The organism is Ruegeria halocynthiae, from assembly GCF_000743705.1.
Taxonomy (GTDB): Bacteria; Pseudomonadota; Alphaproteobacteria; order Rhodobacterales; family Rhodobacteraceae; genus Ruegeria; species Ruegeria halocynthiae_B.
Genome location: NZ_JQEZ01000005.1, coordinates 57,672 through 113,633 on the forward strand (window position 1 = coordinate 57,672; position 55,962 = coordinate 113,633).

At 58.5% G+C, this 55,962-nt stretch carries 54 protein-coding genes and 3 tRNA genes (2 of these 57 running past the window's edge); 29 read left to right on the top strand and 28 right to left on the bottom strand.

Going from position 1 to position 55,962, the window contains the following annotated elements; all coding sequences use genetic code 11:
* Together JT51_RS17200 and JT51_RS17205 are read right to left on the bottom strand one after the other, a co-directional pair.
* Positions 1 to 1,447, bottom strand: the 5' portion of a protein-coding gene (locus JT51_RS17200; RefSeq protein WP_037315651.1) for a TRAP transporter permease. It extends 1,277 nt beyond the left edge of the window; the window shows 1,447 of its 2,724 coding nt (coding positions 1–1,447); its start codon is at positions 1,445 to 1,447; the stop codon falls past the left edge of the window.
* A gap of 110 nt (positions 1,448 to 1,557) precedes the next feature.
* Positions 1,558 to 2,526: a TAXI family TRAP transporter solute-binding subunit gene (locus tag JT51_RS17205; RefSeq protein WP_037315654.1), complete on the bottom strand. Its 969-nt coding sequence runs from the start codon at positions 2,524 to 2,526 to the stop codon at positions 1,558 to 1,560.
* A 412-nt stretch (positions 2,527 to 2,938) separates the two neighbouring features.
* Here JT51_RS17205 and JT51_RS17210 point away from each other — a divergent pair, with 412 nt between their 5' ends.
* Positions 2,939 to 4,432, top strand: a complete 1,494-nt coding sequence (locus tag JT51_RS17210) for a BCCT family transporter (protein ID WP_037315657.1) — start codon at positions 2,939 to 2,941, stop codon at positions 4,430 to 4,432.
* Between the two features lie 247 nt (positions 4,433 to 4,679).
* Here JT51_RS17210 and JT51_RS17215 read toward each other — a convergent pair.
* Positions 4,680 to 4,765: transfer RNA gene (locus JT51_RS17215), tRNA-Leu, on the bottom strand.
* A gap of 145 nt (positions 4,766 to 4,910) precedes the next feature.
* Here JT51_RS17215 and JT51_RS17220 point away from each other — a divergent pair.
* Both JT51_RS17220 and JT51_RS17225 read left to right on the top strand, forming a co-directional pair.
* Entirely contained in the window at positions 4,911 to 5,489 is a 579-nt protein-coding gene (locus JT51_RS17220; protein WP_037315660.1) for a YqaA family protein, read from the top strand.
* Positions 5,486 to 5,950: a disulfide bond formation protein B gene (locus JT51_RS17225; RefSeq protein WP_037315663.1), complete on the top strand. Its 465-nt coding sequence runs from the start codon at positions 5,486 to 5,488 to the stop codon at positions 5,948 to 5,950. The genes JT51_RS17220 and JT51_RS17225 overlap by 4 nt, the downstream gene beginning before the upstream one ends.
* A 3-nt stretch (positions 5,951 to 5,953) precedes the next feature.
* Here JT51_RS17225 and JT51_RS17230 read toward each other — a convergent pair whose 3' ends face one another.
* Entirely contained in the window at positions 5,954 to 6,541 is a 588-nt protein-coding gene (locus tag JT51_RS17230; protein WP_037315665.1) for an HNH endonuclease, read from the bottom strand.
* A gap of 212 nt (positions 6,542 to 6,753) precedes the next feature.
* On the opposite strand from JT51_RS17230, the gene JT51_RS17235 reads away from it, so the two are divergent.
* Positions 6,754 to 7,359 carry an rRNA large subunit pseudouridine synthase E gene (locus tag JT51_RS17235; protein ID WP_037315668.1) on the top strand — a complete coding sequence of 202 codons (606 nt, stop codon included), beginning with the start codon at positions 6,754 to 6,756 and terminating at the stop codon, positions 7,357 to 7,359.
* A gap of 31 nt (positions 7,360 to 7,390) precedes the next feature.
* Positions 7,391 to 7,816 carry a VOC family protein gene (locus JT51_RS17240; RefSeq protein ID WP_037315671.1) on the top strand — a complete coding sequence of 142 codons (426 nt, stop codon included), beginning with the start codon at positions 7,391 to 7,393 and terminating at the stop codon, positions 7,814 to 7,816.
* Between the two features lie 5 nt (positions 7,817 to 7,821).
* On the opposite strand, the gene JT51_RS17245 is transcribed toward JT51_RS17240, so the two are convergent.
* The 4 genes from JT51_RS17245 to JT51_RS17260 are packed head-to-tail and all read right to left on the bottom strand — an operon-like array spanning position 7,822 to position 9,918.
* Complete coding sequence (locus tag JT51_RS17245; protein ID WP_037315674.1) at positions 7,822 to 8,124, bottom strand: putative quinol monooxygenase; 303 nt, start codon at positions 8,122 to 8,124, stop codon at positions 7,822 to 7,824.
* Entirely contained in the window at positions 8,118 to 8,621 is a 504-nt protein-coding gene (locus tag JT51_RS17250; protein ID WP_037315677.1) for a GNAT family N-acetyltransferase, read from the bottom strand. The genes JT51_RS17245 and JT51_RS17250 overlap by 7 nt, the downstream gene beginning before the upstream one ends.
* 2 nt (positions 8,622 to 8,623) lie before the next feature.
* A complete protein-coding gene (locus JT51_RS17255; RefSeq protein ID WP_037315680.1) occupies positions 8,624 to 9,289 on the bottom strand; it encodes an alpha/beta hydrolase in 666 nt (221 codons plus the stop codon).
* Complete coding sequence (locus JT51_RS17260; protein ID WP_037315683.1) at positions 9,286 to 9,918, bottom strand: DNA-3-methyladenine glycosylase family protein; 633 nt, start codon at positions 9,916 to 9,918, stop codon at positions 9,286 to 9,288. The genes JT51_RS17255 and JT51_RS17260 overlap by 4 nt, the downstream gene beginning before the upstream one ends.
* A 97-nt stretch (positions 9,919 to 10,015) precedes the next feature.
* On the opposite strand from JT51_RS17260, the gene JT51_RS17265 reads away from it, so the two are divergent.
* Complete coding sequence (locus JT51_RS17265) at positions 10,016 to 11,242, top strand: MFS transporter (protein WP_037315686.1); 1,227 nt, start codon at positions 10,016 to 10,018, stop codon at positions 11,240 to 11,242.
* A 3-nt stretch (positions 11,243 to 11,245) separates the two neighbouring features.
* Here the strand turns inward: JT51_RS17265 and JT51_RS17270 are convergent, their stop codons facing one another.
* The 3 genes from JT51_RS17270 to cysS are packed head-to-tail and all read right to left on the bottom strand — an operon-like array spanning position 11,246 to position 15,179.
* Positions 11,246 to 12,022: a phytoene/squalene synthase family protein gene (locus JT51_RS17270; RefSeq protein WP_037316314.1), complete on the bottom strand. Its 777-nt coding sequence runs from the start codon at positions 12,020 to 12,022 to the stop codon at positions 11,246 to 11,248.
* Between the two features lie 2 nt (positions 12,023 to 12,024).
* Positions 12,025 to 13,659: a citramalate synthase gene (gene cimA / locus JT51_RS17275; protein ID WP_037316317.1), complete on the bottom strand. Its 1,635-nt coding sequence runs from the start codon at positions 13,657 to 13,659 to the stop codon at positions 12,025 to 12,027.
* The gene (cysS, locus tag JT51_RS17280) at positions 13,659 to 15,179 is read right to left on the bottom strand and encodes a cysteine--tRNA ligase (protein ID WP_081894732.1); all 1,521 of its coding nucleotides are present in this window, start codon (positions 15,177 to 15,179) and stop codon (positions 13,659 to 13,661) included. The genes cimA and cysS overlap by 1 nt, the downstream gene beginning before the upstream one ends.
* A gap of 216 nt (positions 15,180 to 15,395) precedes the next feature.
* On the opposite strand from cysS, the gene JT51_RS17285 reads away from it, so the two are divergent.
* Positions 15,396 to 15,740, top strand: a complete 345-nt coding sequence (locus JT51_RS17285; RefSeq protein ID WP_037316323.1) for an MmcQ/YjbR family DNA-binding protein — start codon at positions 15,396 to 15,398, stop codon at positions 15,738 to 15,740.
* 58 nt (positions 15,741 to 15,798) lie between these two features.
* Positions 15,799 to 16,986, top strand: coding sequence for a pyridoxal phosphate-dependent aminotransferase (locus JT51_RS17290; RefSeq protein ID WP_037315688.1), 1,188 nt, complete (start codon positions 15,799 to 15,801; stop codon positions 16,984 to 16,986).
* A gap of 6 nt (positions 16,987 to 16,992) precedes the next feature.
* Here the strand turns inward: JT51_RS17290 and JT51_RS17295 are convergent, their stop codons facing one another.
* Positions 16,993 to 17,511 (bottom strand): outer membrane protein, encoded by a 519-nt coding sequence (locus tag JT51_RS17295; protein WP_051927627.1) that lies wholly within the window; start codon positions 17,509 to 17,511, stop codon positions 16,993 to 16,995.
* Positions 17,512 to 17,932: 421 nt separating this feature from the next.
* On the opposite strand from JT51_RS17295, the gene JT51_RS17300 reads away from it, so the two are divergent.
* A complete protein-coding gene (locus JT51_RS17300) occupies positions 17,933 to 19,477 on the top strand; it encodes a trimethylamine methyltransferase family protein (protein ID WP_037315693.1) in 1,545 nt (514 codons plus the stop codon).
* 49 nt (positions 19,478 to 19,526) lie between these two features.
* On the opposite strand, the gene JT51_RS17305 is transcribed toward JT51_RS17300, so the two are convergent.
* Both JT51_RS17305 and JT51_RS17310 read right to left on the bottom strand, forming a co-directional pair.
* On the bottom strand, positions 19,527 to 19,772 hold the full coding sequence (locus JT51_RS17305; protein WP_037315696.1) for a hypothetical protein: 246 nt from the start codon (positions 19,770 to 19,772) through the stop codon (positions 19,527 to 19,529).
* Positions 19,773 to 20,319: 547 nt separating this feature from the next.
* A complete protein-coding gene (locus tag JT51_RS17310; RefSeq protein ID WP_037315699.1) occupies positions 20,320 to 23,940 on the bottom strand; it encodes a vitamin B12-dependent ribonucleotide reductase in 3,621 nt (1,206 codons plus the stop codon).
* Between the two features lie 638 nt (positions 23,941 to 24,578).
* Between JT51_RS17310 and JT51_RS17315 the strand changes: the two genes are divergently transcribed.
* Positions 24,579 to 24,905 carry a hypothetical protein gene (locus JT51_RS17315; protein ID WP_235216204.1) on the top strand — a complete coding sequence of 109 codons (327 nt, stop codon included), beginning with the start codon at positions 24,579 to 24,581 and terminating at the stop codon, positions 24,903 to 24,905.
* A 9-nt stretch (positions 24,906 to 24,914) separates the two neighbouring features.
* On the opposite strand, the gene JT51_RS17320 is transcribed toward JT51_RS17315, so the two are convergent.
* The 4 genes from JT51_RS17320 to pdxH all read right to left on the bottom strand — a co-directional run bounded on the left by JT51_RS17320 (position 24,915) and on the right by pdxH (position 26,762).
* A tRNA-Pro gene (locus JT51_RS17320) sits at positions 24,915 to 24,991 on the bottom strand.
* Positions 24,992 to 25,034: 43 nt separating this feature from the next.
* Positions 25,035 to 25,502 (bottom strand): DUF192 domain-containing protein, encoded by a 468-nt coding sequence (locus JT51_RS17325; protein WP_051927628.1) that lies wholly within the window; start codon positions 25,500 to 25,502, stop codon positions 25,035 to 25,037.
* A gap of 5 nt (positions 25,503 to 25,507) precedes the next feature.
* The gene (locus tag JT51_RS17330; protein ID WP_419177314.1) at positions 25,508 to 26,014 is read right to left on the bottom strand and encodes a cold-shock protein; all 507 of its coding nucleotides are present in this window, start codon (positions 26,012 to 26,014) and stop codon (positions 25,508 to 25,510) included.
* A gap of 142 nt (positions 26,015 to 26,156) precedes the next feature.
* Positions 26,157 to 26,762 carry a pyridoxamine 5'-phosphate oxidase gene (pdxH, locus tag JT51_RS17335; RefSeq protein WP_037316325.1) on the bottom strand — a complete coding sequence of 202 codons (606 nt, stop codon included), beginning with the start codon at positions 26,760 to 26,762 and terminating at the stop codon, positions 26,157 to 26,159.
* A gap of 136 nt (positions 26,763 to 26,898) precedes the next feature.
* On the opposite strand from pdxH, the gene fabI reads away from it, so the two are divergent.
* From fabI to trpE, 5 genes are all read left to right on the top strand, one after another.
* The gene (fabI, locus tag JT51_RS17340; protein ID WP_037315711.1) at positions 26,899 to 27,705 is read left to right on the top strand and encodes an enoyl-ACP reductase FabI; all 807 of its coding nucleotides are present in this window, start codon (positions 26,899 to 26,901) and stop codon (positions 27,703 to 27,705) included.
* Between the two features lie 4 nt (positions 27,706 to 27,709).
* Positions 27,710 to 28,219, top strand: a complete 510-nt coding sequence (gene gpt, locus JT51_RS17345) for a xanthine phosphoribosyltransferase (protein WP_037315713.1) — start codon at positions 27,710 to 27,712, stop codon at positions 28,217 to 28,219.
* A 27-nt stretch (positions 28,220 to 28,246) separates the two neighbouring features.
* Positions 28,247 to 29,422, top strand: a complete 1,176-nt coding sequence (locus JT51_RS17350; RefSeq protein WP_037315716.1) for an aminotransferase — start codon at positions 28,247 to 28,249, stop codon at positions 29,420 to 29,422.
* Positions 29,423 to 29,506: 84 nt separating this feature from the next.
* The gene (locus JT51_RS17355) at positions 29,507 to 31,348 is read left to right on the top strand and encodes a peptidyl-prolyl cis-trans isomerase (RefSeq protein ID WP_037315719.1); all 1,842 of its coding nucleotides are present in this window, start codon (positions 29,507 to 29,509) and stop codon (positions 31,346 to 31,348) included.
* Between the two features lie 12 nt (positions 31,349 to 31,360).
* A complete protein-coding gene (trpE, locus tag JT51_RS17360; protein ID WP_037315722.1) occupies positions 31,361 to 32,872 on the top strand; it encodes an anthranilate synthase component I in 1,512 nt (503 codons plus the stop codon).
* A 40-nt stretch (positions 32,873 to 32,912) separates the two neighbouring features.
* Here trpE and JT51_RS17365 read toward each other — a convergent pair whose 3' ends face one another.
* Positions 32,913 to 34,328, bottom strand: a complete 1,416-nt coding sequence (locus tag JT51_RS17365; protein WP_037315725.1) for a divergent polysaccharide deacetylase family protein — start codon at positions 34,326 to 34,328, stop codon at positions 32,913 to 32,915.
* 195 nt (positions 34,329 to 34,523) lie between these two features.
* Between JT51_RS17365 and JT51_RS17370 the strand changes: the two genes are divergently transcribed.
* The 6 genes from JT51_RS17370 (at position 34,524) to lexA (ending at position 39,349) form a co-directional block, all read left to right on the top strand.
* Positions 34,524 to 35,105, top strand: a complete 582-nt coding sequence (locus tag JT51_RS17370; protein ID WP_037315728.1) for an anthranilate synthase component II — start codon at positions 34,524 to 34,526, stop codon at positions 35,103 to 35,105.
* Entirely contained in the window at positions 35,102 to 36,121 is a 1,020-nt protein-coding gene (gene trpD / locus JT51_RS17375) for an anthranilate phosphoribosyltransferase (protein WP_037315731.1), read from the top strand. Before JT51_RS17370 ends, trpD begins: the two co-directional genes overlap by 4 nt.
* The gene (gene trpC / locus JT51_RS17380; RefSeq protein WP_037315734.1) at positions 36,118 to 36,930 is read left to right on the top strand and encodes an indole-3-glycerol phosphate synthase TrpC; all 813 of its coding nucleotides are present in this window, start codon (positions 36,118 to 36,120) and stop codon (positions 36,928 to 36,930) included. Before trpD ends, trpC begins: the two co-directional genes overlap by 4 nt.
* Positions 36,930 to 37,403, top strand: coding sequence for a cyclic pyranopterin monophosphate synthase MoaC (moaC, locus tag JT51_RS17385; protein ID WP_037315737.1), 474 nt, complete (start codon positions 36,930 to 36,932; stop codon positions 37,401 to 37,403). Before trpC ends, moaC begins: the two co-directional genes overlap by 1 nt.
* A complete protein-coding gene (glp, locus tag JT51_RS17390) occupies positions 37,400 to 38,572 on the top strand; it encodes a gephyrin-like molybdotransferase Glp (RefSeq protein WP_037315740.1) in 1,173 nt (390 codons plus the stop codon). The genes moaC and glp overlap by 4 nt, the downstream gene beginning before the upstream one ends.
* A 78-nt stretch (positions 38,573 to 38,650) precedes the next feature.
* The gene (gene lexA, locus JT51_RS17395) at positions 38,651 to 39,349 is read left to right on the top strand and encodes a transcriptional repressor LexA (protein ID WP_037315744.1); all 699 of its coding nucleotides are present in this window, start codon (positions 38,651 to 38,653) and stop codon (positions 39,347 to 39,349) included.
* Here the strand turns inward: lexA and JT51_RS17400 are convergent.
* A complete protein-coding gene (locus JT51_RS17400; RefSeq protein ID WP_037315747.1) occupies positions 39,343 to 41,388 on the bottom strand; it encodes a ComEC/Rec2 family competence protein in 2,046 nt (681 codons plus the stop codon). The two genes, lexA and JT51_RS17400, sit on opposite strands and share 7 nt — an antisense overlap.
* Positions 41,389 to 41,466: 78 nt before the next feature.
* On the opposite strand from JT51_RS17400, the gene gltX reads away from it, so the two are divergent.
* Together gltX and gltA are read left to right on the top strand one after the other, a co-directional pair.
* Positions 41,467 to 42,867 carry a glutamate--tRNA ligase gene (gene gltX / locus JT51_RS17405; protein ID WP_037315750.1) on the top strand — a complete coding sequence of 467 codons (1,401 nt, stop codon included), beginning with the start codon at positions 41,467 to 41,469 and terminating at the stop codon, positions 42,865 to 42,867.
* A 120-nt stretch (positions 42,868 to 42,987) separates the two neighbouring features.
* On the top strand, positions 42,988 to 44,283 hold the full coding sequence (gltA, locus tag JT51_RS17410; protein ID WP_037315753.1) for a citrate synthase: 1,296 nt from the start codon (positions 42,988 to 42,990) through the stop codon (positions 44,281 to 44,283).
* 50 nt (positions 44,284 to 44,333) lie between these two features.
* Here the strand turns inward: gltA and JT51_RS17415 are convergent, their stop codons facing one another.
* Entirely contained in the window at positions 44,334 to 45,398 is a 1,065-nt protein-coding gene (locus JT51_RS17415) for a PA0069 family radical SAM protein (protein WP_037315756.1), read from the bottom strand.
* Between the two features lie 300 nt (positions 45,399 to 45,698).
* Between JT51_RS17415 and JT51_RS17425 the strand changes: the two genes are divergently transcribed.
* Positions 45,699 to 46,397, top strand: a complete 699-nt coding sequence (locus JT51_RS17425; RefSeq protein ID WP_037315761.1) for a corrinoid protein — start codon at positions 45,699 to 45,701, stop codon at positions 46,395 to 46,397.
* A 192-nt stretch (positions 46,398 to 46,589) separates the two neighbouring features.
* The gene (locus JT51_RS17430) at positions 46,590 to 47,255 is read left to right on the top strand and encodes a DUF1638 domain-containing protein (protein ID WP_037315763.1); all 666 of its coding nucleotides are present in this window, start codon (positions 46,590 to 46,592) and stop codon (positions 47,253 to 47,255) included.
* Positions 47,256 to 47,285: 30 nt separating this feature from the next.
* Here JT51_RS17430 and JT51_RS17435 read toward each other — a convergent pair whose 3' ends face one another.
* Positions 47,286 to 47,696: a SufE family protein gene (locus tag JT51_RS17435; RefSeq protein WP_037315766.1), complete on the bottom strand. Its 411-nt coding sequence runs from the start codon at positions 47,694 to 47,696 to the stop codon at positions 47,286 to 47,288.
* Positions 47,697 to 47,834: 138 nt separating this feature from the next.
* Between JT51_RS17435 and JT51_RS17440 the strand changes: the two genes are divergently transcribed.
* Positions 47,835 to 48,353, top strand: coding sequence for a hypothetical protein (locus JT51_RS17440; RefSeq protein WP_037315769.1), 519 nt, complete (start codon positions 47,835 to 47,837; stop codon positions 48,351 to 48,353).
* 8 nt (positions 48,354 to 48,361) lie between these two features.
* Here JT51_RS17440 and rnd read toward each other — a convergent pair whose 3' ends face one another.
* The 3 genes from rnd to purM all read right to left on the bottom strand — a co-directional run bounded on the left by rnd (position 48,362) and on the right by purM (position 51,275).
* Complete coding sequence (gene rnd / locus JT51_RS17445; protein ID WP_037315771.1) at positions 48,362 to 49,519, bottom strand: ribonuclease D; 1,158 nt, start codon at positions 49,517 to 49,519, stop codon at positions 48,362 to 48,364.
* 116 nt (positions 49,520 to 49,635) lie between these two features.
* Entirely contained in the window at positions 49,636 to 50,232 is a 597-nt protein-coding gene (gene purN / locus JT51_RS17450) for a phosphoribosylglycinamide formyltransferase (RefSeq protein WP_037315774.1), read from the bottom strand.
* Positions 50,229 to 51,275: a phosphoribosylformylglycinamidine cyclo-ligase gene (gene purM / locus JT51_RS17455; protein ID WP_037315776.1), complete on the bottom strand. Its 1,047-nt coding sequence runs from the start codon at positions 51,273 to 51,275 to the stop codon at positions 50,229 to 50,231. Before purM ends, purN begins: the two co-directional genes overlap by 4 nt.
* 107 nt (positions 51,276 to 51,382) lie before the next feature.
* On the opposite strand from purM, the gene JT51_RS17460 reads away from it, so the two are divergent.
* A tRNA-Ile gene (locus JT51_RS17460) sits at positions 51,383 to 51,459 on the top strand.
* 141 nt (positions 51,460 to 51,600) lie between these two features.
* Here JT51_RS17460 and JT51_RS17465 read toward each other — a convergent pair.
* Entirely contained in the window at positions 51,601 to 52,311 is a 711-nt protein-coding gene (locus tag JT51_RS17465) for an aspartate/glutamate racemase family protein (protein ID WP_037315778.1), read from the bottom strand.
* A gap of 3 nt (positions 52,312 to 52,314) precedes the next feature.
* Positions 52,315 to 53,013, bottom strand: a complete 699-nt coding sequence (locus tag JT51_RS17470) for a GntR family transcriptional regulator (protein ID WP_037316327.1) — start codon at positions 53,011 to 53,013, stop codon at positions 52,315 to 52,317.
* A 112-nt stretch (positions 53,014 to 53,125) separates the two neighbouring features.
* On the opposite strand from JT51_RS17470, the gene JT51_RS17475 reads away from it, so the two are divergent.
* Entirely contained in the window at positions 53,126 to 54,820 is a 1,695-nt protein-coding gene (locus tag JT51_RS17475; protein ID WP_037316330.1) for a thiamine pyrophosphate-binding protein, read from the top strand.
* Here JT51_RS17475 and JT51_RS17480 read toward each other — a convergent pair.
* Positions 54,781 to 55,701, bottom strand: a complete 921-nt coding sequence (locus tag JT51_RS17480; protein WP_037315781.1) for a LysR family transcriptional regulator — start codon at positions 55,699 to 55,701, stop codon at positions 54,781 to 54,783. The two genes, JT51_RS17475 and JT51_RS17480, sit on opposite strands and share 40 nt — an antisense overlap.
* Positions 55,702 to 55,801: 100 nt before the next feature.
* Between JT51_RS17480 and JT51_RS17485 the strand changes: the two genes are divergently transcribed.
* Positions 55,802 to 55,962: the beginning of an enolase C-terminal domain-like protein gene (locus JT51_RS17485; RefSeq protein ID WP_037315784.1), read on the top strand. The gene runs 973 nt beyond the window's last position; 161 of the gene's 1,134 nt are visible here — the first part of the coding sequence; the start codon lies at positions 55,802 to 55,804; the stop codon falls past the right edge of the window.

Sequence of the window (55,962 nt, forward strand, 5' to 3'; positions counted from 1 at the left end):
TCGCCAGAATTACGAACAGTAATGCGGTGGCCCAAAAGGCCGACAAACCGGGTGATTTCTGCTCGATCATCAGGAAGTAGACCAACACGATGATCGGCAGCAGATAGTGCAGACCAGCCTTGTAGATTTTGCTGATGTCCGGCAGCTCGACCGTCTTGGCGTTTGGATCATCGGGTTCAAGATCCGGCACTTGGGCGGCCATGGCAACCAGTCCGACATAGACCAGCAGGATCGCTGCTGTGATCACCAGACCCGCCATGCTCGGAACCCAAGCCTCGGCCGCGTCGACCGGGAATTGCGAGCCATAGCACAGACCGGCAAAGACCAGAAAGAAGCTTGCCATTCCAACGATCGTCCGTGCCAGATGCACTTCACGATCGCCCAGCGTGGGCATGTTCCGCTTTACGGCTTCAAGATGCACAATGTAGACCAGCGCGATGTAGGAAATCGCCGCAGGCAGGAACGCGTGGGTGATCACCTCGACATAAGAAATGCCGACATATTCCACCATCAAAAAGGCCGCGGCCCCCATCACCGGCGGCATGATCTGGCCGTTCACGGACGATGCAACCTCGACCGAGCCGGCCTGTTCACTGCTGAATCCGACACGCTTCATCAGCGGAATGGTGAATGTCCCAGTGGTCACAACGTTGGCGATGGATGAGCCCGAGATCAGGCCGGTTGCCGCCGACCCCACAACAGCCGCCTTGGCCGGGCCACCGCGAAGGTGGCCAAGGGCACCAAAGGCCATCTTGATAAAGTAGTTCCCTGCCCCGGCCTTATCCAGCAACGCGCCGAACAGAACGAAGAGGAAGACGAATTTCGTCGAAACACCCAGAGCGATACCGAAAACGCCCTCAGACGTTATCCACATATGGCTCATGGCTTTTTTCAAGCTGGCGCCTTTCCAGCGGATAACTTCGGGCACCCATTCGGATGAGCCGAAAAAGACGTAGGCCAGAAAGATCGTCGCGATGATCGCCATTGCTGGGCCAAGCGCGCGACGCGCGGCCTCGAACAACAGGATCAAACCGCCCAATGCGATCCACTTGTCGGTATCGTCGGCAAGCCCGCCAGCATCGACGATTTTGGTGTAGAAGAAATAGCCATATAGCGCGACAAACGCGCCTAAAACTCCCATGATCCAATCCTGAATCGGGATATAGTTCCGGGGGCTGGATTTCAGCGCCGGATAAGCGGCAAAGGCCAGAAACATCGCAAAGGCCAAATGAAACTGACGCGCGTTGTTGACGACACTGCCGGGCAACACATAGTTGGCGATCGGCGAAGCCAAAAGCACCTGAAAGACCGACCAGATCACGGCCACGATGGCCAGAAACAACCCGATACTTCCGGCAGGATCACGCCCGCCCGCATCCGAGGATGCGACGAGGTCCTGAAGTTCTTCTTCGGATAACGGTCGATTGCCCTGTTGATCAGCGCTCATAAAATCTCTCCCCGTCCAACGGCCGATTTCTGGCTCAGTTTATTCGTCCCGGTGTTTCCCGGTTAAAAAAACGAGGCGCACGGGCGCCTCGTTCCTTGGTCATCGGTGGATTATTCAATCCAGCCTTTTTCTTTGTAGTACTTCGCGGCACCCGGATGCAGCGGGGCCGACAGGCCGTCCGCGATCATTTCCTCGGGCTTGAGGTTCGCAAATGCGGGGTGCAGCTTTTTGAAATCATCGAAGTTTTCAAAGACAGAGCTGACAACCGCATAGACCGCGTCATCCGATACGTCTGCCGAGGTCACGAAGGTCGCGCCGACACCAAAGGTCGCGGTGTCGCCATCCGAACCACGGTACATGCCGCCGGGGATGGTTGCGGTACGGTAGAACGAGTTGTCGTCAACCAGCTTGCTGACCGCGTCACCGCTGACATTCACCAGAACCGAGTCACAGGCTGTGGTCGCTTCCTGGATCGAACCCGACGGGTGACCCACGGTGTAAACCATGGCGTCGATCTGGTTGTCGCACAGGGCTGCCGACTGTTCAGCCGCCTTCAGCTCAGTCGCCAGTTCGAAATCATCGGTGGTCCAACCCATTTCGCCCAGCAGAACCTCCATGGTGCCGCGCTGACCGGAACCGGGGTTGCCGATATTGACGCGCTTGCCCTTCAGGTCTTCGAAGTTGGCGATGCCGGAATCGGCACGGGCCACAACGGTGAAGGGTTCGGGGTGTACCGAGAATACGGCGCGCAGGTTTTCGAACGGGCCCGCCTCTTCGAATTTCGAGGTGCCGTTAAACGCATGGTACTGCCAGTCGGACTGGGCCACACCGAACTCCAGCTCACCTTCGCGGATGGTGTTGATGTTGTAGACCGAACCGCCGGTCGATTCGACCGAGCAGCGCACGCCATGTTCCTTGCGGCCTTTATTGACCAAACGGCAGATTGCGCCGCCTGTCGGATAATACACACCGGTCACACCGCCGGTGCCAATGGTGATGAATTCTTCTGCATATGCGGCAGGTGCCATAAGGGCTGCGGTAACGACCGCGCCGAGGCTAAGCTTGCTGCTGTTTTTCATTTTTGTGAACTCCCAATTCTTTTGGTGGATGAGAGATTGTTAGCGGTCCCATCACGGGTTCAGCGGGTACGACAAGCGAACCTGTCTTGCAACAGATACAAACGCCTGAAATTCCAAATCTCCCAACACCTTCGACGTTTCATTTAGACACTCGACTTGTCAACCCCCGTGCACGGCAGAACGAGCCAAAGCTGCATATCTGAAGGGTTTTTCCAAAGTTTCCCCCTGCTGTTGGCTTGAATGGCCGAAACATTGAACAAAGCTGGGCAAAGGGACAAACGCCCCGACTGACGCAACAATTCTTTTGAATGTTTATTGGTTGACCCGTAACCTCGGGCCAAATTTTGCACGCCTCTGTAATCACAGGTTCGCAAAGGGATTTTTCCACAGTTGCCGCGAAAGGCGCCCGTTGATGAGACGCACATCCCCCAGCCCCTTGCTTGTCGTAGCCCTTACAATCAGCGCGGCGATTGCAACTTGGGGCATCGCTGATTCACAGGGGCTTGGGCGTCTGGCCGCAGCCGCCGTCAACATGCAGTTCAACAGCCGCGGCTGGTTCATCATGCTTGAAGTCAGCTGCCTGTTGTTGGTGGCGCTGTATCTGGCCCTGTCCCGGTTTGGAAACATTCGCCTTGGCCCCGACAGTGCCGAGCCGGAATTTTCCACACCGGCATGGATCGCCATGCTGTTCGCCGCCGGAATGGGGGTCGGGCTGCTGTTTTACGGCGCGGCCGAGCCGCTGACCCACTTCGAAGTGCTGCGCCAATACGATTCTGACCCCCAAGCTGCCAGTTATGCCCTGTTCGTCACCTATCTGAATTGGGGGTTCCACGCCTGGGCGATCTACGCGACCGTGGGTCTGGTCATCGCCTATTTCGCCTATCGTCGGCACCGCACATTGTTGCTGAGCGCACCCCTGACCGACGCACTGGGCGACGCAGGCTGGATCAAAGCGCTGGGATGGGTGTTCGATCTGCTTTCGATCGTCGCGATTGCGGTTGGTCTGGCGGGGTCGATGGCAATGGGCGTGTTTCAGATTCAAACCGGTTTGGCCGGATTGATCGGCATCGACCAACCGGGCGTACTGACATTGCCCGTTTTTGCCCTGCTTTGCGTGGCCTACATCATCCCCCTGCGACGCGATCTTGGTCGGGGGATGTCGCTGCTATCCAACACGGCGATGCTGATTGCGGTCGGGCTGATGGTCTATCTGCTGATCCTGGGCCCCACTTCGTTTCTGATGAATGACATTGTGTCAGGGTTTGGCCGCTATCTTTTTGAGGTCTTGCCCGCAGGGTTTTCCACCGCCGAATTCTTTGACGACATTCTGGTCAATTGGTTTCACGGCTGGACGCTGAACTATATGATCTGGTGGCTGGCCTGGTCGCCCTTTGTGGGCATTTTCATCGCCCGGATTTCACGCGGGCGCACCATTCGCGAGTTTTTGGTCGGCGTCATCGTGGCCCCCACCCTGTTCTCGATCCTGTGGTTTGGTATCTTCGGCGGGCTGGGCTTTTACGACGCACTGCGCCAGGACGGTGCCCTGGCCGCCGTCAACGCCGAAAACCTGGATGCGACGACATTCGCCCTGCTGGCCAAGTTCCCACTGGGCGGCCTGACGCAAATGGCCACCGTGCTGGCCGCGTTTCTGTTCGTGGTGACCAGTGTCGTCAGCGCCGGGTTCACCCTTGCGATGATCGGAACAGGTGGCGATGACAACCCGTCACCCCGCATCCGCACAATCTGGGGTGTCATTCTGGGCGCGCTTGGGCTGGCGATGATACTGGTGGGCGATATCTCATTGGTCAGGTCAATCATCGCGCTTTCGGCCATGGCGTTTGTCTTCATCGTGCCGATCCTCGTGATCTGCCTGTTCAAAAGCCTGACGCGCGAGGATCACCCATGAGCAGCGAAGTCATCGACACCATGCTGAACCTCACCATCTTTGCCTACATTGGATTTCTGATCTGGCTGTGCCTGCGACGCAATCCATGAACCGGCAATCACACTGCGCCGCATACAGCCTAAGCCCCTGCGACCCCGTCGAATCTGAGATGGGACCAAAATTAACCCAGAGTGTGAAAGCGTGAGAAATCGAAATGCCGGAAAAGAAAAAACAGAGAGCAGGTTCCCCTAACCCTCTGTTTTTACCTTGGTACCCAAGGCCGGACTCGAACCGGCACGTCCGTTAGGACGGGGGATTTTGAATCCCCTGCGTCTACCATTCCGCCACTTGGGCCACGAACACTGAATTAGCGTCCAAGACCGGGAAGGTCCAGAGGCAAAAACCAACCCAAATCCAGTTTGTTTGCCCGGCAGCGGTTGACGCCTTGTCAGACGCGTGGTTTGGCTTGCGCAACGACGAAACAGGAAAATAACACGTTATGTTGCGATCGCTTTATGACTGGACCATTCGTCTGGCCGAACATCCGCGTGCCCTGTGGGCATTGGCCGTTGTGGCCTTTGTCGAAAGTTCGTTCTTTCCGATTCCACCGGATGTTCTGATGATTCCGATGATCCTGGCCCGCCCTTCCCGTGCATGGCTGATCGCAACTGTCGCACTTGTCGCATCTGTTTTGGGGGGCTTGCTGGGATACGCCATCGGCGCGTTCTTTTACGACAGCATCGGTCAACCCATCCTCGAATCCATGGGCAAGGCGCACGCCATGGAAGAGTTCAACACCAAGTTCAACGACTTCGGGTTTTGGGCCGTGTTGGCTGCTGGTGTCACCCCATTCCCCTATAAGGTCATCACGATCATGTCCGGCTGGACCGGGATGCCGCTGGGCACCTTCATTGCCACGTCGATTCTTGCGCGGGCCTTGCGATTCTTTGTGGTCGCCGGGCTGCTTTGGAAGTTCGGGGAACCGATCCGCGCCTTTATTGAAAAGCGGCTGGGCCTTCTGTTTACCCTGTTCATCATCCTTCTGTTCGGTGGTTTCCTGGTGGTGAGGTACCTATGACGCGCAGAAACATACTTGTTCTTGTTGCCACTTGCGGCTCAGTCGCGCTTTTGCTTGGCGCATGGGGGTTTCAGTACATCGGCGGGCTGCCGCCCTGCAAATTGTGCATCTGGCAGCGGTATCCGCATGGCGTGGCCATCCTGATCGGAGCTTTGGCGCTTGCCCTGCCCCGACAGGCATACCTGCCCCTTCTCGGCGGGCTTGCAGCACTGACAACAGCCGTGATCGGCGTCTTTCACGCCGGGGTCGAGCAAAAATGGTGGGAGGGTCCTTCGACCTGTACCTCGGGCGATATCGGTGGTCTGTCATCGCAAGAGCTGATGGATCAGATCATGAACGCCCCGCTGGTACGTTGCGACGATATCCCCTGGCAAATGTTCGGCCTGTCGATGGCCGGATGGAACGCTGTTCTTTCCGCTGTATTGGTGTTGGTCTGGCTCGCGGCGTGGCGTGCGCGGTAAAGATCAGAACTCGTCCAGTTCCGCATCCCAGTACAAAAAGTCGATCCAGCTGTCATGCAGATGGTTCGGCGGGAATTTACGACCGATATTCCGCAATGCCTCGGCATCGGGCTGACGTGGCGGTTTGCGCAAGTTCATCCTCGCCTGCCTTAGGGATTTCGACCCTTTGCGCAAGTTGCATGGGCTGCACGCAGCGACCACGTTTTGCCAGCTTGTGACACCACCTGCTGCGCGCGGTACGACATGATCAAACGTCAGATCACCACGACCGCCGCAGTATTGGCAGCGGAATTCGTCCCGCAAAAATAAATTAAAGCGCGTGAAGGCCACGCGCTTTCTGGGTTTCACATAATCTTTGAGGACAACGACCGACGGTATTCGTATCTCGGTACTCGGGCTTCGGACCACCTCGTCATACTCGGCCACAATGTCCACCCTGTCCAGCCAGGCCGCCTTTATCGCCTCTTGCCAGGGCCACAGGGATAAGGGGTAATAGGACAAGGGGCGATAATCGGCGTTCAAAACCAATGCCGGATGGTGCTTTAGCGCACCCGGTTCCCTGACAAATTCGGTCCTGAAGTCTCCATCCATCTCAGAATCGCTCCTCGCTCTGCTCTGCCCGTTTTGACACCAGAGCGGGGAACACCCGCCCCGGCCTTAACTTAACTATATATCGTGTTAAAACTCTGACAAGCCCTGAGTTTCCACAATATCTCGGGGATTGGTTAAGCCGAATCCGTAACAACATCGTGACAGTTATCCACAGGTTGCACCGATCTGGTCGGCGGGCTATGGCGTGAACCATGTCTTGGTTCATACGCTTCAACAAACCCTTCGACGTGCTGCCGCAGTTCACTGACCGCGCGAATTCGGATACGCCGCGCAGCACTTTGTCGGATTATATCGACCTGCCCGGAGTGTATCCGGCCGGGCGGCTGGACCGCGACAGCGAGGGGCTGATGCTGCTGACCGACAACGGGCGGCTGCAGGCGCAGATTTCCGATCCCAAACACAAGATGGCCAAAACCTATTGGGTGCAGGTCGAAGGGCTGCCGGATGCCGCAGCCCTGAAAGCCTTGCGCGACGGGGTCGAATTAAAGGATGGGCCGACCCGACCCGCCAAGGCGCGACTGATGGATGAGCCGCAGGGGCTGTGGCCACGCAACCCTCCGATCCGCGTGCGCCAAACAGTACCCGATTGCTGGATCGAACTGACGCTGCGCGAAGGCCGCAACCGGCAAGTCCGACGCATGACGGCAGCCGTGGGGCATCCGACGCTGCGCCTGATCCGGGCGCAGATCGGTGATTGGTCATTGGACGGGCTGGACCCGGGCCAATGGGACACCCTGTCCCCACCGGCTTTGCAGGCCGCCCCACAGCGCAAACGGGACCGCCGCCCCCGCCGGTGACAAAAAGCGCGTGTTGTGATAGACTTACAGAATGAAGGTCACGCCGGATATCCCCACACCCACAGGCATTCTAGAAGCCGCGCTGTATGTCGACGATCTGGATGAGGCCCAGCGGTTCTATGGCGAGGTTCTTGCGCTTGAGCGAATTCAGCGCGTGGCCAATCGGCATGTTTTCTTCCGGGTCGGTGGCTCGGTCCTGTTGCTGTTCAACGCAGATGAAACCGAGAAACCGCCGGGCAACCCCGATTTGCCAGTCCCGCCGCATGGCGCGCGTGGACCTGGCCATGTCTGCCTGATCCTGACCCGCGCCGAAATCGACGCGATGCGCAAACATCTGTTGGACTGGAACATCCCCATCGATGCGGAATTCGACTGGCCCAGCGGCGCGCACTCACTATACGTGCGGGACCCATCCGGGAATTCGGTGGAGTTCGCCGAAGGGCATCTGTGGGGCTGACATCTTTAGTTCAGCGGCTGCTTTATACCGCCGACAACCCGGTAGATATCGGCTGAAATCACGCCGACCTCTGCAAGTACACCCTGAAACGCGGCCATATGCGGCGCGGTAAAATGCGCCTCAAGCGCGGCCTGATCCTGCCATTCCTCATAGATCCGAAACCGGTTGGGCTGACCCAGAATCTGGCTGAACTCATAGGTCAGACACCCCGGCTCTTTCATCGTTTCAGCCACCATCTGTTGCGCGGCCTTAGCGGCGTTTTCAACGCCGTCTGGCGCAACTTCGACAATTCCCGTCACGATCAGCATTCGATTTTCCTTTTCAGTTCAAATCGTTTCGAGATCCGGTCCACCGGCGTTCCGTCCCGCAACGGCACACCATAATCGACAGAATAATCACGAAACCCCATCTTGTCGTAATAGTTCAGCCCTTGCCCGTTATCGGCCCGGATGGTTGCGTTGATCGCAATAAAGCCCATGGCCACAGCCTGCCTTGACGTTTCCGCAAACAAAGCGCGCCCAGCCCCTTTCAACACAGGTTGGCGTCGGGCGAAGGTGGCGATGTCGGCACAATCCGGCGGCAAATCCGTGTTCGTACCCAGCCATTGAAACCCTGCCACATCGCCCTGATCATCCAGCGCGACGTGACAGAAAGTCTTGTCGGCTCCGTCTAGAAAGCTTTGCCTGAACAGCGCTTCAGAAAACGAGGTTTCAAACGCGGTTGACCCCCCAATCTGGATGATATCGTTGAGGATGCGGCACGCCGTCGCCACATCCTCGGGCATCATGGGGCGGACCGCGATCATCGCTACAGGCTCAGCTTGTCGCGCATGAAGGCCAGCGCGACGCTCAGGCCGTCGGGTGCGATACCGTGGCCGGTGCCCTTCATCACATGGGCAAAAACATCTTTGAACCCGGCCTCTTGCAGCGCTTCGGCGGCTTCGGGCAGCGATTGCGGTGGCACCACATCATCGGCATCCCCATGCACCAGTAACACGGGCATCCGGCTGACCGTTTCGTCCGGCAACAGATCGGGTTCCAGCAACCGGCCCGAAAAGGCAACGATCCCGGCAACCGGGTCTTCACGACGTGGGGCGACATGCAGGCTCATCATCGTGCCCTGCGAGAAACCGAACAGAACAACCTGCTCGGGCAACACGTCTTCGTCCACCATCAGAGCGTCAAGGAAAGCGTTGAAATCCTCGACCGCCATCTCCATGCCGCGCCGCGCTTCTTCCTCGGACGAGCCGTCGATCCACGGGATCGGGAACCACTGAAAGCCGTTGGGCATTCCGGGGATCTGTTCGGGCGCATCAGGGGCCACAAACAGCGTGTCCGGCAGGTGTTCGCCCAGCGGGTCGGCCAGCCCCAGCAAATCGGCCCCGTTGGCGCCATAGCCATGCACGAACACCACGACTGAGCGTGTATCGCCCGAAACCGGCTCTTTTCGGAGCGCATTCAAAACCCGTGTCATCTGATCCCTTCTCGTTCTTTGGCCACGCGGTAATAGGCCCACAACACCCGCGCCGCAACCGATCGCCAGGGCGACCAGGCCTCGGCCATCTGGCGCAGTTCCTTGTCTGTCGGGCGTTTGGGCAGATCGTAGAGGATGCGCGCCGCCTCTTGCAGCGCCAGATCACCCGGCGCGATCACATCGGCCCGGCCCAGCGAGAACATCGCGTAAATCTCAGCCGTCCAGACGCCAATGCCCGGTACTTCGGTCAAAACGGCCATGACCTCTTCGTTAGAAGCATCTCGTAAGACTTTGTAATCAATACGCGCCTCGGCCAGCGCCCGGGCATAACGGATTTTCTGACGGCTTAGCCCGACTGCGCGTAAATCGTCATCCGTGGCCCACATGATCTTGCGCGGTCCGGTCAGTTTCGCGTCGCGCAACCGCTTCCAGATCGCATTGGCCGAGGCCACGCTGACCTGTTGGCTGACAATGGCGCTAAGAAGCTGGGCAAACCCGTCCGGGCGGCGGCGTAGGGGCAAAGGGCCTGTCTGCTCCATCGCCCAGGCCATGCGCGGGCACGTCGCTGCCAGCCAGGTGGCCCCTTCTTCGACACAGTCGGGTGTCTCGATAATCCGTCCGACAGACATGGGCGCTCCGACAGTTGATGGTTCGGGCACGTTAAGTCGCTTTGCCGCAGATGCAACCCGCTTGTGTGGCTGACCTTTCGCGGATACGCATGAGCGCATGACAATGACAACTGCCACCCCGGACAACAGTCAGGCCAAACGCAACGTCGCCGTTTTGGTGGCAGCGCAGGCCATCCTTGGCGCACAGATGCCGATGCTTTTTATCGTTGGCGGGTTGGCCGGGCAGTCGCTGGCCACGAACCCTTGCCTGGCCACCCTGCCCATTTCACTGATCGTTCTGGGTTCGATGCTGGCGGCAACGCCTGTGTCTGCGATCATGCAACGCTGGGGGCGGCGCGCTGGCTTTCTTGTCGGTGCAACCGCCGGAGCCTGCGGCGGCGTGGTGGGTGCGTATGGGCTGTATCTGGGATCATTTCCGATCTTCCTGCTGGGTAGCTTGCTGACCGGCATCTACATGAGCGCGCACGGTTTCTATCGGTTTGCAGCGGCTGACACAGCGTCTGATGAATTCCGCCCCAAAGCCATTTCCTATGTCATGGCAGGCGGGCTGGCGGCAGCCATTATCGGGCCGCAGATCGTAAAGCTGACGTCGACCGCATATGTCATCCCATTTCTCGGCACCTATCTGGCCGTGATCGCCGTGAATGTCGTCGGCTCGGTTCTGTTCTTTTTTCTCGACATTCCCACGCCGGAAAAACCCAAGGAAGACGCGCCCAAAGGGCGGACCCGGCTGGAAATGCTCAGGACGCCCCGGATTGCCGTGGCGATCATCTGCGCGATGGTGTCCTATGCCCTGATGAACCTTGTGATGACCTCGACCCCGCTTGCGGTGGTGGGGTGCGGGTTCTCGGCCAATGACGCCGCTGACGTCGTTACCAGCCACGTGTTGGCAATGTACGTGCCCAGCTTTTTCACCGGCCAGCTGATCGCCCGTTTCGGAGTCGAGAAGATCGTGGCCCTAGGCCTTGCCATTCTGGCCGCCGCTGGTGTCGTCGCGCTGCAAGGTGTCGAACTTGGAAATTTCTTCGTCGCCCTGATCCTGCTGGGCATCGGCTGGAATTTTGGTTTCATCGGCGCGACCACGATGCTGGCCGCCTCGCATGACGTGAATGAACGTGGGCGGATGCAAGGGCTGAACGACCTGCTGGTGTTTGGCGGCGTGACGCTGGCATCGCTGGCCTCGGGCGGGTTGATGAACTGCTCGGGTGGGTCACCGATCGAAGGCTGGACCGCCGTAAATCTGGCCATGATCCCGTTGCTGACACTGGCAGGCGGTGCGCTGCTGTGGCTGGTTCTGAAACCCTCTGACGCGGAAACGGCCTGACGCCTACCAACGCCCGCTGGCGGCAGTCCACATCAGCGACAACCTGCGTCGCACTTCCCCTTGCAGCAAATCCCCAGCCGCCACACGCTTTGGCTGGGCCACAGCACGCCGCAGCACCCATTCCGCCTGCCATCCGGCATATAGCGCGGGCCGGGCCTGTGCCGAGATACCCGCAGACCTGGTTCGCGCCGACTTAAGCCTGTCCAGGGCCTTTTGCGCCAATGTCCGGACACCTTCGGGCGTGCCGTCCAGCAAGGGAATGCGACCGCGCGCTTCCAGATCGGGAATGGCCCGCAGCCAGTTGGCCACACCCACGCCATAGCCGAATTCGCGCAGAACATCCTCATCCGCGGCACCCAGCACATGCGCCGTTGCAACCATCAAAGATCCGGCGCTGTGGTTGATGTAGGCGTCGAAATGGGCGTCATCCTCGAACGGATCGCGGTAAATGTCCCAACGCCGGACGGCCACATATTCGTCCAGCTGGGCCGCCAGATGCGGCGAGAGAACGCGCGACAAGGGGGTCATGACCTCATGCCTGCGCACGGGCTTTCCTTCGGCGATCTCCTGCAGCGCATCGCGCCACCATTGCAGGCGCATTTCCGCGATCATCGGCTCTTGCGTGACCCAAGGCGCGCGCGCGACCTCGACGTTCAGCGCATATAGCGGAAACAGCGCCGCACGCGCTGAAACAGGCGCAGCCATCACTGCCATGAAACGGTCTGGATCAGCCCGATGTACCAGCGCGGCGCAGGCTTTTACGTCTTCGTCAAATGCCACGGTCACTCGGCCACCGCCGACTGAGGTCCGCAATCACGTACCAGCTTCCATTGGATCGCATCCAGCAGCGCCTCAAATGACGCATCGACTATGTTCGCGCTGACGCCAACGGTCGACCAGCGGCGCCCCTGCCCGTCCTCGCTGTCGATGATGACACGCGTGACCGCCTCGGTCCCGCCCTGGGTGATGCGCACCTTGAAATCCACCAGATGCATATCGTCCAATATACGCGAATACTGCCCCAGATCCTTGGACAGCGCCTTGGCCAGCGCGTTCACCGGCCCGCGGTCGCTGCCGTGTTCATCATGGGATTCACTGACCGACAGTTTCTTTTCCCCGTCGACCTTCACCACAACCACCGCTTCGGACAGGCTGACCATTTTGTTGTATTTGTTCTTGCGCCGCTCAACGGTCACTTTGTACCGCTTGACCTCGAAGAAGGCCGGAAGCTGTCCCAATTCGTCCCGCGCCAACAGCTCGAAACTGGCCTGCGCGGTGTCATAGGAATAACCCTCGGCCTCACGCTGCTTGATCCGGTCCAGGATGCGCCCCAGCGCCGGATCGCCTTTTTCAACAGCCAGCCCGGCCTCGGTCAGACGTTTGCGCAGGTTCGACTGCCCCGCCTGGTTCGACATCGGGATGATCCGCGCGTTCCCAACCGTGGCCGGATCGACATGTTCATAGGTCGACGGGTCCTTGAGGATCGCGCTGGCGTGCAGCCCCGCCTTATGCGCAAAGGCCGAGGCCCCCACATAGGCCGATTGCTTGCTGGGCACACGATTCAGAATATCGTCCAGCATCCGGCTGACCCGCGTCAAACCGGCCAGCCCTTGCATGCTGACCCCGATATCGAAAGTCGACGCATAAGGGTCCTTCAACAACAAGGTCGGGATCAAAGCAGTCAGATTGGCATTGCCACACCGCTCGCCCAACCCGTTCAGCGTTCCCTGAATCTGGCGTGCCCCAGCGTCCACCGCAGCCAGCGAACAGGCGACTGCGTTTTCGGTATCATCATGGGTGTGAATGCCCAGACGGTCGCCCGGCAACCCGGCGGCGATCACCTCGGACACGATCCGCGAGACCTCGGCCGGCAGCGCGCCGCCATTAGTGTCACACAACACGACCCAACGCGCTCCGGCCTCCAGCGCGGCCCGGCACACCTGAACCGCATATGCGGGATTATCCTTGTAGCCGTCAAAGAAATGCTCGGCGTCGAACAGGGCCTCTCGCCCCTGCGCCACGATATGCGCGACCGAGGCGCGGACATTCTCGGTGTTTTCCTCAAGCGAGATGCCAAGCGCATGGGTGACGTGATAGTCATGCGACTTGCCGACCAGACACACGGCCCTTGTGCCCGCGTTCATCACCGCCGCCAGAACATCGTCATTCTCAGCCGAACGCCCCGACCGCTTCGTCATCCCAAACGCGGTCAACCGCGCCGAGGTCTTGGGCGCGGCGTCAAAAAACGCGCTGTCCGTCGGATTCGCCCCGGGCCAGCCACCTTCGATGTAATCGACGCCCAACACATCCAGAGCCTGTGCGATCTGCACTTTTTCGGCGGTCGAGAACTGCACGCCCTGCGTCTGCTGCCCGTCGCGCAGTGTGGTGTCGTAGAGGTAGAGGCGGGTTTTGGTCATCAAACCGGCCTCCATTTTGAACCATCAGGAGTTGCAATCAAGTCAAAACCTAATTGACGAGCTTGATCCCTCAATAAATCAGATCTCGTGTGATCTTTTGTACTTCGAGCATCTTCATATGCTCTGACGAGTTCGACCACACCTTCATCTTTTGCCTTTTTTATCAGCTTTTTACGCATAGGAACGTCTGGAGAGACTGTTTCAAGCTCCTCAACAAATTCATCGACGAATTCGCTAACTTTCTGGTTAATACGTTCAGAAGTATCTGAGAATTCACGCCCGAAGCCTTCGACATAACGACTGAACACATCTCCAACCGACATATCATCTTTCGCTTCGGGACGGAATTTTAGTCCAAGCAGACGCGCTGAACCTTTCAACACCTCCGCCTTACCCTCTTTCAGGAGTCGTTTCAGTCGAGCAACTGCCGCAGGCGTATTCAAGTCGTTCGCGAGTAGCTCAACAATTTGCTCGTCGACCAACTCTTGGTCCAGGTCGACATTTTCAGTCAACCTACTCATTTTGAGTAGGTCTTTCTCAGCCTCCCGTGCCTTCTTCTCGGTCCAGTCCATCGGCTTGCGATAATGGGTCTGCAGAAAGACAAAGCGGATCACCTCACCGGGCACGTCCTGTTCCAGCAGATCATGGACGGTAAAGAAATTGCCCAGCGATTTGGACATCTTCTTGCCTTCGACCTGCAACATCTCGTTGTGCAGCCAGACCTTTGCAAACTCCCCATGCGGATGGGCGCATTTGCTCTGCGCAATCTCGTTCTCATGGTGCGGGAACATCAGGTCGTTGCCGCCGCCGTGAATGTCAAAGCTCTCGCCCAGCAGCTCATAGCTCATGGCCGAGCATTCGATGTGCCAACCCGGACGCCCCCGGCCCCAGGGCGACTCCCAGCCCGGCAGCTCATCGGTTGAGGGTTTCCACAGCACGAAATCCATCGGGTTCTTCTTATAGGGTGCAACCTCAACTCGCGCGCCTGCGATCATGTCATCGACGGACCGGCCCGACAGTTCGCCATAGTGTTCTTTCCAGCTGTCCACAGCGAACAGAACATGCCCCTCGGCGGCATAGGCGTGTCCCTTGGCAATCAGGTCTTCGATCATTGCGACCATCTGCGCGATGTATTGCGTGGCGCGCGGCATCTCGTTGGGCTCCAACGCCCCCAGCGCGCCCATGTCGTGCAGATACCAGCCGATGGTCTCGTCCGAGCGTTCCTGAACCAACTGCTCCAGCGTTCCTTCGGCCCCGGCCTTTTGCCGTGCCAGTGCGGTCGCGTTGATCTTGTCGTCCACGTCGGTGAAATTGCGCACATAGGTCACATGATCGGCGCCATAGACATGCCGCAACAGCCGATAGAGCACATCAAACACCACCACCGGTCGCGCATTGCCCAGATGGGCGCGGTCATAAACGGTGGGACCGCAGACATACATCCGCACATTGTCGGCGCTGATCGGCACGAAATCCTCTTTCGTGCGCGTCCGGGTGTTGTGCAGTTTGATCGTCGTCATCGGTCGGCTCCTAAAGACAGCATAGCTTCTCGCGTTGGCGCGGGCTTAGCAACTTGTCTCAGGGATGAAAACGAAAGAAACCGGCCCGCTTGAAGTATCAGCAGGTAATGCAGCAAATAATGATGCAGCTCATGCGTTTCATAGCCCCTCCTCTAGCACGCAGACCATCTGGAGCCAAGTCTTGAGTTCTACTTGGAACTGCCGCAGGCTGCCGCAATGAACCGGGATTTCATCAACTCCATCTGCCGCGCGCTGCCGGGGGCCGAGCTGTCCGACCCTTGGGGCGGTGGGCATGATGCCTGGAAAGTCGGCGGCAAGATGTTCGCCTGTATTGGCACGGCAAATGACGGCGTTTCAGTCAAGACACCGGATATCGAAACCGCCCAGATGCTGATTGATGCAAATGTCGCGACCAAGGCCCCTTACTTTCATCGCAGTTGGATACGCCTGCCCTTTGACTGTGCCGAGGACGAATTGCGCCACCGCCTGACCGCGTCCTATGATCTGGTCCGGGCATCGCTGACAAAGAAGGCGCAAGCCGCGCTTCCTGATCGAAGATAATTGACATTCTCAAAAAGCTCTGGCCCAGTCTGCGAAACTGATCGGACAGGAGCGTACCATGAAATTGTCGCAGCGTATCACCCAGCTGACCGGAGGCGGCAGCGATGGTTGGGAAGTGTTCTACCGTGCGCGTCGGATGATCGCTGAGGGCCACGCTATAACCGAGTTGACGATTGGTGAGCATGACGTGCGCACCGATCCCACGATCCTAAACGCGATGGAGATTTCGGCGCGCCAGGGACACACTGGATACGCCATGGTGCCCGGCACAGATTTGCTGCGCGACACTGTGGCGGCCCGGATCCAGGCGCGGACTGGCATTCCAACCTCACGCAACAACGTCCTGATTACGCCGGGCGGGCAATCCGCGCTGTTTGCAGCGCATTTTGCAGTGTGTGACGCAGGCGATGCCGGCCTGTTTCTGGACCCGTATTATGCAACCTACCCCGGCACCATCCGTGGTGCTGGCGCGACGGCGCGTTCAATCCAGACCACAGCCGAAGACGCGTTCCAGCCCCGGGCCGAGGCGATTGATGCCGCTGCAGAGGGTGCCGTGTCCCTTTTGATCAACACGCCAAACAATCCCACGGGCGTGGTGTATTCCCGTCAAACGCTTGACGGTATTGCAGAGGTTTGCCGCAAGCGCGATCTCTGGCTGATCTCGGATGAGGTCTATGACACGCAGGTTTGGGATGGCGAACATATCTCGCCCCGGACATTGCCGGGCATGGCAGACCGCACGCTGGTCGTTGGTTCGATGTCGAAATCTCATGCAATGACCGGTTCAAGATGCGGTTGGGTTGTTGGCCCAGAGGAAGTCATCGCCCATCTGATCAATCTGGCCACGCACACAACGTATGGCGTCCCCGGCTTCGTTCAGGACGCGGCCAGTTTCGCGCTGAATGCTGGAAGCGAGCTTGAACAGAACATCGCGGCCCCCTTTCGCAGACGTCGCGCGCTGGCCATGCGCATTCTCGAAACCCAGAATACCGTTGGCCTGGTTCCGGCGCAGGGCGCGATGTATCTGATGCTGGATATGCGTGCCACCGGACTAAGCGGCGAAGGTTTTGCCAACGCGTTGCTGGATACGCACGCCATTGCGGTCATGCCGGGCGAAAGCTTTGGCACAGCTGCGGCAGGTCATGTTCGGGTTGCGATGACAATTGATGATGACCGGTTCGCGGCAGCGCTTAGGACGATCTGCGACTTTGCTGCTGGTCTGGCTGAACGTCGCGCGGCTGAGTAGTCGGCGTCAAAACCGGAATGTTGTACGCAGGTTAAACACGTTAGCATCCAGCCCGCCGTTTGATCGTGTGACATCGTCGAAATTCTGACGCAATGCCTCGCCGCTGATAACAAAGTTCTCTCCAATCGGATAGGCAACACCGATTCCATAGACGGCGGCGGTATCGTTGTCGGCCGAGGTTTCCGCCCTGGCCGCACCGACGACGACATAGCCCAACGCTGTCCCAAAATCATAGCCACCGCGCAGTTTCAGACGTGTCATGCTGTCAAGGCTGCCCTCACCCTGCCCCAGATTCAAAGAGAGCCGGTTGTATTCCAGTTCCCCGCCAAGAACGAAGTTTCCGAAATCGCGATCGTATCCGATATGCGGGCCAAAACTGGCGTCATTCCCGCTGGTCCCGTTTGGCCCATCGGCATCCGTGTATCCAAAGCTGAATCCGGCATAAGCGCCGGTCCAATCCTCAGCCAAAGCTGGGGCCGCGCTGGTCATCAGTGATGCAACAATGAAGGCCTTTAGGACTTTCATTAACCTCTCCAAAAAAACCTTGCACCAAAGCTTGGGTCAAGTCGGGGTATCGTTATGCAAACAAATGGTCAGCAATCCCAAATATTCAACAGAGATCACGACCTAATCTTAAATAAGTGAAGGAACTATAACAGATTTATGCCGAACCGGGAAAAAATTTTGAGCCAGCAAACCGAGCGCTGAAATCACGGTATCGAATGTTTCGCTTTTGAACACTCTGGTCGCAAATAGAACAGATTGCGACGATCACAGCTGGAAAACTGGCCCTCATAAGATGAGGATCCACATGCACGACGAAATTTGGAAGATCCGTTTGGTCAGCCGCACCATTGGTGCGGATCGGGGCCGTGCGGCACGGGGTCGACCTTTGGGGGCCTAAGTACATCCACCCTGAACACACCCCATCTACCGGATTCCGACTATGAACGAACAAACTCGCAATACCTCGCGCAGCGGCGGTCGTGCCGCGCGCCGTGCGGCCCGCGCTTCGGCCCTGCCAGATCATCTGCGCCCTGTGCGGCCCGGGTTGGAAGGTGGCACATACAAGCCCCTGACCCAAATGCAGGTGGAACGCATTCACCAGGCCGCGTTGCAGGCGCTGGAAACCATCGGTCTTGCTGACGCCCCCCAGAGCGGTATTGATTACCTTGTCGCAGCGGGCTGCACCCTGGGCGATGATGGTCGCATCCGGTTCCCACGTGCGCTGGTCGAAGACACAATCGCCAAGGCCAATCGCTCGATCACCCTGTTCAGCCGCGATGGCAATACCGATCTTGAGCTATCGGGGGCCAAGGTCCACTACGGAACAGCCGGTGCAGCCGTCAGCATGGTTGACGTCCATGGGCGGAAATATCGCGACTCGACCGTGCAAGACCTGCACGATGCCGCCCGAATTTGCGAACAGCTAGACAACATTCATTTTGTACAACGACCGATGGTATGTCGCGATATTGTCGATAATCTAGAGATGGACCTGAATACTATTTATGCTTGTTGTTCAGGGACATACAAGCATGTCGGAACGTCGTTTACCGACCCCATCTATGTCGCCCCGGCGATGGAATTGATCCATACGATAGCTGGCGGCGAAGCCAAATGGCGAGAGCGACCATTCGTGTCGAACACCAATTGCTTTGTTGTGCCTCCGATGAAATTCGCCACTGAAAGCTGTCAGGTGATGGAGGAATGCATCAAGGCCGGAATGCCCATCCTGTTGCTATCTGCGGGGATGGCCGGGGCAACGGCTCCCTCAACCATCGCCGGGGCAATCGCTCAGGCCACTGCCGAATGCTTGGCTGGATTGGTTTATGTAAACGCTGTAAGTCCCGGTGCCCCAGCAATTTTTGGCACTTGGCCGTTTGGATTGGACCTGCGCACCGGGGCGATGTCCGTGGGCTCGGGCGAGCAGGCCCTGCTCAGCGCGGGTTGCGCCCAGATGCACAAATTCTATGGCCTGCCTGGGGGTGCCGCAGCCGGGGCATCGGATTCCAAGCTGCCGGACATGCAGGCCGGATGGGAGCAGATGTGCTCGAACGTGATGGCCGGCCTGTCAGGCCTGAACATGGTGTATGAATCGGCCGGAATGCACTCTTCATTGTTGGGCTTTTGCTTTGAAAGCCTGATCCTTGGGGATGACTTGATCGGACAAGCCCTGCGGTGCGTTCGCGGTATTGAGGTGACCGACGAAACCCTGGCGCTGGATCAGATGGCCCAGGTGTGCCTGGGCGGGCCCGGTCACTATCTTGGGACAGATGCCACGCTTAGCCGAATGCAGGCCGATTACGTTTACCCGACATTCGGTGATCGTACCTCGCCCAAAGAATGGGTCGAAGTGGGAAAGCCAGACCTGATCCAGAAGGCAACAGACCGCAAGACCGAGATCCTGTCCCACCCATCGCCCGCCCGGTTTGATCCTGTATTGGACGCGGAAATCCGCAGTAAATTCAACATTCACTTACCGCTGTAAAACATTGAAAAGGCGGCCCGAAGATCGGGCCGCCTTTGTTCCATCAAGGTCAACCGTTGGTCGCAGGCAACAAGCCCGCTTCTTGGGCGACAGCAATTTCTGCCTGATCCAATGCGCCATCGCCGTTTGCGTCCATCGCCGAGAACCCGTCGGCGTCAACGTCAGGCAGAACGGCCTGCACTTCTTCTATTGTCAAAACACCATCTCCGTTGGTGTCGACCGAGGATTGTGCGATGGCCAGCGCCGGCAGACCAAGTACAAGTGCGGAAATGGTGGCCAGTGTTTGCGGTTTCATTGTGATGCCTCCTGATTTGAGCTTTTTTGCGTATTTGTGTCCGGACAAGCATCACAAACACCGCAACCCACCCCGCTGTCACTCGCGCAAGGTGAATGTGGCGTTTTCGCGCCAATCTCCGCGTGTTTGGCAGAGTCGCGTCTGCGGCGAGCCGCTGGGCAAAATTCCCCCATAGGCCCTCGGCGGTTCTTGCCCGACTTGAGTGGTGATATCTGGCAGAACTATGCCCAAATTCACGTTCGCACCGCGTAAAAAAGAAAAGGGGGCCGAAGCCCCCTGTCAGTTTCGCCATCCAGGCTCAATTCGTTGACCGCCCGGTGTTTTTTTTGCCTGCGGCCTGGACGTCGCATGGGACGAGCGCACCCGCCCCGTGAAAGAGTGGGAAGGAGCTGATATTCCGCCCCACCCTGTTCCCGGCCAACACGAGCATGTCGGCCGAGTGGAGCAAGGTGCCTTGGTAAGTCTCAGGTCTTGCTCCGTGTTCGTCGGGACCGGATATCCGGGGGGAAATCCAGGTCCCTACACCCCGCTTGGCGGGGCGTTTGTCTTAGCTACACCCGCTGGTCGAACCGCAAGTGTTGCACTTCATGCAGGTGCCGTTGCGCACCAGCGTGTAGTTTCCGCATTCGCCGCAGGGATCGCCCTCGTACCCCTGCATTTTGGCCTTGGTCCGCGCATCCATGCCGGTTGCCACTGCTGTTTCGGCTTCCGGGGCCACGAACTGCGCTGCGGATTCAGCCATGCCGTTCACCTCGGGCTGACCGCCGTTGAACACCACCAGATCCTGCGGCAGACGTTTGCGCAGATAGCCGGTTGAGCTGATTTGTTTCAGCACTTCCAAAGACTTAGTCGCAGCGCTTTCGCTAATCTCGGAAACGTTCGAGACGCCCTCTTCCTCGCCCCGGCCCAGATCGTCAAAGCTTGCACCTTCGGGCTTCACATGGGCCAGATCGGTGCGGTCCAGATAAGACACGGCCAGTTCGCGGAAGATGTAATCCAGGATCGACGTCGCATTCTTGATCGAGTCGTTCCCCTGCACCATCCCCGCCGGTTCGAACTTGGTGAAGGTAAAGGCGTCGACGAACTCCTCCAGCGGCACGCCGTATTGAAGGCCAACCGAGACCGCAATGGCAAAATTGTTCATCATCGCACGGAAGCCAGCGCCCTCCTTGTGCATGTCGATGAAAATCTCGCCCAGTTTGCCGTCTTCGAACTCACCGGTTCGCAGATAGACCTTGTGGCCGCCCACGATCGCCTTTTGGGTGTAACCCTTGCGGCGATGCGGCAGCTTCTCGCGGTGGCTGCGGATGATTTCCTTGACCACAACCTTTTCGATCACCTTCTCGGCCAGAACGACAGCTTTTTCCTGCGCCGATCCGCTCTCCAGCACCTCCGCCGCCTCGTCGTCATCCTCGACCAAGGCCGCGGCCAGCGGCTGGCTGAGCTTCGAGCCGTCGCGATACAGCGCGTTGGCCTTCACACCCAGCGACCAGCTAAGTTCATACGCTTTCTGGCAATCCTCAATGGTGGCATCATTCGGCATATTGATCGTCTTGCTGATCGCACCTGAAATAAAGCTTTGCGCGGCCGCCATCATGGTGATGTGGCTATCAACCCCAAGGAAACGCTTGCCTTTCTTGCCGCACGGGTTGGCGCAGTCGAAGATCGAATAGTGTTCTTCCTTCAGATGCGGCGCACCTTCCAGCGTCATGGTTCCGCATACATGGTCGTTGGCCGCGTCGATATCCGCCTTGGTAAAGCCCAGATGGCGCAGCAGGTCGAAGGTGGGATCATTCAGCTTGGTCGCCGGGATGCCCAGAACGCCGGTGCAGAAATCTTCGCCCAGGGTCCACTGGTTAAAGACAAAGCGGATGTCAAAGGCGCTTTCCAGCGCCGCGTCCACCTTGGCCAGTTCATTGGGGCCAAAACCGTGGCCGGTCAGCGAGGTGTGGTTGATCCCCGGCGCATTGCCGATGCTGCCATGGCCGACGGCGTAAGACACAATCTCTTCGATTTGGGCCGAGGAATAGCCTTGCTTTTCCAAAGCCGAAGGGACTGAGCGGTTGATGATCTTGAAGTAACCGCCACCGGCCAGCTTCTTGAACTTCACCAGCGCAAAATCGGGCTCGATCCCGGTGGTATCGCAATCCATCACCAGACCGATGGTGCCGGTCGGCGCGATCACCGTGGCCTGCGCATTGCGATAACCGTTCTTTTCACCGAGGCTCAGCGCCTCATCCCAGGCGGACATGGCCAGATCGACCAGACGTTTGTCCGGGCAGTTGCCGTGGTCCAGAGGCACAGGCTTCACGGCCAGCTTCTCATACCCGTCGGTTACGCCCTGTGATGCGCGGCGGTGGTTGCGGATGACGCGCAGCATATGATCTGCGTTACGCCCGTAGCCCTTGAACGGGCCAAGCTCACCGGCAATCTCAGCCGAGGTCGCATAGGCCACACCGGTCATGATCGCGGTCAGCGACCCGCAAATCGCGCGCCCTTCATCCGAGTCGTAGCTGTAACCCATGTTCATCAACAGACCGCCGATATTGGCGTAGCCCAGACCCAGGGTGCGGAAGTCATAAGACAACTGCGCGATTTCCTTGGACGGAAACTGCGCCATGGTCACCGAGATTTCCAGCGTCAGCGTCCACAGACGCGCGGCATGCATGTAATCCGCCGCCTGAAACTCACCATCTTTCAGGAAGGTCAGCAGGTTCATCGACGCCAGGTTACAGGCTGTGTCGTCCAGGAACATGTACTCGGAACAAGGGTTCGAGCCGCGGATCTCACCATCGTTGGGGCATGTGTGCCATTCATTGACGGTGTCGTGGAACTGAATGCCCGGATCGGCACAGGCCCAGGCCGCGTGACCAACCTTTTCCCACAGATCGCGTGCCTTGACGGTCTTGGCAACCTTGCCATCGGTGCGGTTGATCAGCTCCCAATCGGCGTCTTTTTCAACCGCCGTCAGGAACGCATTGGTCACCCGGATCGAGTTGTTCGAGTTCTGACCCGAGACCGAGCTGTAAGCTTCGGAATCCCAGTCCGTATCATAGGTCGGGAATTCGATACTGTCGTGGCCCTGCTTGGCGTAATCCAGCACACGCTTGACGTAAGTCTCGGGGATTGCGACTTTTTTCGCTTCGCGCACGGCCGTTTTCAGGGCGTCGTTCTTTTTGGGGTCATACGCATCGTCCTGCGCGCCGTCCCATGTGCGGATGGCCTCGAAAATGCCGTTCAGCATCTTTTCGTGCATCTTCGATCCGGCAACGATCGAGGCCACCTTCTGCTCTTCGATCACCTTCCATTCGATAAACTTCTCGATATCCGGGTGATCTGCATCGACGATTACCATCTTTGCTGCTCGACGGGTTGTCCCGCCTGATTTGATCGCGCCAGCGGCGCGGTCGCCGATTTTGAGGAACCCCATAAGACCCGAGGACTTGCCGCCGCCTGAAAGCGATTCACCTTCTGCGCGCAGGTGGCTAAAGTTGGTTCCGGTTCCGCTTCCATATTTGAACAGGCGCGCCTCGCGCACCCACAGATCCATGATGCCGCCTTCGTTCACCAGATCATCATCGACGGATTGGATGAAGCACGCGTGCGGCTGCGGATGCTCATAGGCGGATTTCGATTTGGTCAGCTTACCGGTTTTATAGTCGACATAATGATGCCCCTGCGCCGGGCCGTCGATTCCATAGGCCCAATGCAGACCGGTGTTGAACCACTGCGGGCTGTTGGGCGCGGCGCGCTGGGTGGCCAGCATATAGCGCATCTCATCGAAATAGGCGCGCGCGTCATCCTCGGTCGAGAAATAGCCACCCTTCCAACCCCAATACGCCCAGGCACCGGCCAGACGGTCGAAGACCTGCTTGGACGAGGTTTCACCTTCGAACTCTGCCCCTTCATCAGGGATTGAACGCCACAGAAATTCGGGAACGTCCTTTTCCTTAACCTTCTTCAGCTTGGACGGAACGCCAGCTTTTCGAAAATATTTTTGCGCAATGACATCGCTGGCAACCTGGCTCCAGGTTGTGGGAACTTCTACGTCGTCCAGACGGAAAACGATCGTGCCATCCGGGTTTCGAATCTCGGACGTCGCAGAGGCGAACTGCAAATCTGCATAAGCATCTTGTCCCGATTTAGTGAATTTTCTGTCAATCTTCATGTCCGCCGCCCTAGATTCAATCAACTTGTCATTAGCGTCAGGCCCAAATTCGCGGACCACTTACCGTGCCAGAAATTTTGGACGCAAACGACCGCCCGCTGCATTCGACAGCGCGAAACCGTTCAAACGGTTGCACATTGCTATTTTGTGCTTTCCGACCCTCGCCCTATGCCTTGCTCTGGTTTTTCTACCAGATTTAGTGGCATCACCTTCGGCCCATACAATTTGGCGTATTCGTCCATAGAACGTCAACGTTCTTTTTACGTCATTTTTGAAATCTTTTTTGTTGACCGAACGATGTGGTTAGACCGCCGCGCACAGGAATCCGATTCCTCCACAGCTTCATCAACAGCCCCAGAAAGCCGGCATTGCCCAAAAGCAAATGAATTAACTGTTATTGGCCTTAAGGTTATCGGAATTAGATAAACTGGCGATAAGATGACGGGGCTGGCTTAGAATCAGTCTTCAACTATCCGGGCACCTGAATCTCGCCGGTTACAAATGCGTGAAGGATTGGGGTAGTTGGATTGATGTCGTTGTTTCGCTTGTTTCCCGCGCTGGCCCTGATCGTGGCCTGCACACCACAAGATGTCCCCCCATCAACACGCAGCGCGCAGTTTCAGGAATTCCCGAAAAGATTGTTCGAAACCTTTGAAATCAGCTGTGATGGCCCTGGTGAACGTTTTGAAAAAGTTGGCAATAGCGCGTTCGAATGCAGCGAGTTTCTGCCCCCCGACACAACGGCCTTTCTGATTCTCAATTATGACGGGTATCCGCAGGACCTGCCGCAAAGTGTTATGCGCATGACCTCAACCAAAAACACCGGTGGCTACCGTGTCGATGCCGAATTGTACTTTAATGTACCGCAGAAATCCGGCCCGGCCGTCAAAGTTCCAGTGGAAAGCAAAACGCTGGATAAAGCGCTGAGCGCGCTTTACCAAGCGATGGGTGGTTCACCAACATAAGTTGAGAAGTGGTCGGGGCGGCGAGATTCGAACTCACGACCCCCTGTACCCAAAACAGGTGCGCTACCAGACTGCGCCACGCCCCGGACCGTGCGCCTTCCTAACTGTGCCGTTTGGATTTGAAAAGCCCTAACAGGGCCAAATTGCAGGACCTTGCGAAAAAACTTTGTGCTGCACCTCTGTACCAGGCGTAATCAGGTAACGTGCGGCAAGGCCCGCGTTGATTTCAAGCACTGCGTACACCGAATCGCCGCCCTCAATCGGAGTCAGATCCCCGGGAATCGCGTTGTCGTGCACGTGAACAACCGCACCCAAACGGTTGAGGAAAATGATATCCAGGGGAATCAGGGTATTTTTCATCCAGAACGCAACCGGCTGCGGAGGATCGAACACAAACAGCATCCCCGACCGCTGCGGCAGCGATTCCCGGAACATCAGCCCCCGCGCCCGCTCTTGCGGGGTCACGGCGACCTCGATGTCAAAGCCGACTTGTGTTTTTTCGTTCTTCAGACTGATCCGATCTTCGCGGCACGCGGCCTGCGCCCCTTGGGCCCAAAGCACTGCAACAATTGCAAGAACCGTGGAAAACCTGATCATTGGCGTCAATCGTCCAGTGCCGCTTCCCAGGCCAGTACCTGCGCCGCCATGCGCCCGCGCTTACCATCGATAACACGCATCGCCAAAGCTTCGCCTGGCTGCAGATCCGCCAGACCCGACTGGCGCAGAACCTCGATATGCAGGAATACATCCTCGCCACGACCAAAGACGTTCGCAAAGCCAAAGCCCTTGCCCTTGTCGAACCATTTGACGCGCGCGGCCTCCAATGGTGCCGCAGCGATTTCGACAGGATCAAGTTCCGCAAAATCCGCCAACATCATCGTGTCGGTCCGCACTGGCGGATCAACACTGATAACCTCGACCGCCTGAACGCCGCGATCGGTCCGATGCGTCATGATTTCGATGCCTGCGCCATCCGCGACCGAACTTTGGCCAAAATTGCGCAACACGTTCACGTGCAACAGAATATCCGGGCCGCCTTCGTCGGACACAACAAACCCATACCCCTTGGTGGGGTCGAACCATTTTACGTGTCCACTAACGCGGTACATGTTGTTCAGATCTTCTGGCACGGTCTTCCCATCGCGAAAATTACCAATTCGTTAAGGGTTCGATGTGTATGGGAATGGCACGCAAATTCAAGTTGAAAAAACCCTTTGATATCTGCGTGTTGCATTTCACGATACGCGAACGTCATGGATTCAACCTTTGTACTTGCCACGCGGAACCCACCTGATCCCGCTGCCACCTGAACCGATCGTGCAGACGAAAGGCCCCATCGGCCCAGAATTCGATCTCGGTCGGTTCAAGCCTGTATCCGCCCCAAAACGAAGGACGTGGAGGATTCGGCCCCAATTTCGCCGTCACCTTTGCCACCTCGGCCATCAGCGCAGTGCGGCTGCTTAGTGGCTGTGATTGCTTTGACGCCCATGCACCCAGGCGGCTTTTTAGGGATCGGGACGCATAATATTCATCAGCAAGCGGTCCGTTCTCTCGCGTGATTGTACCACGAACTCGGATCTGTCGCCGCAAAGATTTCCAATGCATGACAAATGCGGCATTGCCCTGGCCGTCCAGCTCAGTCGCTTTGACGCTTTCGTAGTTGGTGTAAAACACAAAAGCACCCGGCTCGATCTCTTTTAACAGTACCATGCGCACATTCGGCATACCGGTACTGTCCACGGTTGCCAGAGCAATCGCATTAGGATCGTTAGGTTCACTATCCGTAGCTTCCGCCAGCCACCGCCCCGCTATTTCAAACGGATCGGTGCCGGCGAATATGCCTTCACGCTCGTTCATTCCCATCCCCTGGAAACCATTGTTAACTACCCTAGGGCGAGAACCTGCCACGGGCAAGAGCGCGCGGCCTTGATGCAGCGCATCCAATGGCATAAACCATCTCAACATGACGCGAAGGACAGGCGGAGAACCAAACATGTCAAATCAGTTGATGGCCGGCAAACGCGGCCTCATCATGGGACTGGCCAATGATAAATCAATCGCATGGGGAATTGCCCGCGCTTTGTCCGAAGCCGGGGCAGAGCTTGCCTTTTCCTATCAGGGGGATGCTCTGAAGAAACGGGTCGACCCGCTGGCGGCCCAACTTGGCAGCGAAATCGTCCTGCCCTGCGATGTCAGCGACGAGGATTCAATCGACGGGTTGTTCACGGCCCTGTCCGAGAAATGGGGTAAACTGGACTTTGTGGTCCATGCCATCGGGTTTTCGGACAAGAACGAATTGCGCGGGCGCTATGTCGATACGTCGCGCGCGAACTTCAAGCTGACAATGGATGTGTCTGTTTATTCGTTCACGGCCGTTATGCAGCGCGCTGAAAAGCTGATGACCGACGGCGGCAGCGCAGTAACGCTGACCTATTATGGTGCCGAACAGGTCATGCCGCACTATAACGTGATGGGCGTTGCCAAGGCCGCGCTTGAGGCGTCGGTAAAATATCTGGCCGAAGATCTGGGCAAGGATGGCATCCGTGTCAACGCGATCTCGGCCGGTCCGATCAAGACCCTGGCCGCCAGCGGTATCGGTGACTTCCGCTATATCATGAAGTGGAACGAGTATAACTCTCCACTGCGCCGTAACGTGACCATCAACGATGTCGGCAATTCCGCACTTTACTTGCTGTCAGACCTCAGCAGTGGCGTGACGGGTGAGAATCTGCATGTAGATTCAGGCTATCACATTGTCGGCATGAAAGCCGTCGACGCACCAGACGTTGAAAAGGGTTAAAGACATGAGCGCCAAGGATCGTCTGCCTCACGAAAAAGGCTTTCACATCAGCTGGGATCAGATTCACCGTGATTCTCGGGCGTTGGCCTGGCGGTTGGATGGTCAAGGCCCGGATGATGGTGCCTGGCGTGCAGTTGTTGCCATCACGCGGGGCGGCATGGCTCCCGCTATGATTGTAAGCCGCGAGCTGGACATTCGCACCGTCGACACGATCAGTGTCCGGTCCTATCACCATCAGGATCAGGGCGAGGCCGAAGTGCTGAAAGCCCCGGACGCCGAGCTGATGGGCGACGGCACTGGTGTTCTGGTCATCGACGATCTGGTCGACAGCGGCAAAACACTGGAGCTGGTGCGCGCGATGTACCCCAACGCGCATTTCGCAACTGTTTACGCCAAACCCAAAGGCCGCCCGATGGTGGATACTTTCATCACCGAGGTCAGTCAGGACACCTGGATCTTCTTCCCTTGGGATATGGCCCTGCAATATGTCGAGCCCTATCGGGGCACCGACTGATCCTCAGATAAACATTTAGGACTACGCATGACCCGGACACGCACCGCTGCCACCTTCGCCCCTCCGGTGATGGAGGCGCGGCGTTGGCTGGAAGGCGTGGTGTTTCCCGACGACCGGCCTTTGATCAATGTCAGTCAGGCGGCACCGGTCGACCCGCCGCCTTTGGCGTTGCGCCAAGCCATGGCAGAGTTTGCGGTGGCCGAAGACCGCGCACATTTGTACGGGCCGGTTCTGGGCAACCCCGACCTGCGGGCGGAACTTGCCGCGCAGATCGGACAGCACTATGCCGCTGACGTTGTGACGGATCAGATCGCCATCACATCGGGCTGCAATCAGGCGTTTGCCGCCACGATCTCGGCCATCACGGATCAATGGGATGAAGTTATTCTGCCAACCCCTTGGTATTTCAATCACAAAATGTGGTTGGACATGGCGGGTGTTCACGCAGTCGCTCTTGAAATGGGCGATAACTTGCTGCCTGACCCCGAAAAAGCACGCGCCCTGATCACCGACAAGACTCGCGCCATCGCTTTGGTGACGCCCAACAACCCCGGCGGGGTCGAGTACCCGGCTGATCTGGTGCTGGCGTTTTACGAACTGGCCCGCGATGCCGGTATCCGGCTGTTGGTGGATGAAACCTATCGCGATTTCGACAGCCGCAGCGGCCCGCCGCACGATCTGTTTCGGCAGCCGGGGTGGGAAGATACGCTGGTTCATCTGTATTCATTCTCAAAGGCCTATCGCCTGACGGGCCATCGGGTCGGCGCGATTGCAACTGGTGCCGATCTGTTGGCGGAGGTCGAGAAATTTCTGGACACGGTTGCCATTTGCCCCGGTCAGATCGGTCAGTTCGCGGCGCATTGGGGAATGCAAAACCTGTCTGAATGGCTGGCAGGCGAAAGAGATGAAATCCTGGATCGACGCGCTGCAATCAAAGAGTTGACGCCAAGCCTGACCGACAAGGGCTGGCGGTTGCTGGGGTTGGGTGCTTATTTCGCCTATTTCGAACATCCGTTCGACATCCCCTCGGATGAGCTGGCGCGCAGATTGGTGTCCGACGCCGGCGTACTGTTGTTGCCCGGGACAATGTTCATGCCACCCAATGATCCCGCCGGAAAACGCCAGGTACGCATTGCTTTTGCCAATCTGGATCGTGCTGGTATCGGGCAATTGTTTGATCGGCTGCGGGGGGTGTCCTTCTAAGCTTGCCCCTCGGCTGTGCGCATCGTATTCAGGGCCGCAACCGACAGGGCAGATACCTGCCGAAATAAGCACAAAGAGGGCACCATGGCCGCAGGCATCAAAAAGTTATCGAAGACCTTTGTCTGGATTCTCATGGGGCTTTTGATGCTGGGTCTTGCTGGGTTTGGCGCGGTCAACCTCAGCGGGACGGTGCGTACCGTGGCGCAGGTTGGGAACGAAGATATTTCGATCGACGACTATGTGCGCGAACTTCAACGCGAAATCCGTGCCGTTGAAAACCAGACCGGGCAACCCCTGCAAATGTCGCAGGCACGGGAATACGGGCTGGATCAACTGGCGTTGTCACGCCTGACGGCTTTGGCTGCGCTGGATAATGAGGTCGGCCTGCTGGGCATTTCGATCGGTGATGAAAACCTGCAAAAGGAAATCGTCGCCATCCCGGCCTTTCAGGGCGTCAACGGCACCTTCGACCGTGAGGCATATCAGTTTCAACTGGATCAGATCGGGATGACGGATTCTCAGTTCGAATCGGATATGCGCAAGGAATCCTCGCGGACTATCGTGCAGGACGCAGTCGTCAGTGGTGTGGAAATGCCTGAGGTTCTGACGCGGGTTCTGACGGATTATGTCGGCGCGCGGCGCAGCTTTACCGTTGCAACGGTTGCCTCTGACGTGCTGCCCGCGCCGGTTGCTGAACCGACCGATGAACAGGTGGCAGCCTTTTATGACGAAAACGCGGATCAGTTCACCCTGCCCCGCACCAAACAGCTGACCTATGCGATCCTGTCGCCCGACATGCTGCTGGACAGTGTCGAGGTTGAAGAAGATGACATTCGCCGCCTGTTCGACCAGCGCGCGGCCGAGTTCCACCAACCCGAACGTCGGCTGGTCGAACGTCTGGCCTTTCCGAGCGAGGACGCAGCCAAGGACGCTAAGGCCCAACTGGAAGTTGGCGGCACGTCTTTTGAACAACTAGTAAGAGACCGCGATCTGGAACTTAGCGATGTTGATCTTGGCGATGTAACCCGTGACGATCTGGGCGGCGCTGCCGAAGACGTGTTTGCGGCCGAACTGGATACTGTTGTCGGCCCCCTGCCGTCGGTTTTTGGCCCTGCACTGTTCCGCATCAACGGTTCGCTGGCGGAAAACAACACCTCTTTCGAGGATGCCGCCCCCGCCCTGCGCGAGGAACTGGCCGCAGACCGCGCCCGCCGTCAGATCGAAGCGCAGGCCGAAGACATCAATGACCTGCTGGCCGGTGGCGCAACGCTGGAAGAACTGGCCGCCGAATCCGATCTGGAGGTCGGCCAGATCGACTGGACCAGTCAAAGCGACGATGGCGTCGCCGCCTATGACGGTTTCCGCAGCGCCGCCGAAGCAGTGACCGAAGGTGACTTCCCCGAGGTTGCATTCCTTGATGATGGCTCGATCTTTGCGCTGCGCCTGAACGAGGTGCTGCCCCGTCGGCCCGAACCTCTGGAAACGGCCCGCGACCGTGTTGCCGCTGCGTGGACACAGGCAGAGACAAACAAAGATCTGGAAGATCATGCGAATTCCATTCTTGAGCAGTTGAACAGTGATGGTGATTTCACTGCCACCGGCCTGCCGTTCCGCGTGGAAAACGCCCTGACCCGCACTGCATTCCTTGAAGACGTGCCCGCCGATTTCATGCGGCAGGTCTTTGAGATGCAACCCGGTGAACTGCGCGTCGTACCCGGCACCGGAACCGCATTGATCGTACGTCTTGATGAGTTGTTGCCGCCCGCCGAAACCGACGAGCGGCGTCAGGTGCAAGGTGCCCTGTCCGCGCAACTGAATCAGGCCCTGGCGCAAAACATTTTCGATGCCTTCGTCCGTGATGCGCAGGCGCGCGCCCGGCCGGTCGTGGATCAGCGCGCGCTGAACGCCGTACAAGCGAATTATTAAAAGAGACCGGATATGGCCCTGACCCCTGAGTTCGACAGTTTCGCCCGCGCCTATGACGCAGGCGAAAATCAGGTCGTTTACACCCGTCTCGCGGCGGATCTGGACACGCCCGTTTCCCTGATGCTCAAGCTGACCGGCGCGCAAAAAGACGCATTCATGCTGGAATCGGTAACCGGCGGCGAGGTGCGCGGGCGTTACTCGATCATCGGGATGAAGCCGGATCTGATCTGGCGCTGTCGGGGCGAGGCGTCCGAGTTGAACCGTACGGCCCGCTTCGACCCCGAGGCCTTTGACCCGCAGGACGGCAACCCGATGGACAACCTGCGGGCCTTGCTGGCCGAAAGCCGGATTGACCTGCCCGACGACCTGCCACAGGCGGCTGCGGGGCTGTTTGGCTATTTGGGCTATGACATGGTGCGGCTGGTTGAATACTTGCCGGATGTGAACCCCGACCCGCTGGGCCTGCCCGATGCGATCATGCTGCGCCCGTCAGTCATCGCTGTGCTGGATGGCGTCAAAGGCGAAGTGACAGTTGTGTCCCCCGCCTGGGTCAGTGACGGGCAATCGGCCAAGGCCGCCTATGCGCAGGCCGCCGAACGTGTGATGGATGCCGTGCGCGATCTGGAACGCGCCATGCCCGCGGAAACCCGCGATCTGGGCGATGCCTCCGAGGTTGCGCCTCCGGTGTCGAATTTCACCAAATCTGGCTATATGGAAGCGGTTGAAAAGGCCAAGGACTATATCCGCGCGGGCGATATCTTTCAGGTTGTCCCAGCCCAACGCTGGACGCAGGATTTCCCGCAGCCGCCCTTTGCATTGTATCGGTCTCTGCGGCGTACCAACCCCTCGCCGTTCATGTTCTATTTCAACTTCGGCGGCTTTCAGGTTGTCGGTGCCAGCCCCGAGATTCTGGTGCGCGTCTTTGGCGACGAGGTCACGATCCGCCCCATCGCAGGCACGCGCCCGCGCGGTGCAACGCCCGAAGAGGACAAGGCCCACGAGGTCGACCTGCTGGCAGACAAAAAAGAGCTGGCCGAGCATCTTATGCTTTTGGATCTGGGTCGCAACGATACGGGCCGGGTGTCAAAAATCGGCACGGTGCGCCCCACCGAAGAGTTCATCATCGAACGCTACAGCCACGTGATGCACATTGTGTCAAACGTTGTCGGTGAACTGGCCGAAGACAAGGACGCGCTGGATGCGTTCTTTGCCGGCATGCCCGCTGGTACGGTATCGGGTGCGCCCAAGGTCCGCGCGATGGAAATCATTGATGAGCTTGAGCCCGAAAAGCGCGGCATCTATGGCGGTGGTGTCGGTTATTTCAGCGCCGGCGGCGACATGGACATGTGTATCGCCCTGCGGACTGCCATCGTAAAAGACCACAAGCTGTATATTCAAGCCGGTGGCGGTGTCGTTTACGACAGCGACCCGGAAGCCGAGTATATGGAGACCGTTCACAAGTCGAACGCAATCCGGCGCGCAGCCGCTGACGCAGCCCGTTTCACCGGGTCCGGAAACTCGTGAAAGCGGGATGCCCTAGTGGCATCCCAGCTTCATCCCCGCGTTACTGAACTTCTTTCATCATGACCGCTGAAATCGGGGCCATGGCCACCCGGTTACCGCGATCTTCCAATCCCCACAGCAGCAATGCGGAAATTGTGTCGGGCCGCAACCGGCCAAGCATGACAACCGTCCCTTCCTGACCGGCGCGGAATGCAGCCTGATCCAAAAAACGGCGCATGATCTTGGGGTTTTGCCGGGCACCGTCGATATCACGGAAAATGACACTTGAGGGGATGCCATTGCGCGCGGCCAGTTTCTGGACGGTATTCAGACCGTTATCCTGCGTGATCAGACCGCGCCCGGTACCCCCGGCAATAACGGCCACTTGATCAGCCAGCTTTCGGTTGCCCTGAATGCCTGTGCCGACGCCTTCCAGAATACCCACCGTTTCAGGCAGGGCATCCAGCCACACGGACAGCGACACCTCGGCGTCCTGCGCTGTGGCCGCTTTGGGCAGATCGGCCAGAGCAAGTACTTCGAACCCGGCCTCACGGTGTTTGGCCATCTTCTCGGACGCATTCGGGTCTGACGGGCTGACGGCAAAGCTGATCGGATAGGGGAAATCCTGCAGCGCCTCGGCCCCATATGCGCCTTCGTCGTCGATCAGGATGATGGACATCAAGGGCTTGGATTCCGGGTTATCGAACTTTGCGGAATATGCCTGAATAGGCTTACCTGCAGCGGGTGGGATGTCTGCGCTGTTGTCCGCCTCTGGCGCGTCATCGCGTTCGGTCAGCGGCACCACGCGCTTGCCTAGGGTGGCAGCCGGGGCTACCTGATCACTTCCAATTTGCGGCAGGGCTGCGATTTTGGGCCGGTCACGCGGCAGCGTATCCTCATCCCCTTCGACCGCGATCGGATTGTCCTTGAACGGGTCAACCTCAGGCTGCTCTGGTTGGGTCAAGCGCGCGTCGGTTTGCGGTTCAGGCAGCGGCTCTGCCACCGCGAAATCTTCGGTTTCGACAGGCGTTGGTTGCGGGGCATCCGCGATCACCACCGGCGCATCGCTGGCGTCAGGCGATACCTGCACTGGGTCCGGGGCCTGCGGGGCAAGCGGTGCCTCTGTTGATACAGTGATCCCGGACGTGTTGGTCACGTCGGGCGCATCAACCTGATCGACCTTGTCATTCACCTGAGGCTGCGTATCAGGTGCTGTTTCCATATCGGACAGTTCGGTCAATGTATCAGAACGCCCGCTGTCTTCCTCAAGAGAGGACGGCGGCAATTCAACCAGATCGGAATCGGACCCGGAATCCGTGGCATCCGCGACAGTCTCTGGTGTTTCAACCGGTGTGGGTTCAGGCACCTGCACAGCAACAGACGGCCGTCGGCTCAACGGAGTGTTCAACGACAACAACACCCCAAAAACCCCGATAGCGACCGCTCCGGCGATCATTCCACCGACAAATCCACCCATTCTTACTGCCTCTCACGTAAGTCCTGCTACGAACGTTTTTGCCCAATCTGCTGCACTACCTGCGCGCCGCCGTATCAAGAACAGGATGTCCCCTTGACGCTGCCACGCAAGCCTGAGCATGTATGTCCCGACATTATACCGTGGCACGGGTCTGCATCGCCAGCCCGAAATGCCCAAGCCGAGACAAGTGCCCAAATGCTGCTGCTGATCGACAACTACGACTCGTTTACCTACAACCTGGTACATTATTTAGGCGAACTTGGCGCCGAAATAGTCATTCGGCGAAATGATGCCTTAGATGTGCAGGAAGCCATGGCCATGAACCCGGCGGGCATCTTGCTGAGTCCTGGCCCCTGTGATCCCGATCAGGCCGGAATCTGTTTGGCCCTGACCGAAGCTGCCGCCGAAACAAAGACACCTTTGTTGGGGGTGTGCCTTGGGCATCAAACCATCGGACAGGTTTTTGGCGGCGACGTCATCCGCTGCCATGAGATTGTGCATGGCAAGATGGGTACAATGCACCACAGCAGCAAAGGCCTGTTCGCCGGGCTGCCCTCGCCGTTCGAGGCGACCCGCTATCATTCGCTGGTGGTTGATCCGGCGACCCTGCCCGATTGCCTTGAAACCACAGCCCAGCTGGAAGACGGCACCATAATGGGCCTGCAGCACAAAGAGCTGCCCATCCATGGCGTCCAGTTCCACCCGGAGTCCATCGCATCCGAGCATGGCCATGCCCTGCTCAAGAATTTCCTGTCCGAGATGAAAGTCCCCGCATGAGCGACGCTCTGAAACCGCTGATCGGAGCTGCCGCCGACCGGCCGCTGACCCGCGCCGAGGCTGAACAAGCTTTTGGCATCCTGTTTGACGGTGAAGCCACGCCCAGCCAGATCGGCGGCTTGCTGATGGCCATGCGCACCCGTGGCGAAACGGTGCAGGAATACGCCGCTGCCGCCGCCGTGATGCGCGCCAAGTGCAACGCCGTCAAAGCCCCCGCCGGTGCGATGGATATCGTCGGTACTGGCGGTGATGGCAAAGGCACGCTGAATATTTCAACCGCAACCGCCTTTGTGGTTGCCGGGGCCGGTGTTACCGTCGCCAAGCACGGCAACCGCAATCTCAGTTCCAAATCCGGGGCGGCCGACGCCTTGGGACAGCTGGGCATCAACGTGATGGTCGGCCCTGAAACCGTTGAAAATGCGTTGGAAAGTGTCGGCATCGGGTTTATGATGGCCCCCATGCACCATCCCGCCATCGCCCATGTCATGCCGTCGCGGCAAGAACTGGGAACGCGCACCATCTTCAACATCCTCGGCCCGCTCACCAATCCTGCCGGTGTGAAACGCCAGTTAACTGGTGCATTCAACCGTGACCTGATCCGTCCCATGGCCGAAACGCTGGGCTTGCTTGGGTCCGACCGGGCGTGGCTTGTGCACGGGTCGGACGGCACCGACGAGTTGACCATCACCGGGGTCAGCTGGGTTGCCGCGCTTGAAGATGGCGGTGTCAAAGACCTTGAACTGCATCCTGAAGACGCAGGTCTGCCGGTACACCCGTTCGAGGATATCCTGGGCGGCTCGCCCGAAGAAAACGCCATCGCATTCCGTGCCCTGTTGGACGGTGAACCCTCGGCCTATCGCGACGCGGTATTGTTGAATTCAGCCGCCGCACTGGTGGTTGCAGAGGCCGCGACCGACCTGCCGGAAGGTGTCGCCAAAGCCGTTGAAAGCATCGACAGCGGAAATGCCAAAGAAAAAATCGCCGCACTGGCCCGAATGACTCAGGAGGCCGCATGACAGAGACGGTACTGGACAAGATCAAAGCCTACAAACTGGAAGAAGTTGCCGCAGACAAGGCCGAAAAGCCTTTAGAAACCTTGGAGGGCGAAGCCAAAGGCGCCTCCGAGGTTCGCGGTTTTGCGAAGGCGCTGCAAGCCGCCACACGCCGGGGGTACGGCCTAATCGCCGAGGTTAAAAAGGCCAGCCCGTCCAAGGGTTTGATCCGCCCCGATTTCGACCCACCCGCGTTGGCCAAAGCCTATGAGGACGGCGGCGCGGCCTGTCTGTCCGTGCTGACCGACACCCCAAGTTTTCAGGGCGCCAAAGAATACCTGACTGCCGCCCGCGCCGCCTGTTCGTTGCCCGCCTTGCGCAAGGATTTCATGTACGACCCCTATCAGGTGATCGAGGCGCGTGCGCTGGGTGCAGATTGCATTCTGATCATCATGGCCTCGGTCGAGGATGACCAAGCCGCCGAGCTTGAGCAAACCGCCTTTGACTGGGGAATGGATGTTCTGATCGAGGTTCACGACGAAGCTGAACTTGAACGCGCAACCCTGCTCAAAAGCCCGCTGATCGGGATAAATAACCGCAATCTCAAGACGTTCGAGACCACTCTTGATACAACGCGCCGCTTGTCGAAACTTGTTCCCGGCGACCGGACCATCGTGTGCGAAAGCGGCCTGAGCACGCCTGAAGATTTGGCGGACATCGCCCGTTATGGTGCACGCAGTTTCCTGATTGGCGAAAGCCTGATGCGTCAGGACGATGTTGCGGCGGCGACCCGCAACTTGCTGGCGCATCCGCTGATCCCCGGAGTTATGTGATGCCCCTGACCCATTTTGATGCGCAAGGACAGGCGCATATGGTCGATGTCTCTGACAAGGCGGTCACCGACCGGGTAGCAGTGGCGGCTGGTCATATCAAAATGGCGCGGGATACCTTTGATTTGATTTCGGAAGGGCGCGCCAAAAAGGGCGATGTTCTGGGCATCGCGCGTTTGGCGGGCATCATGGGGGCAAAGAAAACGCCCGACCTGATCCCGCTGTGCCACCCGCTGCCGGTCACCAAGGTTGCGGTTGAACTGACGCTGGACCCTGATCTTCCGGGCGTTCAGATTGAGGCAACCGTCAAGACCTCGGGCCAGACCGGGGTTGAGATGGAGGCCCTGACAGCCGTTTCAACAGCCGCATTGACGGTGTATGACATGACCAAGGCGGTCGATAAGGCCATGGAAATCGGAGGCGTCCGAGTTCTTTTGAAAGATGGCGGTAAATCAGGACGTTACGAGGCGAAATGATTACAGTTGAAGACGCGCGCGCGCTGCTGTTTGATCTGGTTTCTCCGCTGCAGGCAGAAGCCGTGCCGCTTGCCGACGCCGCCGGGCGTGTGTTGGCGCAGGACGTCAGCGCCACCCGCGATCAACCGCCTTTTGCTGCGTCCTCGATGGATGGTTATGCGCTGAAATCGACCGAGGTTGAGCAGCACGCCATGTTCAAAGTCATCGGTGAATCCGCAGCAGGGCGTCGTTTCAAAGGCTCTGTCGGCGCGGGTCAGGCCGTTCGCATCTTCACTGGCGCTCCGGTACCCCAAGGCGCGGATTTCGTTGTAATTCAAGAAGATACCGAACGCCGCGAAGATCTGATCACAATCACTGACGCCCCTGGCCAAAAGACCAACATCCGCCCCGCAGGCATCGACTTTACCGCTGGCACCAAGATCACCGCACCGCGTGTTCTGCGCCCCGAAGACGTGGCATTGATGGCCGCGATGAACATTGCCTCGGTGCCTGTCGCGCGCAAACCTGTGGTGGCGCTGATTTCGACCGGGGATGAACTGGTGATGCCGGGTGAAACCCCCGGCCCGGATCAGATCATCGCCTCGAACACCTTTGGCCTGAAGGCACTGTTGGAAAACGCGGGCGCCAGGGTGCGAATTCTGCCGATTGCCCGCGACACTGCCGCCTCGCTGGAGACGGCCTTTGAGCTGGCCGAGGGCGCAGATCTGGTCGTCACTATTGGCGGCGCGTCGGTTGGGGAATATGATCTGGTCGCAGACGTCTCGCAGCAGTTAGGGATGGAGCGGTCTTTCTATAAAATCCGCATGCGCCCCGGCAAACCGCTGATGGCCGGGCGTCTGGGCGATACCGCGATGGTTGGCCTGCCGGGAAATCCTGTAAGCGCAATGGTTTGCGGATATCTCTTCTTGCTGCCAATGGTGCGCCGTATGCTGGGTGTTGAACAGGTTTTGACGCCGCTTCAACGCGCCCAACTGGCTGAACCGATCGGCAAGAATGGCCCGCGCGAGCACTATATGCGTGCGGTTCTGGACGATACCGGCATTCGCGCCTGCACCGATCAAGACAGCTCGCTGCTTAGCGTTCTAGCGCAGGCCAACGCGTTATTGATGCGTGAACCACACGATCCCGCACGGCTCGCGGGGGATGAGGTGCTGTACCTGCCGATTTAAAGGCCACTCAAATCCATTGACACAAAACGTGAACATGCGTAGAACAAAAGAAAACGCATAACCGACGAGGTGTGAGCAATGCTGACCAAGAAACAGTTGGATTTGTTGGAATTCATCCACAAACGCGTTCAGGCAGACGGTGTTCCGCCCAGTTTCGATGAAATGAAGGCCGCGCTGGACCTGCGGTCGAAATCCGGCATCCACCGCCTGATCACCGCGCTGGAAGAACGTGGCTTTATCCGCCGCCTTGCCCACCGTGCCCGGGCAATTGAGATCGTCAAGCTGCCGGAAAGCCTTGGTGGTGAACCGACGGCCGCCTTCAAGCCCCGTGTGATCGAAGGTGACAAGCCCGAGGGTCAGCGGCCAGCAAATTTCGAACCGGTCACTGTGGATGCCTTGGAGTTGCCAGTCATGGGCCGCATCGCCGCCGGTGTTCCGATTGAGGCGATCAGCCACGTGTCGCACCGCGTCGCGGTACCGGGCAGCATGGTTTCGGGCAAGGGTGAGCATTACGCGCTGGAAGTGCGCGGCGATTCGATGATCGACGCCGGTATTAATGATGGCGATATCGTGGTGATCCGCGAGTCCAGAGTGGCCGATAACGGCGATATTGTCGTGGCCCTGGTCGAAGATCAGGAGGCCACGCTAAAACGCTTTTTCCGCCGGGGCAACGCCATCGCGCTTGAGGCAGCGAACCCGGCCTATGAAACCCGTGTCCTGCCCGAAAACAAGGTCAAGGTTCAAGGGCGGCTGGTCGGGTTGATCCGCAGCTACTGATCCCGTTTGAACCTGTGGTTCGCGGCTGCGCCCGGGGACCACAACCGGTTTCCAATCGCCTGTTTACTGGTGGTGATCTTGCCGTTCAGGAATGACAAGCTTCCGGTTTCCGACAGGCGCTTGGGGCCGAAAATACCGCAGTCTCCGATCAGATCCACCGCAACAGAAGAAATGATAATCTGGTTTTCGCTGCATTCATCAAAACCGCGCGCTGCGCGTTTCCCCGTGATGTGGATCAGTTCTTTGCCTTGCCAGACGAAACGCTGAACAAGGCTTGCCTCCCCAGGCCACCGGCTGGCCGCTTTTATTTGATCGACCCCGTCACCGTCGTTTTCCAGCCAGACAGAGGCAACGAACCCGCTGCCTTTTTCCTTGCTCAGGGCCCGGCCCTGATCTGTCATCACGCCCACAAGGCCGCCCGTGTCAGCGACCAACACTTCGGGGCGTTGCCCCTGCCCCCATAGCAAGAAGGCCGCCAATACAGGCGCGACGCCTACCCACTTTGCCCGGCCCTGCCACAAGGCAAGCCACAGCGACCCTAATGCAAACAAGGGCAATACATAGTGCGGGGGGCTGGCAACATAGCCCTGTGCCCCGCTCAAGCCCGACACCCACTCGGCAACGCCAAGGATCCAATGCAGGCCAAGGCCCATAACGTTCAGCGCCAGCGTCTCAAGCCCGAATGGTGCCAACAGCGCGGCGACCACAGCCGCGGGCACAACGATAGCGCCCATCACAGGCACAGACAGCAGGTTTGCCAGCAATCCGTAGTGAGACATCGTATTGAAATGCGCGGCCCCTATCGGCGCGGTTGCCAGCCCGGCAATAGCCGAAGACATCAATAACCCGGCGACGGGTTTCAGCCACTTTGGTCCCGGCAGAGGGCCATATTCCCGAAGTGCGCCAAAAACTGCGACAAGGGCGGTCGTTGCGGCAAAGGACATCTGGAACCCCGGGCTTAACAGCGACTCTGGGCGTAGGATCAAGACGATCAACGCCGCCACAGCTACGGCGCGCAAAGAAATGGCCCGTCGGTCAATCAGGATCGCACCCAGCATGACGCTTACCATCACAAAGGCCCGTTCCGTGGCGACATTCCCGCCGGAGAGCAACAAATAGATAACCGCTGCGACCAAAGCGCAAACCGCAGCCAACTTGCGCACAGGCAATCGCAAAGCCAGCAACGGAATTAAGGACAACCCAATCCGGCACATCAAAAACACGAACCCTGTCAGCAGACCCATGTGCAGGCCGGAAATCGCCAGCAGATGCGCAAGGTTAGACGCCCGCAACATTTTCAATGTACCCTGCCCCATTCCGCTGCGGTCCCCGGTGGTTACGGCGGCGGCGAACCCTCCGATTTCGCCGGGAAGGATCGTTCGTACATGTTGGGAAATCGCCATCCGCCAAGACGTCACCCGCAATCCGCGTTCCTCGGGCGGTGCGACCGTCATCACCGGAACACGCGTGTACCCAACCGCGCCCAGACGCTGAAACCAGGCGTGACGGCGAAAGTCGAATCCGCCAGGTTCTACAGGGCCCTGTGGCGGCGACAGATGACCGGTGGTCATGATCCTTTGCCCCGGCACCAAAGGCACATCCTCGCCGTGAAGAGAAAGCCGGACGCGCTGCGGTCTGCGATCCATGGGCACGTCCCCTAGACGCACCCTGTCCAGCGTAACCCGCAGCGCATCCGACGCAGAGCGGTCCAGGGTTACGACCCGCCCCTCGATCGGGCCATAGTAACGCCATGACAAGACCGGCTCTGCAACCGTATGGGCACGCACGCCTGCCAGAATAAATCCTGCAGCGATCAGCGCGCCTGCCACTGCCAACGAAGCCCAGCCAGGCTGGGCTTTGCGACCCAAGCCCAGCATCAATGCCACCCAAACCAAAAGGCCCGCATGGATCTGCCAACCCGGCTCAAACCGAAGGCTGAAATACAGGCCGATTCCCACGGCCAGACACACCGGAGACCACTGAAACAGGTGCCCGGTCTGGTTCAGCAGAGCGGCCTTAACCCGTGCCAGAACACGCATGGTTGCCCCCGTCCTTCCGGCTCGTTAGACAGGCGCCAAACTATGCCCGACACGGTTACCAAAAGGTTAATCCACACAATGTCCGATCAGGTTGTCACTCGTTTCGCACCATCTCCCACCGGGTTTCTCCACATTGGCGGGGCTCGTACCGCGTTGTTCAATTGGTTGTTCGCTCGTGGACGGGGAGGCAAGTTCCTGCTGCGGATCGAAGACACTGACCGCGAGCGTTCGACCCCCGAGGCGACGGCTGCGATCCTTCAGGGCATGGCATGGCTGGGCCTGGATCACGACGGCGACATCGTCAGCCAATTCGAAGGCGCAGATCGGCACGCCGAGGTGGCCCATCAACTGCTGGCCGAGGGCAAGGCTTACAAGTGTTTTTCGACTCAAGACGAAATCGCTGCCTTCCGCGAACAGGCCCGGTCCGAGGGGAAATCCACCTTGTTCCGCAGCCCCTGGCGCGATGCCGATCCCGCAAGCCATCCGGATGAACCCTTTGCGATCCGTATCAAGGCCCCGCAGGATGGCGCGACCGTGATCCGTGATCAGGTTCAGGGTGATGTCACCATCCGCAACGATCAACTGGACGACATGATCCTGCTACGTTCAGACGGGACGCCGGTTTATATGCTGGCCGTTGTGGTGGACGACCACGATATGGGTGTGACCCATGTGATCCGGGGTGACGACCACGTGAATAACGCCGCGCGCCAGATGATGATTTATCAGGCGATGGGCTGGGATGTTCCGGTCTGGGCCCATATTCCACTGATCCACGGGCCGGATGGTAAGAAACTGTCCAAACGTCACGGTGCATTGGGCGCACAGGAATATCAGGCGATGGGCTACTCGGCTGCGGGTATGCGAAACTATCTGGCACGCCTGGGTTGGAGCCACGGAGACGACGAGTTTTTCACCGATCAACAAGCCAAAGAGTGGTTCGATCTGGCGGGGATCGGCAAAAGCCCTGCCCGGTTCGACACGAAAAAGTTGGAAAATCTGTGCGGTCAGCATAACGCCATTGCCGACGATGCTGCATTGCGGCATGAAATCGAGGCTTACCTGAATGCGGCTGGCCAGCCCCCTCTCACCGAAACACAATCGGGTGATCTGGAACGTGCGATGTATTGCCTCAAGGATCGGGCGCGCACATTTCCTGAACTACTTGAAAAGGCGCATTTTGTACTGACTTCCCGTCCGGTTGAACCAGATGAGAAGGCGGCAAAAGCACTGGCCTCTGTATCCGATGGTATACTGAGTGAATTGACGCCGCATGTGCAAAATGTTAGCTGGACACGAAGCGAACTGGAGGAAGCCCTGAATTCGTTTGCAGAAGCGAAAGGGCTGAAGTTTGGCAAGCTGGCCGGACCTTTACGGGCCGTCCTGGCAGGCAAGGCCGTCACACCTTCGGTTTTTGATATGATGCTTGTGCTGGGGCGGGAAGAAACCCTGGCACGGCTTTCTGACGCAGCGGTATAACCAAAGTTTCACATTTGGGTAACGCTGCTCCGCTAACACCCGGACTGCGCGCTTGCGCGCATCCGTTGCCCGCAGGATCGGACAGCGATCCGATTTGCGCATGAATGAGGAAGGGACACTATGACCGACAGCAACAAATCAGCCACTTTGACAGTTCATGGCGAAACGTACGAGTTGCCGGTTCATTCGCCAACCGTGGGACCCGACGTAATCGACATTCGCAAGCTTTATGGTCAGGCTGGCGTGTTCACCTATGATCCGGGTTTCACTTCGACAGCAAGCTGTGACAGCACCATCACCTATATCGATGGTGAAAAGGGCGAGTTGCTGCATCGTGGCTATCCGATTGATCAACTGGCAGGCAAATCGCACTTCCTCGAGGTTTGCTATCTGCTGCTGTACGGAGAACTGCCGGCTGCCAAGGATCTGGAAGAATTCGAAACCACGATCACCCGCCACACCATGCTGCACGAACAGATGCAGTATTTCTATCGCGGCTTCCGCCGGGATGCGCATCCGATGGCGATTATGGTTGGCGTTGTTGGTGCAATGTCGGCGTTCTACCACGATTCGACCGATGTTTCGGACCCACAGCAGCGCGAGATCGCCTCGCACCGCCTGATCGCCAAGATGCCGACCATCGCGGCCTGGGCTTATAAGTATCACATCGGTCAGCCGTTCATCTATCCGCGCAATGACCTGGACTATGCCTCCAACTTCCTGCGCATGTGCTTCGCCGTTCCGGCCGAAGAGTATGAGGTCAACCCGATCCTCAGCCGTGCGATGGACCGGATTTTTACCCTGCACGCGGACCACGAACAGAACGCGTCGACATCGACTGTGCGTCTGGCGTCTTCGTCGGGTGCGAATCCCTTTGCCTGCATCGCGGCGGGAATCGCGTGCCTTTGGGGGCCAGCCCATGGCGGTGCCAACCAAGCCTGTCTTGAGATGCTGGCGGAAATCGGTTCCGTCGACCGTATCCCTGAATTCATCGACCGCGCCAAAGACAAGGATGATCCGTTCCGCCTGATGGGCTTTGGCCACCGCGTCTACAAGAACTTTGACCCGCGCGCCAAGGTGATGAAACAGTCGGCAGACGAAGTGCTGGATCTGCTGGGCATCGAAGACAACCCGAAACTGCAGGTTGCCAAGGCGCTGGAAAAACAGGCGCTCGAAGATCCATATTTCGCCGAGAAGAAGCTGTTCCCGAACGTGGACTTCTATTCCGGAATCATTCTTGAGGCAATGGGCTTCCCGACCTCGATGTTCACCCCGATCTTTGCGCTGTCGCGCACCGTCGGGTGGGTCAGCCAGTGGAAAGAAATGATTGCCGATCCACAAAACAAGATCGGCCGTCCGCGCCAGCTGTATCTGGGCGAAACTGCCCGCGATTACGTGGATATCGAAAACCGCTGATCAACACGTCTGAAATCAAAAGCCCCGGACAAACGTTCGGGGCTTTTTCTTTAGAACAAGCTTAGCTGATCCCCCGCCTGCGCCGGTTTCGAAAATAGATCACATCGCAATTCCGCCGTGCGCGTCGCAAGACCCAACCGTTTGACCGCCAGCGTAAATCGCTTGGCTATCAATTCGGCATATTCCCCCTCGCCCCGCATACGATGGCCCCAGCGCGGATCGTAATCCCGGCCGCCGTGCATCTCACGCAGTTTGGACATGACCTTCTCTGCGCGGGCGGGTTCATGGGTTTTCAGCCATTCCTGCCAGAGCTCGGATACTTCGCGGGGCAGACGCAACATAATCCAACTGGCCGCATCGGCCCCGGCGTCCCTGCCCGCCTCTAACAAGGCTTCCAACTCGTGATCGGTCAATCCCGGTACGACGGGTGACGTCATGACCCGCACCGGAACCCCGGCCTCGGTCAATCGGCGAATGATGGTCAATCGCCGCTGCGGCGACGGCGCGCGGGGCTCCATCCGGCGGGACAGATCCGCGTCGAGCGTCGTCAGAGATATCCCGACGCGCACCAAACCGTCCTGTGCCATATCCGACAGAATATCCAGGTCACGTTCAATCAACGTCCCTTTTGTAACAATGGCGATGGGGTGCCGGTAATCGTGCAGAACTTCCAGACATTCCCGTGTGATCAAACGCGCCTTTTCGACAGGTTGATAGGGGTCGGTATTTGTCCCCAGCGCAATGGGCGACACCTTATAGCTTCGGGCAGATAGCTCTTGCCCCAGAATAGCCGCCGCATTCGGGCGCGCGGTCAATCGGGTTTCAAAATCCAGCCCGGGAGAAAGCCCAAGGTAGGCATGGGTCGGACGCGCAAAGCAATACACGCAGCCATGCTCACACCCCCGATACGGGTTTATCGACCTGTCGAACGGCAGATCGGGGGACCGGTTATAGGTAATCAGACTGCGGGCAACTTCATCCCTGACATCCGTTCGCAAGGGCGGAAGATCGTCATCCGGGCCCCACCCATCATCACAGGGCTCAGTTTCGAACTTTTCGAACCGGCCAGATGCGTTCGTAGCTGTGCCCCGGCTGCGGATGCTGGATGACATCATGTTTGTTCTCACTTTGTTCTTACCCTATTCAATAGTGAATACAGCGCGGTTGAACAAGCATTACCCGCCGCGCCTTTTTGGAATTACAGCACGGGCCAGGTGCGCGGCAGCTTGGCCGATCTGAACGAAATGCAGGATGTTCTTGCAGAAAATTCCATCGTGAATACAGATAATTTGCCGTATAGGTCGGTCCCGTAGCCGCCAAGGTCGCAATCGTCACAGTCGAACTGCGACGAAATGGCCAAAACGGAAAAAACGCCACCACGGGCGAAATGCCCGAACAGCTCAGGGAAACGCCCCATGTCCGATGAAGAAGACATCGTCCTGTCCGAACTGAATGACGACGAACTTGTCGAACAGATGTTCGACGATCTTTATGACGGCCTGAAAGAAGAAATCGAAGAGGGTGTGAACATCCTGCTGGAACGCGGCTGGACGCCGTATGACATCCTGACCAAAGCTTTGGTTGGCGGCATGACGATTGTTGGTCATGACTTCCGGGATGGCATTCTGTTTGTGCCTGAGGTTCTGCTGGCCGCCAACGCCATGAAGGGCGGCATGACGATCCTCAAACCGTTGCTGGTGGAAACCGGTGCGCCCCGTGTTGGCAAGATGGTGATTGGAACGGTCAAGGGCGACATTCACGACATCGGCAAGAACCTTGTGTCGATGATGATGGAAGGCGCAGGCTTTGAAGTGGTCGATCTGGGGATCAACAACCCGGTCGAGAACTATCTGGAAGCGCTGGAAAACGAACAGCCGGACATTCTGGGTATGTCCGCCCTGCTGACCACAACCATGCCCTACATGAAGGTTGTGATCGACACGCTGATCGAACAAGGCCTGCGCGAGGACTATATCGTGCTGGTCGGTGGCGCGCCGTTGAACGAAGAATTCGGCAAAGCCATTGGCGCAGATGCCTATTGCCGTGACGCCGCCGTGGCCGTCGAGACCGCCAAGGAATTTGTGTCACGCAAGCACAATCAGCTGGCTGGCTGATCCATCGCCAATTTGTGTTGGGGGCCGTCCGACTTTGGGCGGCCTTTTTCCGTTAACAGACCCCTCGCCGCAGGTCGTCGGCGACCGGCCCGCCGGAATACGACGCTGACCGGGGTCTGCATGTCGATATCAGGCTTGCCTGCTTGTGCCAAAGCCGGTCATCCTGACAAGTAGGAAGAACGAGGCACAGCAATGACGCAGGATCAGATCCCGGATGATGCCAGCCTGACCACACAGGGCTATTCCAGCCAAAATCAGGCCGGTCGCATCCTGCTGTTGGCCTGCGGTGCCCTTGCCCGCGAAATTCTGGACCTGAAACAGCGTAACGGCTGGGATCATCTGGAACTGACCTGCCTGCCCGCCATTCTGCATATCCACCCCGAAAAAATCACCCAGGCCGTCGAAGATGCGGTCACCAAACACCGTGATCATTACGACCAGATCTTTGTCGTCTATGCCGATTGTGGCACCGGGGGGTTACTGCAGAAAGCCTGCGAAGAGATGGGCGTTGAGATGATCAAGGGCCCCCACTGCTATTCTTTTTTCGAAGGGAATCAAGAATTTGACGCCCATGGCGACGATGAAATCACCGCCTTTTACCTGACGGATTTTCTGGCCCGACAATTTGACGCCTTTGTCTGGAAGCCGCTTGGCCTCGACCGGCATCCTGAACTGCGGGACATGTATTTTGGCAACTATACCAAGCTGGTCTATCAGGCGCAGACGGATGACCCGGCCCTGACCGCACGCGCCCGTGACTGCGCCCAGCGTATGGGGCTGGAGTTTGAGCGGCGTTTCACAGGGTACGGCGATCTGGAAACTACGCTTTCCGACTGGGCGAGCCGGACGAAGGAGTAACTGGGCACGGATGTTCCCGCGCCCGGATCTTCAAGCGTTTTCTTGGGCGACGTCGCGGATGCGTTCGATCATGGCCCGCAAGCCGTTGGATCGTTGGGCGGACAGGTGGTCGTTCAGGCCCAGACGCGCCAGCTCGGCCCCTGCATCGACCGTGGGAACATCACGAACAGGCAGGCCATTGTATAACGATCGCAGCACCGCAATCAGCCCACGCACGATCAGGGCGTCGCTGTCGCCGTCGAATCGAAACGACCCGCTTTCGATCACAGGGTGCAGCCAAACCTGACTGGCGCAGCCGTGAACCTTGGTTGCCGGGACTTTCAGTGCGTCATCCAACGGTTCCATCGCCTTGCCCTGATCAATGACATGGCGGTACCGGTCTTCCCAGTCTTCCAGAAACTCGAAATCCTCGACGATTTCCTCAAAGGCAGGCGTTGCCATTTGCGACGATCCTTTCGTTGCGATCACAATTGTGACCTATGTTGTCGATCTGCGCCTGTCCAGCCCCCGGCGTGGCTTTTCAAAGCCCGGAAATTGCGGTAACCCATTGCTGGAATTAATGCTCTGGACGTTGGGACCATGAAAAAATCACTTACCGTTCTTATGGTCGCCACCCTGACCTTGTCCGCCTGTAGCAATTGGCGCGACTCGCGGGCCAATCCGTCAAACTGGTTTGGCCCCAGCGCGCCAGTGGATGCGCCAGTGAATGACGCCAACGCTCTTGTTCCGGAACAAAGTGAGGGCATTAGCCTGTTTTCCCGACCAGAGGCCGAAGATACCAGCGTGCCGATCGCCAAGATTGACGAGCTTCGGGTAGACCCGATTCCATCCGGCGCAATTGTATACGTTTCAGGTACCGCAATTCGGCAAGGGGCGTATAACGCGCAGCTGGTTCGTGTTGAAAGCGCAGAGAATCAAAAGAACGGTGTGTTGGAGTTCACATACCGCGTCACCTACCCGACCAATCAAACAAATCAGGGCACGGAACGGTCCCGGATGGTCTCAGACGCCGTGAACGTCAGCCGCGATGACCTGGAAAACATTCGTTTGGTCCGGGTCACAGGTCAGCAAAACGCATTGGAATCCCGGCGCCGTTAGGCGCCGTTTCAAAGGGAAACAACCTTGACCGTCTGACCCTTTGCCGCCAGCGCGATCTTGCCTTCGCACAATTTCAAGGCGTCCTGACCGAAGACCTCGAACCGCCATCCCGACATCGCTGGAACCTCGCGTTCGCCGGCCGCGATCTGGTCCAGTTCGGAACTTGTCGCGATAAGCTTGGCCGCCACGCCCGAGCTTTCGGTTTTGGATTTCAGCAAGACGCGCAACAGATCCGACAGCGCTGGATTGACCTTTAGTTTTTCCCGGCTGTTATCGACATGCGGCAGTTGGTCAGCGGGGCAGTTCACCCCTTTTTTCACGGCGGCAAGAATGCCGTCCGCAATCACGCCTTTGCGCGCCTCGCGCAACAAAAGACGAGATCCCCCCAAATCGGAACCGGACTTGGGTTTGGTCGATGCCAATTCGATCAGCGCATCATCCTTGAACACCCGGCTACGGGGCACATTGTTTTCCTGCGCATAGGTTTCGCGGAACTGCGCGAGTTCGCGCACCACAGCCAGAAACTTGGCCGAGTTGGTTCGTGTTTTCACCCGTTTCCACGCCTCATTGGGCTGAACATCATAGGTCGCGGCCTCGGTCAGAGTGCGCAGTTCTTCGGCCACCCAATGGCTGCGCTGCGTTTTCTTCAGTTCTGCGGCCAGATATTCATAGATTTGCCGCAAATGGGTCACGTCTGCCAGCGCATAGGTTTTTTGCGCCTCAGACAATGGACGCCGCGACCAGTCGGTAAAGCGGGATGTCTTGTCCACGCCCTGCTTGCAGATTTTGCGCACCAGCGTTTCATACCCGACCTGTTCGCCAAAGCCGCAGACCATGGCCGCGACCTGAGTGTCAAACAACGGCTTGGGAAACACCCCGGCCTCAACCCAGAAAATCTCAAGATCCTGGCGCGCGGCGTGGAATACTTTGACCACGCTTTCATCACCGAACAGCTCGTAAAGCGGCTCCAGCGACAGGCCGTCGGCCAACGGATCAACCAGAACGGCGCTGTCTTCGTCCGTTGACGGCACCGCCAATTGCAGCAGGCATAATTTAGAGTAATACGTGCGTTCGCGCAGGAATTCTGTGTCTACGGTAACATAGTCGTATTCCGCCGCGGCCTTGCAGAAATCGGCCAGCTCTTGCGTCGTTGTCAGGGTTTTCATGCGCGGTGCTATTCTTGCTCTTGTTCTTCGTGTCTGCCCGTCAGTTCTGTGCCGTCCCGAGCTGTAGTGCAGACCATAGGCCGAATTCCCCGCAGGTGTAAATCACCCTGACGTCATCAGGGCAGCAACACCGGGGTCTTGTCACCATTGGCAAAGCGCCTCAGCACTGCAGGGTATAGCTTATGTTCCCAAACCAGTACCCGGGCCGCCAGGGTGTCGGCGGTGTCTCCGGCCTCTATTTTTAGCTGTGCCTGCCCCAGAATCGGGCCGTCGTCCAACGCCGCTGTCACTTCGTGAACAGAGCACCCATGCGTGGCGTCCCCGGCCTCGATCGCGCGCGCGTGCGTGTTAAGACCCTTGTATTTCGGCAACAGTGACGGGTGGATATTCAGCATTCGCCCCTGAAACCGCGAGACGAAACCCCCCGTCAGAACCCGCATGAATCCGGCAAGGCACACGATATCGGGCTGCGCCTGTTCCAGCGGCCTCAGCAGTTCGGCCTCGAACGCGGCCCGGTCGCCCTTGAACGGGCGGTGATCCACCGCCGCTGTTGGAATACCACGCTCGGCCGCCCTTTTCAGACCGCCCGCCTCGGCGTCATTCGACAGTATCAGACAGGCGCGCGCCGGGTGGTCCCCGACCATGCTGTCGACCAGCGACACCATGTTGGACCCACCCCCGGAAATCAGGATGGCAACGCGCTTGTGGCTCACGACAGGGTGCCGGAATAGGCTACGCCGGGCGTCTCGGTCACGGTGCCGATCCGGGCGACTGTTTCACCGGCCTCGGTCAGCAATGCCGCCAGATCATCGGCGCGCGCGGCGTCGCAGACAACGATCATGCCGATGCCGCAGTTGAAGGTCTTGAGCATCTCTGCCTCGGCAATCCCACCGGTTTCCGCCATCCAGCGGAACACAGGCGGCAGATCCCAGGTGTTCAGGTCAATTTCCGCACCCAGTTCATCGGACAGGACCCGCGGCAGGTTTTCGGTCAGACCACCGCCGGTGATATGGGCCAGCGCATGCACGCCCCCTGCCCGGATCGCCTGCAATGCCGGCTTTACATACAGCCGCGTGGGCGTCAGCAGCGCCTCACCCAGCGACCCATCGCCAAAGGGCGACGCCGCATCCCAGCCCAGCCCCGAGATTTCGACCAGTTTGCGCACCAGAGAATAGCCGTTGGAATGCACCCCGTTCGAGGCCAACCCCAGCAGTACATCGCCCTGCTCAACCCCTGCGGGCAGATGCGCCCCACGCTCCATCGCGCCGACAGAAAAGCCCGCCAGATCGAAATCCCCATCGGGATACATGCCCGGCATTTCGGCCGTTTCGCCACCGATCAGGGCGCAATCGGACTGTACACAGCCCTCGGCAATGCCTTCGATGATCCGCGCGGCGGTATCGGTGTCCAGCTTGCCCGTGGCAAAGTAATCAAGGAAGAACAGCGGTTCGGCACCCTGACAGATCAGGTCGTTCACGCACATCGCCACCAGATCAATGCCGACACCATCGACCACACCGGTATCAATGGCGATCCGCAGCTTGGTGCCCACGCCATCGGTTGCACCCACAAGAATCGGGTCCTTGTACCCGGCGTCTTTCAAATCGAACAAAGCGCCAAACCCGCCCAGCCCGCTCATTACGCCGGATCGGTTGGTTCGCTTGGCCGCAGGCTTGATCCGGTCGACCAGAGCGTTCCCCGCGTCAATATCAACGCCTGCATCGGCATAGGTGATTCCGTTCTTGCCCGTCGTCATGGCCAGCCCCTTATGAATGGTTCCCGCGCGGGTTATTCGATTGTGCCACATGTTGCAACGGTCAGGCTTGACGCGGGCGTTCACCGTGATAGGCAAAGCGCTCAGGCGGGCCTGTAGCTCAATTGGTTAGAGCAGAGCGCTCATAACGCTTTGGTTGGGGGTTCGAGTCCCTCCGGGCCTACCAAAATCCGCAAATTTCCCTCACCTCACCCTGTCGCAAGTCCCCTGCCGCAATCCGAGGCCAGCCAGTGACTAAGCTTAAATTGACGATTCCCGTGATCGTGATGATTCAGTTATGCCCCATCCAATTGCCAAGCCGTCCTGGTCAGTAGATCGGCGGCCTTAGACCGGCTTGAAACCAACTGACCAGTGAGACGATCGAATACACCGGCAGCCCCGTGGCCACCTGAATGTCGGCGGCGTAGGGGCACATGTTTGTACACTCTAGAACCAGTGCCCCAAGATCGGGATGTTCATCTTTCATCGCAAGAGCGGCCCGAATGTTATCGGCCCGCGCCTTTTCGGTATCCAAGGTCAATTCGTTGCCAAGGATCGCGCGCGTAAACTCGCGCCCACCTTCGGTCGACCCAATCGGCGTCCCTTCGGGCACATGGGCGCAACGCAAATGGTCCGGGGTCAGGGTCGAGGCCGAGATCGTCAGGATGCCCGCCCGCTTATCAGACGGCAGAACCCGGTTCACCATCTCCACCTGCATAAGCGAAGAGGTGACAACAGGAACCGGCACCGCGTCGGACAGTTCCTTTTGGAACAACGACAGGAACCCGCAATTCGTGGTTATTCCATCCACCCCGTCCTGAACCAGTTCCTGCGCCGCCTCGACAAAGGCATCCAGCAACCCGTGGCCCCTGTGGCGCACAATCAGATCGGGCGACGCATTCCGCACAATCCGGTAGTGAACCGGAAAAGGCCATGTCAGCGCATTGCCCATATCACCGGGAATTCGGGGAAATCGGGCATCCAGCATCAATATCCCTACAGATGCGCCATACAACGATTTTCCGCCCTGCGCGATCATCGGCTAAACCTCTTCAACTATCCGGGCCGAGATATCATCGGACCCTTCCATGTAGATGTTCGAAATCCCGTGGCGCACGGCATCCTGAACCTGATCCATCCGCTTGGCGATGTGCTGGCTTAGCACATCAGCCGCTTCATCGGCGTGTCGGTTCAGCAGAGCCTGCATGACCCGTTTGTGTTCTTCTTTCGATCGCTGCACCCGGTCCAGACTCAGGGAAATCCAGCGGATATAGCGAATGCGCTCGTTTATCCGGCGCAGGGTCTGCAAAAGCTCGGAATTGCCCGAGAGTCTGGCGATCTCCAGATGGAACGCCTCATCCCGGCTGACCGCGTCCTCGATCGTCAGACCGGTAATGTCGATGCCGGTCGCATACAGGTCATCACGCAAGGCCTTTAGGTCGGCATCCGTTGCCTTGTCGCAGGCCAGCCGCACGGCGGCCACCTCGATCACCTGGCGCAACTCGAACAGGTCGAAAATTGTTTTGGCGTCCAGCGACCGGCAAAAGAACCCCTGCCCCGGGCGGAAATCGAACATTCGTTCCGCGACCAGCCGGTTCAGCGCTTCGCGCAGAGGTGTCCGGCTGACCCCCAGTTCCCGGGACAGCGCGACCTCGTTCAGGCGGTCACCCGGGCGCAGGCGGAATGAGACGGCCATCGCCTTTACCTGTTCGTAAATATCGTCAACGCGTGGACCCGCCATGAAACCGCCTTTTGCCATTTACGGAACTGGTGCCACAAGGCGCGCTTGAGTTCAATATACAAAACTGTATACAGACTTGCGTACAGCAACGATACAGATGGGAATCGCGACGATGACTGGCACGAACTACCTGACCGGGGCCGAGGCTATGGTGCGTATGCTTGAGGCGCACGGCGTGACGCACATGTTCGGCCTGTGCGGAGACACGACCCTGCCGTTTTATGATGCGCTGGCGCGGATGGATCACGGCATTCAACACATCCTGACCCGCGATGAACGCCATGCGGCCTATATGGCCGATGGCTATGCACGGGTAACCGGCAAGCCGGGCGTGTGCGAGGGGCCGTCAGGCGGTGGCGCGACCTATATTCTGCCCGGTGTGATCGAGGCCAACGAAAGCTCGGTGCCGATCCTTGCGATCACCTCGGACGTGGCGACCACAAGCCGGGGCAAATACCCTTTGACCGAGCTGGATCAGGCCGCATTGTTCAAGCCGCTGTCCAAGTGGAACACATCGCTGGACGATGCGGCCCGCCTGCCCGCCATGGTGCGCGCCGCGTTCCGCGCGATGACCACCGGCACCCCCGGTGCGACCCATCTGGCGCTGCCTTTCGACACGCAGAAAGGTCAGGTTGAAGAGGCCGAGATTTGGGCTGACGACCGCCACCGCAGCTATCCGGCTGAACCTGCGGCCCCGGATCAGGCTGCAATCGAAGCGGCGGCTGATGTCCTTGCCAGCGCCAAGTCGGCCGTTGCGATTTGCGGCGGCGGGCCGGTTTTGTCGGGCGCAACACAGGCACTGCATCAGGTGGCCGCGTTGCTGGATATGCCTGTTGCAACAACCGTGTCCGGTCAGGGATCCATCGCGGAAACCGATCCCCTGTCTCTTGGCGTTGTGGGGTCGAACGGCGGCATTCCCGCCACGCGCGCGGTTGTGGATCAGGCTGACGTCGTATTGTTCATCGGGTGCCGGGCCGGGTCGGTCACGACCGAACGCTGGCGCAGCCCGGGCCGCGATGCGACCATCATCCATATCGACAGCGACCCGATGGCCATCGGTGCAAACTATCAGACCCAGGTGGCCATCTGCGCCGATGCCCGTTTGGCGCTGGAGGCGCTGGCAGAGGCATTACAGGCACGGGATGATCTGACCGCCCAAGGCGGCGCAGCAAAAGCCAAAGCGGCGTGGCAGGCGAAGCTGGCCGCATTTACGCCCCTGGCCGCCAGTCAGGACACGCCAATCCGCCCCGAGGCGGTCATGGCCGCGCTGATGGACACTCTGGATGACGACGCGATTGTCGTGGCCGATCCGGGCACGCCCTGCCCGTATTTCAGCGCCCACTATCGTTGGCGGACGTCGGGGCGGCAGTTCATCACAAACCGCGCGCATGGGGCGCTTGGCTATGCCTTGGGTGCCGCCATGGGCGCGCATGTCGGCCGCCCGTCGGTCAAAACTCTGGCCGTGATGGGCGACGGGTCTTTCGGCTTTGCCTGCGGTGAATTTGAGACGATGGTGCGCCACAACATGCCGATCACATCAATTGTGTTCTCGAATGCGGTGTTCGGCTGGATCAAAGCCGGGCAGGACACGGGATTCGGGCAGCGCTATTACAACGTCGATTTCAACCGCACGGACCATGCCGCCGTTGCCTCGGCCTTTGGGGTCAGGTCATGGACAGTGAAAGATCCACGCGACCTGCGGCGCGTATTGAAAGAGGCGATTGAACATGACGGCCCGACCCTGGTCGACATCTATTCGCAACCCCTTCACGAAGCGGCGGCACCGGTGTCGGAATGGGTGGCATAAGCCGCGATTGCGGGCGTCAGCTGTGCCAGAAACTCTTGCGCGATAGAGGACAGCGGACGCCCCCTTGCCGTGATGATCGCCATGTCCAGCATGACTGCGGGCCGGAACGGGCGGGTCTGGTATCCGCTTTCGGCATCGAAGGTGACCGTGAAAGGATCAATCACGGCCACACCCATGCCCTGCTTGACAAAGCTCAGCAGGTTTTCCGACAGATGGGTGTGAATTTTCGTTCGCCACGTACACCCGGCCGCCTGAAAGATATCGCGCGTTCGCCGGTGGGTCTGATGTTCGGGGCCCATCACAATAAAGGGCTCATCTTTCAGCTGCTGAGGCGTCAGCACATCGTATTGCCCCAGATCACTGTCTTCTGGAAAAGTGGCCAGGGTTTCAAAGTGGAATTCCTGAAAGTTCAGCGTGTCATGAAGAATGGGCATTTCGACAATGCCAATCTCGAACAGGCCCGAGATCACCCACTCTTGTATCTTGGACGAATATTGCGATTGGAAACTGACTGACAGGTTCGGACGGCTGGCGGCGAACCGCGCGATCTCGCGCGGCATGAACCCAAACGACAGCAGGTGCGGCGCGGCGACCTGTAGCTGACCGGGGTGCTTGTTCTGCAAATCCGTCACCGCCTGCGCCACGTGATCCAGCCCGCGCACCACTGTATCAACCTCGCGAAACAGCAGATCGGCCTCTGGCGTAGGCAACAACCGGCCCTTGTTGCGTTCGAACAATGTCAGACGGGTTTCCCGCTCCAGCTGGGACAGCAGGTTGCTGATCCCCGGTTGCGATATCCCCAGAACCGAGGCAGCACCGGTTACCGTGCCGGTCTCAATGATCGCGTGAAACGCCTGCAATTGCCGGAACCGAAGGGACATTGCGCAACTCTCATCATTTTTTCTGATACCATTGCTATAACATAGTATTTGAAATGATATACCCGTCGCGGCACGGTTCATCCCAACAACCGGAGGACCAATGAGCGATTTAAGCCAGACCATTACCAGGTTCGACCTTTGGCACCTTGAGCTGCCCGTCACGTCCCGGCGCGACCACGGGATTGGATCGGTCGAAGGCAGCTGTGAGGTGGTGATCCTGCGCCTGACTGCGGAAGACGGATCACAAGGGTTTGGCGAGGC

Excerpts from the sequence above, each read along its gene's own strand:
- JT51_RS17245 (WP_037315674.1), bottom strand. The coding sequence starts at position 8,124 with ATGCTGATCGTGACGGGAATTGTCGAAGTTGCGCCAGACGGCGTTGAA.
- JT51_RS17310 (WP_037315699.1), bottom strand. The coding sequence starts at position 23,940 with ATGAAGATTGACAGAAAATTCACTAAATCGGGACAAGATGCTTATGCA.
- JT51_RS17350 (WP_037315716.1), top strand. The coding sequence starts at position 28,247 with ATGACCCGGACACGCACCGCTGCCACCTTCGCCCCTCCGGTGATGGAG.
- lexA (WP_037315744.1), top strand. The coding sequence starts at position 38,651 with ATGCTGACCAAGAAACAGTTGGATTTGTTGGAATTCATCCACAAACGC.
- moaC (WP_037315737.1), top strand. The coding sequence starts at position 36,930 with ATGCCCCTGACCCATTTTGATGCGCAAGGACAGGCGCATATGGTCGAT.
- JT51_RS17235 (WP_037315668.1), top strand. The coding sequence starts at position 6,754 with ATGTCTTGGTTCATACGCTTCAACAAACCCTTCGACGTGCTGCCGCAG.
- JT51_RS17425 (WP_037315761.1), top strand. The coding sequence starts at position 45,699 with ATGTCCGATGAAGAAGACATCGTCCTGTCCGAACTGAATGACGACGAA.
- fabI (WP_037315711.1), top strand. The coding sequence starts at position 26,899 with ATGTCAAATCAGTTGATGGCCGGCAAACGCGGCCTCATCATGGGACTG.
- JT51_RS17400 (WP_037315747.1), bottom strand. The coding sequence starts at position 41,388 with ATGCGTGTTCTGGCACGGGTTAAGGCCGCTCTGCTGAACCAGACCGGG.
- JT51_RS17265 (WP_037315686.1), top strand. The coding sequence starts at position 10,016 with ATGACAATGACAACTGCCACCCCGGACAACAGTCAGGCCAAACGCAAC.
- JT51_RS17240 (WP_037315671.1), top strand. The coding sequence starts at position 7,391 with ATGAAGGTCACGCCGGATATCCCCACACCCACAGGCATTCTAGAAGCC.
- JT51_RS17255 (WP_037315680.1), bottom strand. The coding sequence starts at position 9,289 with ATGACACGGGTTTTGAATGCGCTCCGAAAAGAGCCGGTTTCGGGCGAT.
- gltX (WP_037315750.1), top strand. The coding sequence starts at position 41,467 with ATGTCCGATCAGGTTGTCACTCGTTTCGCACCATCTCCCACCGGGTTT.
- JT51_RS17475 (WP_037316330.1), top strand. The coding sequence starts at position 53,126 with ATGACTGGCACGAACTACCTGACCGGGGCCGAGGCTATGGTGCGTATG.
- trpC (WP_037315734.1), top strand. The coding sequence starts at position 36,118 with ATGACAGAGACGGTACTGGACAAGATCAAAGCCTACAAACTGGAAGAA.
- purM (WP_037315776.1), bottom strand. The coding sequence starts at position 51,275 with ATGACGACGGGCAAGAACGGAATCACCTATGCCGATGCAGGCGTTGAT.
- JT51_RS17250 (WP_037315677.1), bottom strand. The coding sequence starts at position 8,621 with ATGATCGCGGTCCGCCCCATGATGCCCGAGGATGTGGCGACGGCGTGC.
- cysS (WP_081894732.1), bottom strand. The coding sequence starts at position 15,179 with ATGACGACGATCAAACTGCACAACACCCGGACGCGCACGAAAGAGGAT.
- JT51_RS17225 (WP_037315663.1), top strand. The coding sequence starts at position 5,486 with ATGACGCGCAGAAACATACTTGTTCTTGTTGCCACTTGCGGCTCAGTC.
- trpE (WP_037315722.1), top strand. The coding sequence starts at position 31,361 with ATGGCCCTGACCCCTGAGTTCGACAGTTTCGCCCGCGCCTATGACGCA.
- trpD (WP_037315731.1), top strand. The coding sequence starts at position 35,102 with ATGAGCGACGCTCTGAAACCGCTGATCGGAGCTGCCGCCGACCGGCCG.
- JT51_RS17210 (WP_037315657.1), top strand. The coding sequence starts at position 2,939 with ATGAGACGCACATCCCCCAGCCCCTTGCTTGTCGTAGCCCTTACAATC.
- JT51_RS17300 (WP_037315693.1), top strand. The coding sequence starts at position 17,933 with ATGAACGAACAAACTCGCAATACCTCGCGCAGCGGCGGTCGTGCCGCG.
- JT51_RS17285 (WP_037316323.1), top strand. The coding sequence starts at position 15,396 with ATGAACCGGGATTTCATCAACTCCATCTGCCGCGCGCTGCCGGGGGCC.
- glp (WP_037315740.1), top strand. The coding sequence starts at position 37,400 with ATGATTACAGTTGAAGACGCGCGCGCGCTGCTGTTTGATCTGGTTTCT.
- JT51_RS17305 (WP_037315696.1), bottom strand. The coding sequence starts at position 19,772 with ATGAAACCGCAAACACTGGCCACCATTTCCGCACTTGTACTTGGTCTG.
- JT51_RS17230 (WP_037315665.1), bottom strand. The coding sequence starts at position 6,541 with ATGGATGGAGACTTCAGGACCGAATTTGTCAGGGAACCGGGTGCGCTA.
- pdxH (WP_037316325.1), bottom strand. The coding sequence starts at position 26,762 with ATGAACGAGCGTGAAGGCATATTCGCCGGCACCGATCCGTTTGAAATA.
- JT51_RS17470 (WP_037316327.1), bottom strand. The coding sequence starts at position 53,013 with ATGGCGGGTCCACGCGTTGACGATATTTACGAACAGGTAAAGGCGATG.
- JT51_RS17480 (WP_037315781.1), bottom strand. The coding sequence starts at position 55,701 with ATGTCCCTTCGGTTCCGGCAATTGCAGGCGTTTCACGCGATCATTGAG.
- JT51_RS17325 (WP_051927628.1), bottom strand. The coding sequence starts at position 25,502 with ATGATCAGGTTTTCCACGGTTCTTGCAATTGTTGCAGTGCTTTGGGCC.
- gltA (WP_037315753.1), top strand. The coding sequence starts at position 42,988 with ATGACCGACAGCAACAAATCAGCCACTTTGACAGTTCATGGCGAAACG.
- JT51_RS17290 (WP_037315688.1), top strand. The coding sequence starts at position 15,799 with ATGAAATTGTCGCAGCGTATCACCCAGCTGACCGGAGGCGGCAGCGAT.
- cimA (WP_037316317.1), bottom strand. The coding sequence starts at position 13,659 with ATGACCAAAACCCGCCTCTACCTCTACGACACCACACTGCGCGACGGG.
- rnd (WP_037315771.1), bottom strand. The coding sequence starts at position 49,519 with ATGAAAACCCTGACAACGACGCAAGAGCTGGCCGATTTCTGCAAGGCC.
- gpt (WP_037315713.1), top strand. The coding sequence starts at position 27,710 with ATGAGCGCCAAGGATCGTCTGCCTCACGAAAAAGGCTTTCACATCAGC.
- JT51_RS17260 (WP_037315683.1), bottom strand. The coding sequence starts at position 9,918 with ATGTCTGTCGGACGGATTATCGAGACACCCGACTGTGTCGAAGAAGGG.
- JT51_RS17295 (WP_051927627.1), bottom strand. The coding sequence starts at position 17,511 with ATGAAAGTCCTAAAGGCCTTCATTGTTGCATCACTGATGACCAGCGCG.
- JT51_RS17330 (WP_419177314.1), bottom strand. The coding sequence starts at position 26,014 with ATGTACCGCGTTAGTGGACACGTAAAATGGTTCGACCCCACCAAGGGG.
- JT51_RS17370 (WP_037315728.1), top strand. The coding sequence starts at position 34,524 with ATGCTGCTGCTGATCGACAACTACGACTCGTTTACCTACAACCTGGTA.
- JT51_RS17365 (WP_037315725.1), bottom strand. The coding sequence starts at position 34,328 with ATGGGTGGATTTGTCGGTGGAATGATCGCCGGAGCGGTCGCTATCGGG.
- JT51_RS17435 (WP_037315766.1), bottom strand. The coding sequence starts at position 47,696 with ATGGCAACGCCTGCCTTTGAGGAAATCGTCGAGGATTTCGAGTTTCTG.
- JT51_RS17205 (WP_037315654.1), bottom strand. The coding sequence starts at position 2,526 with ATGAAAAACAGCAGCAAGCTTAGCCTCGGCGCGGTCGTTACCGCAGCC.
- JT51_RS17355 (WP_037315719.1), top strand. The coding sequence starts at position 29,507 with ATGGCCGCAGGCATCAAAAAGTTATCGAAGACCTTTGTCTGGATTCTC.
- JT51_RS17465 (WP_037315778.1), bottom strand. The coding sequence starts at position 52,311 with ATGATCGCGCAGGGCGGAAAATCGTTGTATGGCGCATCTGTAGGGATA.
- JT51_RS17440 (WP_037315769.1), top strand. The coding sequence starts at position 47,835 with ATGAAAAAATCACTTACCGTTCTTATGGTCGCCACCCTGACCTTGTCC.
- JT51_RS17220 (WP_037315660.1), top strand. The coding sequence starts at position 4,911 with ATGTTGCGATCGCTTTATGACTGGACCATTCGTCTGGCCGAACATCCG.
- JT51_RS17430 (WP_037315763.1), top strand. The coding sequence starts at position 46,590 with ATGACGCAGGATCAGATCCCGGATGATGCCAGCCTGACCACACAGGGC.
- JT51_RS17415 (WP_037315756.1), bottom strand. The coding sequence starts at position 45,398 with ATGATGTCATCCAGCATCCGCAGCCGGGGCACAGCTACGAACGCATCT.